Annotated in this window: 53 protein-coding genes (1 of these 53 cut by a window edge); 27 read left to right on the top strand and 26 right to left on the bottom strand. The window is 62.1% G+C overall.

What is annotated here, in order from left to right; all coding sequences use genetic code 11:
* Positions 1 to 422, bottom strand: partial view of a serine/threonine transporter gene (locus tag ACM6IM_RS04560; RefSeq protein WP_414864325.1) — the 5' end (the start) only. The gene continues 859 nt to the left of window position 1, outside the view; the window shows 422 of its 1,281 coding nt (coding positions 1-422); it begins with the start codon at positions 420 to 422; its stop codon lies off the left edge, out of view.
* Positions 423 to 688: 266 nt separating this feature from the next.
* Here ACM6IM_RS04560 and ACM6IM_RS04555 point away from each other — a divergent pair, with 266 nt between their 5' ends.
* From ACM6IM_RS04555 to ACM6IM_RS04535, 5 genes are all read left to right on the top strand, one after another.
* A complete protein-coding gene (locus ACM6IM_RS04555; protein WP_414864324.1) occupies positions 689 to 1,072 on the top strand; it encodes a tautomerase family protein in 384 nt (127 codons plus the stop codon).
* A 29-nt stretch (positions 1,073 to 1,101) separates the two neighbouring features.
* A complete protein-coding gene (locus ACM6IM_RS04550; RefSeq protein ID WP_414864323.1) occupies positions 1,102 to 1,686 on the top strand; it encodes a TetR/AcrR family transcriptional regulator in 585 nt (194 codons plus the stop codon).
* Positions 1,687 to 1,796: 110 nt separating this feature from the next.
* Positions 1,797 to 2,762 (top strand): 2-hydroxyacid dehydrogenase, encoded by a 966-nt coding sequence (locus tag ACM6IM_RS04545; RefSeq protein WP_414864322.1) that lies wholly within the window; start codon positions 1,797 to 1,799, stop codon positions 2,760 to 2,762.
* Positions 2,763 to 2,906: 144 nt separating this feature from the next.
* Positions 2,907 to 3,974 carry a phosphotransferase family protein gene (locus tag ACM6IM_RS04540; RefSeq protein WP_414864321.1) on the top strand — a complete coding sequence of 356 codons (1,068 nt, stop codon included), beginning with the start codon at positions 2,907 to 2,909 and terminating at the stop codon, positions 3,972 to 3,974.
* A gap of 38 nt (positions 3,975 to 4,012) precedes the next feature.
* Positions 4,013 to 4,780 (top strand): SDR family oxidoreductase, encoded by a 768-nt coding sequence (locus ACM6IM_RS04535; RefSeq protein WP_201189983.1) that lies wholly within the window; start codon positions 4,013 to 4,015, stop codon positions 4,778 to 4,780.
* A 587-nt stretch (positions 4,781 to 5,367) separates the two neighbouring features.
* Here ACM6IM_RS04535 and ACM6IM_RS04530 read toward each other — a convergent pair.
* Together ACM6IM_RS04530 and ACM6IM_RS04525 are read right to left on the bottom strand one after the other, a co-directional pair.
* Positions 5,368 to 5,619 (bottom strand): DUF1652 domain-containing protein, encoded by a 252-nt coding sequence (locus ACM6IM_RS04530; RefSeq protein WP_414864320.1) that lies wholly within the window; start codon positions 5,617 to 5,619, stop codon positions 5,368 to 5,370.
* 178 nt (positions 5,620 to 5,797) lie between these two features.
* Complete coding sequence (locus ACM6IM_RS04525; RefSeq protein WP_414864319.1) at positions 5,798 to 7,288, bottom strand: PAS domain S-box protein; 1,491 nt, start codon at positions 7,286 to 7,288, stop codon at positions 5,798 to 5,800.
* Between the two features lie 175 nt (positions 7,289 to 7,463).
* Here ACM6IM_RS04525 and ACM6IM_RS04520 point away from each other — a divergent pair, with 175 nt between their 5' ends.
* From ACM6IM_RS04520 to ACM6IM_RS04485, 8 genes are all read left to right on the top strand, one after another.
* Positions 7,464 to 8,594 (top strand): RHS repeat-associated core domain-containing protein, encoded by a 1,131-nt coding sequence (locus ACM6IM_RS04520; RefSeq protein WP_414864318.1) that lies wholly within the window; start codon positions 7,464 to 7,466, stop codon positions 8,592 to 8,594.
* A gap of 200 nt (positions 8,595 to 8,794) precedes the next feature.
* Positions 8,795 to 10,096, top strand: coding sequence for an OprD family porin (locus ACM6IM_RS04515; protein WP_414864317.1), 1,302 nt, complete (start codon positions 8,795 to 8,797; stop codon positions 10,094 to 10,096).
* A 248-nt stretch (positions 10,097 to 10,344) separates the two neighbouring features.
* On the top strand, positions 10,345 to 11,163 hold the full coding sequence (locus tag ACM6IM_RS04510; RefSeq protein WP_414864316.1) for an NAD-dependent epimerase/dehydratase family protein: 819 nt from the start codon (positions 10,345 to 10,347) through the stop codon (positions 11,161 to 11,163).
* 44 nt (positions 11,164 to 11,207) lie between these two features.
* Positions 11,208 to 12,095, top strand: coding sequence for an SMP-30/gluconolactonase/LRE family protein (locus tag ACM6IM_RS04505; RefSeq protein WP_201190009.1), 888 nt, complete (start codon positions 11,208 to 11,210; stop codon positions 12,093 to 12,095).
* Positions 12,096 to 12,164: 69 nt separating this feature from the next.
* On the top strand, positions 12,165 to 13,136 hold the full coding sequence (locus ACM6IM_RS04500) for a TRAP transporter substrate-binding protein (protein ID WP_192303112.1): 972 nt from the start codon (positions 12,165 to 12,167) through the stop codon (positions 13,134 to 13,136).
* A 78-nt stretch (positions 13,137 to 13,214) separates the two neighbouring features.
* Complete coding sequence (locus tag ACM6IM_RS04495; protein WP_414864315.1) at positions 13,215 to 13,742, top strand: TRAP transporter small permease; 528 nt, start codon at positions 13,215 to 13,217, stop codon at positions 13,740 to 13,742.
* Positions 13,743 to 15,023: a TRAP transporter large permease gene (locus tag ACM6IM_RS04490; protein ID WP_192303116.1), complete on the top strand. Its 1,281-nt coding sequence runs from the start codon at positions 13,743 to 13,745 to the stop codon at positions 15,021 to 15,023.
* 81 nt (positions 15,024 to 15,104) lie between these two features.
* Complete coding sequence (locus tag ACM6IM_RS04485) at positions 15,105 to 15,977, top strand: aldose 1-epimerase (protein ID WP_414864314.1); 873 nt, start codon at positions 15,105 to 15,107, stop codon at positions 15,975 to 15,977.
* On the opposite strand, the gene ACM6IM_RS04480 is transcribed toward ACM6IM_RS04485, so the two are convergent.
* From ACM6IM_RS04480 to pedF, 13 genes are all read right to left on the bottom strand, one after another.
* Entirely contained in the window at positions 15,974 to 17,701 is a 1,728-nt protein-coding gene (locus tag ACM6IM_RS04480; protein WP_414864313.1) for a NahK/ErcS family hybrid sensor histidine kinase/response regulator, read from the bottom strand. The two genes, ACM6IM_RS04485 and ACM6IM_RS04480, sit on opposite strands and share 4 nt — an antisense overlap.
* Entirely contained in the window at positions 17,685 to 18,848 is a 1,164-nt protein-coding gene (ercA, locus tag ACM6IM_RS04475) for an alcohol dehydrogenase-like regulatory protein ErcA (protein ID WP_414864312.1), read from the bottom strand. The genes ACM6IM_RS04480 and ercA overlap by 17 nt, the downstream gene beginning before the upstream one ends.
* A 222-nt stretch (positions 18,849 to 19,070) precedes the next feature.
* On the bottom strand, positions 19,071 to 20,213 hold the full coding sequence (gene pqqE, locus ACM6IM_RS04470; RefSeq protein WP_414864311.1) for a pyrroloquinoline quinone biosynthesis protein PqqE: 1,143 nt from the start codon (positions 20,211 to 20,213) through the stop codon (positions 19,071 to 19,073).
* A complete protein-coding gene (gene pqqD / locus ACM6IM_RS04465) occupies positions 20,191 to 20,463 on the bottom strand; it encodes a pyrroloquinoline quinone biosynthesis peptide chaperone PqqD (RefSeq protein WP_192303126.1) in 273 nt (90 codons plus the stop codon). The genes pqqE and pqqD overlap by 23 nt, the downstream gene beginning before the upstream one ends.
* On the bottom strand, positions 20,460 to 21,212 hold the full coding sequence (pqqC, locus tag ACM6IM_RS04460; protein ID WP_414864310.1) for a pyrroloquinoline-quinone synthase PqqC: 753 nt from the start codon (positions 21,210 to 21,212) through the stop codon (positions 20,460 to 20,462). The genes pqqD and pqqC overlap by 4 nt, the downstream gene beginning before the upstream one ends.
* Positions 21,213 to 21,365: 153 nt before the next feature.
* Positions 21,366 to 22,280 (bottom strand): pyrroloquinoline quinone biosynthesis protein PqqB, encoded by a 915-nt coding sequence (gene pqqB, locus ACM6IM_RS04455; RefSeq protein WP_414864309.1) that lies wholly within the window; start codon positions 22,278 to 22,280, stop codon positions 21,366 to 21,368.
* Between the two features lie 55 nt (positions 22,281 to 22,335).
* Positions 22,336 to 22,407 (bottom strand): pyrroloquinoline quinone precursor peptide PqqA, encoded by a 72-nt coding sequence (gene pqqA, locus ACM6IM_RS04450; RefSeq protein ID WP_003253598.1) that lies wholly within the window; start codon positions 22,405 to 22,407, stop codon positions 22,336 to 22,338.
* Between the two features lie 251 nt (positions 22,408 to 22,658).
* Positions 22,659 to 24,179 (bottom strand): aldehyde dehydrogenase family protein, encoded by a 1,521-nt coding sequence (locus ACM6IM_RS04445; RefSeq protein WP_414864308.1) that lies wholly within the window; start codon positions 24,177 to 24,179, stop codon positions 22,659 to 22,661.
* A 248-nt stretch (positions 24,180 to 24,427) separates the two neighbouring features.
* The gene (locus ACM6IM_RS04440; protein ID WP_192303135.1) at positions 24,428 to 26,203 is read right to left on the bottom strand and encodes a PQQ-dependent methanol/ethanol family dehydrogenase; all 1,776 of its coding nucleotides are present in this window, start codon (positions 26,201 to 26,203) and stop codon (positions 24,428 to 24,430) included.
* A 265-nt stretch (positions 26,204 to 26,468) separates the two neighbouring features.
* Entirely contained in the window at positions 26,469 to 27,395 is a 927-nt protein-coding gene (locus ACM6IM_RS04435) for a quinoprotein relay system zinc metallohydrolase 1 (protein ID WP_414864307.1), read from the bottom strand.
* Positions 27,396 to 27,411: 16 nt separating this feature from the next.
* A complete protein-coding gene (locus tag ACM6IM_RS04430) occupies positions 27,412 to 28,170 on the bottom strand; it encodes a quinoprotein dehydrogenase-associated SoxYZ-like carrier (protein ID WP_414864306.1) in 759 nt (252 codons plus the stop codon).
* Positions 28,167 to 29,045, bottom strand: a complete 879-nt coding sequence (locus tag ACM6IM_RS04425) for a substrate-binding periplasmic protein (RefSeq protein WP_414864305.1) — start codon at positions 29,043 to 29,045, stop codon at positions 28,167 to 28,169. The genes ACM6IM_RS04430 and ACM6IM_RS04425 overlap by 4 nt, the downstream gene beginning before the upstream one ends.
* A gap of 3 nt (positions 29,046 to 29,048) precedes the next feature.
* A complete protein-coding gene (pedF, locus tag ACM6IM_RS04420) occupies positions 29,049 to 29,510 on the bottom strand; it encodes a cytochrome c-550 PedF (RefSeq protein ID WP_192303143.1) in 462 nt (153 codons plus the stop codon).
* 254 nt (positions 29,511 to 29,764) lie between these two features.
* On the opposite strand from pedF, the gene exaA reads away from it, so the two are divergent.
* Positions 29,765 to 31,657: a quinoprotein ethanol dehydrogenase gene (gene exaA, locus ACM6IM_RS04415; RefSeq protein ID WP_192303145.1), complete on the top strand. Its 1,893-nt coding sequence runs from the start codon at positions 29,765 to 29,767 to the stop codon at positions 31,655 to 31,657.
* Between the two features lie 131 nt (positions 31,658 to 31,788).
* Positions 31,789 to 32,436, top strand: coding sequence for a pentapeptide repeat-containing protein (locus ACM6IM_RS04410; RefSeq protein ID WP_414864304.1), 648 nt, complete (start codon positions 31,789 to 31,791; stop codon positions 32,434 to 32,436).
* A gap of 128 nt (positions 32,437 to 32,564) precedes the next feature.
* Here ACM6IM_RS04410 and ACM6IM_RS04405 read toward each other — a convergent pair whose 3' ends face one another.
* Genes ACM6IM_RS04405 through ACM6IM_RS04395 form a run of 3 tightly spaced genes read right to left on the bottom strand, consistent with a single transcriptional unit; the run spans position 32,565 to position 34,581 of the window.
* Positions 32,565 to 33,197, bottom strand: coding sequence for a response regulator (locus tag ACM6IM_RS04405; protein WP_414864303.1), 633 nt, complete (start codon positions 33,195 to 33,197; stop codon positions 32,565 to 32,567).
* Positions 33,194 to 34,456, bottom strand: coding sequence for a histidine kinase (locus ACM6IM_RS04400; protein ID WP_201190030.1), 1,263 nt, complete (start codon positions 34,454 to 34,456; stop codon positions 33,194 to 33,196). Before ACM6IM_RS04400 ends, ACM6IM_RS04405 begins: the two co-directional genes overlap by 4 nt.
* Positions 34,457 to 34,458: 2 nt before the next feature.
* Positions 34,459 to 34,581, bottom strand: coding sequence for a hypothetical protein (locus ACM6IM_RS04395; protein WP_414864302.1), 123 nt, complete (start codon positions 34,579 to 34,581; stop codon positions 34,459 to 34,461).
* Positions 34,582 to 34,737: 156 nt separating this feature from the next.
* Here ACM6IM_RS04395 and ACM6IM_RS04390 point away from each other — a divergent pair, with 156 nt between their 5' ends.
* The 6 genes from ACM6IM_RS04390 (at position 34,738) to ACM6IM_RS04365 (ending at position 39,961) form a co-directional block, all read left to right on the top strand.
* Positions 34,738 to 35,922, top strand: coding sequence for an ABC transporter substrate-binding protein (locus tag ACM6IM_RS04390; protein WP_414864301.1), 1,185 nt, complete (start codon positions 34,738 to 34,740; stop codon positions 35,920 to 35,922).
* A 40-nt stretch (positions 35,923 to 35,962) separates the two neighbouring features.
* Complete coding sequence (locus tag ACM6IM_RS04385; RefSeq protein WP_192303155.1) at positions 35,963 to 36,922, top strand: YVTN family beta-propeller repeat protein; 960 nt, start codon at positions 35,963 to 35,965, stop codon at positions 36,920 to 36,922.
* Complete coding sequence (locus ACM6IM_RS04380; protein WP_414864300.1) at positions 36,919 to 37,650, top strand: ABC transporter ATP-binding protein; 732 nt, start codon at positions 36,919 to 36,921, stop codon at positions 37,648 to 37,650. The genes ACM6IM_RS04385 and ACM6IM_RS04380 overlap by 4 nt, the downstream gene beginning before the upstream one ends.
* Positions 37,647 to 38,438, top strand: a complete 792-nt coding sequence (locus tag ACM6IM_RS04375) for an ABC transporter permease (RefSeq protein ID WP_414864299.1) — start codon at positions 37,647 to 37,649, stop codon at positions 38,436 to 38,438. Before ACM6IM_RS04380 ends, ACM6IM_RS04375 begins: the two co-directional genes overlap by 4 nt.
* Before the next feature lie 237 nt (positions 38,439 to 38,675).
* Positions 38,676 to 39,239 carry a PQQ-dependent catabolism-associated CXXCW motif protein gene (locus tag ACM6IM_RS04370; protein ID WP_414864298.1) on the top strand — a complete coding sequence of 188 codons (564 nt, stop codon included), beginning with the start codon at positions 38,676 to 38,678 and terminating at the stop codon, positions 39,237 to 39,239.
* Between the two features lie 56 nt (positions 39,240 to 39,295).
* Positions 39,296 to 39,961, top strand: a complete 666-nt coding sequence (locus tag ACM6IM_RS04365; protein ID WP_192303161.1) for a response regulator transcription factor — start codon at positions 39,296 to 39,298, stop codon at positions 39,959 to 39,961.
* 120 nt (positions 39,962 to 40,081) lie between these two features.
* On the opposite strand, the gene nahK is transcribed toward ACM6IM_RS04365, so the two are convergent.
* The 4 genes from nahK to ACM6IM_RS04345 form a co-directional block, all read right to left on the bottom strand.
* Complete coding sequence (gene nahK / locus ACM6IM_RS04360) at positions 40,082 to 42,721, bottom strand: hybrid sensor histidine kinase/response regulator NahK/ErcS' (protein WP_414864297.1); 2,640 nt, start codon at positions 42,719 to 42,721, stop codon at positions 40,082 to 40,084.
* On the bottom strand, positions 42,651 to 43,814 hold the full coding sequence (gene nosP, locus ACM6IM_RS04355; RefSeq protein WP_414864296.1) for a nitric oxide-sensing protein NosP: 1,164 nt from the start codon (positions 43,812 to 43,814) through the stop codon (positions 42,651 to 42,653). The genes nahK and nosP overlap by 71 nt, the downstream gene beginning before the upstream one ends.
* Before the next feature lie 236 nt (positions 43,815 to 44,050).
* Positions 44,051 to 45,235, bottom strand: a complete 1,185-nt coding sequence (locus tag ACM6IM_RS04350; protein WP_192303165.1) for a porin — start codon at positions 45,233 to 45,235, stop codon at positions 44,051 to 44,053.
* A 175-nt stretch (positions 45,236 to 45,410) separates the two neighbouring features.
* On the bottom strand, positions 45,411 to 46,217 hold the full coding sequence (locus ACM6IM_RS04345; protein WP_414864295.1) for a sulfite exporter TauE/SafE family protein: 807 nt from the start codon (positions 46,215 to 46,217) through the stop codon (positions 45,411 to 45,413).
* A 161-nt stretch (positions 46,218 to 46,378) separates the two neighbouring features.
* On the opposite strand from ACM6IM_RS04345, the gene ACM6IM_RS04340 reads away from it, so the two are divergent.
* Entirely contained in the window at positions 46,379 to 47,242 is an 864-nt protein-coding gene (locus ACM6IM_RS04340; RefSeq protein WP_192303169.1) for an MBL fold metallo-hydrolase, read from the top strand.
* Positions 47,243 to 47,259: 17 nt separating this feature from the next.
* On the opposite strand, the gene bkdR is transcribed toward ACM6IM_RS04340, so the two are convergent.
* Positions 47,260 to 47,748 (bottom strand): Bkd operon transcriptional regulator BkdR, encoded by a 489-nt coding sequence (gene bkdR, locus ACM6IM_RS04335; protein WP_192303171.1) that lies wholly within the window; start codon positions 47,746 to 47,748, stop codon positions 47,260 to 47,262.
* A gap of 185 nt (positions 47,749 to 47,933) precedes the next feature.
* On the opposite strand from bkdR, the gene ACM6IM_RS04330 reads away from it, so the two are divergent.
* The 5 genes from ACM6IM_RS04330 to ACM6IM_RS04310 all read left to right on the top strand — a co-directional run bounded on the left by ACM6IM_RS04330 (position 47,934) and on the right by ACM6IM_RS04310 (position 54,154).
* The gene (locus ACM6IM_RS04330; RefSeq protein ID WP_192303173.1) at positions 47,934 to 49,169 is read left to right on the top strand and encodes a 3-methyl-2-oxobutanoate dehydrogenase (2-methylpropanoyl-transferring) subunit alpha; all 1,236 of its coding nucleotides are present in this window, start codon (positions 47,934 to 47,936) and stop codon (positions 49,167 to 49,169) included.
* Position 49,170: 1 nt separating this feature from the next.
* Entirely contained in the window at positions 49,171 to 50,229 is a 1,059-nt protein-coding gene (locus tag ACM6IM_RS04325) for an alpha-ketoacid dehydrogenase subunit beta (RefSeq protein WP_201190046.1), read from the top strand.
* On the top strand, positions 50,230 to 51,507 hold the full coding sequence (locus tag ACM6IM_RS04320) for a dihydrolipoamide acetyltransferase family protein (protein WP_414864294.1): 1,278 nt from the start codon (positions 50,230 to 50,232) through the stop codon (positions 51,505 to 51,507).
* Between the two features lie 3 nt (positions 51,508 to 51,510).
* Positions 51,511 to 52,893, top strand: a complete 1,383-nt coding sequence (gene lpdA / locus ACM6IM_RS04315; protein ID WP_414864293.1) for a dihydrolipoyl dehydrogenase — start codon at positions 51,511 to 51,513, stop codon at positions 52,891 to 52,893.
* 241 nt (positions 52,894 to 53,134) lie between these two features.
* Positions 53,135 to 54,154 (top strand): branched-chain amino acid aminotransferase, encoded by a 1,020-nt coding sequence (locus ACM6IM_RS04310; protein ID WP_192303181.1) that lies wholly within the window; start codon positions 53,135 to 53,137, stop codon positions 54,152 to 54,154.
* A 141-nt stretch (positions 54,155 to 54,295) separates the two neighbouring features.
* Here ACM6IM_RS04310 and ACM6IM_RS04305 read toward each other — a convergent pair whose 3' ends face one another.
* Both ACM6IM_RS04305 and ACM6IM_RS04300 read right to left on the bottom strand, forming a co-directional pair.
* The gene (locus ACM6IM_RS04305) at positions 54,296 to 55,120 is read right to left on the bottom strand and encodes a TIGR03915 family putative DNA repair protein (protein WP_414864292.1); all 825 of its coding nucleotides are present in this window, start codon (positions 55,118 to 55,120) and stop codon (positions 54,296 to 54,298) included.
* Positions 55,117 to 56,337: a putative DNA modification/repair radical SAM protein gene (locus tag ACM6IM_RS04300; RefSeq protein ID WP_414864291.1), complete on the bottom strand. Its 1,221-nt coding sequence runs from the start codon at positions 56,335 to 56,337 to the stop codon at positions 55,117 to 55,119. Before ACM6IM_RS04300 ends, ACM6IM_RS04305 begins: the two co-directional genes overlap by 4 nt.
* Positions 56,338 to 56,483 lie beyond the last annotated feature (146 nt).

Here is a 56,483-nt window from a genome sequence, read left to right as displayed (position 1 = left end):
GGCGGCGCAATGTGCAGCTGATGTTCGAGGAAACTGCCGACCGTGTTGGTCAGGGCCACGCTGTAGATCAGCAGGATCGGAAAGATCGCGAAGAAATAGAGCAAGGTGATCAGCGCCCCGGCCTTGATGCCGAAGTGCTCTTCCACCACTTGCGTGATGTCCGCGCCTTCGCGACCGGACAACACGAAGCGGGTCAGGCCACGGTGCGCATAAAACGTCATGGGGAACGCCAGCAGCGCGAGGATCAGCAACGGCCAGAAGCCGCCCAGGCCCGCGTTGATCGGCAAGAACAGGGTGCCGGCGCCGATGGCCGTGCCAAACAGGCCCAGCATCCAGGTGGTGTCATGACGATTCCAGCTTTCGAGGCTGACAGGGTTCGCCGCTACATAGCGTTCGCTGACGCTATTGGCCTGATCATTCATCCGGTGGGATCTCCGCATTCCGGTCGGTTGCTACCCGACCAGGACGAGTCGGAAAACCCGACAGGCAGCGCCCTGGCCGAAACAGGGGCGCGATTGTCCGGGATTAATCAACAGAAGCAAAGACTTAGCGGAGCAATGGTGTGGCGGATCAGACCAGATGTAGCTTTTTCTTCAATGTTTGCGGCATCGAATCACTCAATCCTGATTTTATAAAGTTCTCACATCATGTATTTTCACTGAAACCTGTATCCTTCCGGAGCTGCCTCATGCCACTGGTTCGCATCGATATCAAGAAACACCAGGACCCTTCTTTCGCCCAGCGCATCGGCAAGCTGGTCTATGCCGCCATGCACAGTGCCATTGGCGTACCGGAGAACGATAACTTCCAGATCCTCGCCGAACACGACGAACAGCATTTCATCTTTGACCCGCAGTACCTGGGGATCAACCGCACCGACCAGTTGGTGGTGATCCAGATCACCCTCAGCGAAGGCCGTACCGTGGAACAGAAGAAGCTGCTCTACAAGACCATTGCCGACAGCCTTCACGGGCAGATGGCGGTGCGCCTGGAGGACATTTTCATTAATCTGGTCGAAGTGAAAAAAGAGAACTGGTCATTCGGCAACGGTATTGCCCAGTACGCCCTCTGACCTCAACCCCTGATATCTGTGAGCCATCCATGCCCCGTGTTTCCCGCAAGCAAGCCGAACTCAACCGAGAAATCGTCGTCGAGGCCGCCACTCGGCTGTTTCGCGAACGGGGCCTGCATGGCATCAGTGTCGTTGATGTCATGGGGGCCGCAGGGCTGACCCATGGTGGCTTTTATGGCCATTTCGAGTCTAAAGAGGCCCTGGCCCGGGAAGCCTTTGGCCGCGCCTTCAAGGAGTCGGGCGAGCGCTGGAACGAACGGATGGCTGGCCACACGGATAAGACAGCCGCCCGCCAGGCGGTGATCGAGCCCTACCTTTCGGCTGCCAGTCGCGACAATCCGGGAGAAAGCTGTCCGGTCGCCGCTTTTGTCGGCGACATGTGTCACGAAGCGACCGACAGCGGCTTGCGCCAGACCTTCGTCAAAGGCATCGATTCGTTGCTCGAGACCCTTGTACCCCTGATGGACAGCGGTGACCCCGAGCGTGATCGACAGCAGGCACTGGTGCAATATGCACTGATGGTCGGTGCGCTGACACTGGCCCGGGCCACCCGTGGCGACGACCTGTCCGATGAAATCCTGGCGGCAGCGAACAGCTTTTTGAAGGCGCCCTAACCACTCTCTCCCGTTCCGCTATGATCATCTGGCAGCGTGCGACATTTTCGCGTTGCCGATGCGCTGCCAGTCTGCAATCTCAAGGGATATTCGAGCCACAGGAGCCCAGCATGCCCGCAACCGTCCTGGTTTTGGTTGAAACCATCAATGACTACCTGCCGATTCTCGAGCATCAGGGCTTTCACCTGATTCTGGCCCCGACCCCGGCCGAACGCGCCGAAGCCATCGCCACCCACGGCGCACGTATCGATGCGGTACTCACCCGTGGCCCACTGGGGCTGTATGCCGAAGAAATCGCCGCACTGGCGGCGCTGAAGATCATTTGCGTGATCGGAGCCGGTTACGAACACGTCGACCTGCAAGCCGCCGCTGATCGCGGCATCACGGTCACCAATGGCGCCGGGGTCAACGCCTCTTCGGTCGCCGACCACGCCATGGCGATGCTGCTGGCGCTGGTGCGGGACATTCCCCGTGCCGACGCCGCCGTGCGCCGGGGCGAATGGCCGAAGATCATGCGCCCTTCCCTGGCCGGCAAACGCATGGGCATCCTCGGCCTGGGCGCGGTCGGCATGGCCATCGCCAAACGCGCGGCCAATGGTTTCGACATGAGCATCAGCTACCACAACCGCCAGCACCGCAGCGACGTGCCCTACACCTTCTGCTCGACGCCGACCGAACTGGCGCGGGCCTCGGATTTCCTGGTGGTGGCCACGCCCGGCGGCCTCGGCACCCGCAGCCTGATCAACAAATCGGTGCTGGATGCCCTGGGCCCCAACGGTTTTTTGGTCAATATCGCCCGGGCCAGCGTGGTGGCCACCGTCGACCTGATCAGCGCCCTGGAGCAACGGCGCATCGCCGGCGCAGCGCTGGATGTGTTCGACCATGAACCGCAGGTGTCCGACGCCCTCAAAGCGCTGAGCAACGTGGTGCTGACGCCGCATGTCGCCGGCCTGTCGCCCGAAGCGACCCAAGGCACCGTCGAATTGGTCGGGCGTAACCTGACGGCGTACTTTTCCGGCCATCCGGTACTGACTCCGATCCAACTGCCGGCGACCGAGCACAAGGCGTTCCTGTAGGACAATTCAAACAGGTGTATCAAAAGCAATGATTGTCCGGCAACACGCCTGCCTATAAGGGCCGATCGCGGTTGTGGGGATGGGGTGTGCGCTTTAGATTAGCTTCAATCTCAGGCCTCCAGAATAAGCAGAACAGGGATACGCATGACGCTTACTGACAAGTCCACCCGCATCCGCACCGGCGAAGAGCTCGATGCCAGCCTGATCGATCCATACCTCAAGGCGCACATTCCCGGCCTCAGTGGCTTGCCGCAGATCAGCCAGTTTCCGGGCGGTGCGTCGAACCTGACCTACCTGCTGGAATACCCTGGCCAGGAGTTCGTCCTGCGCCGCCCGCCGTTCGGCCACAAGGCCAAGTCCGCCCATGACATGGGTCGTGAATTTCGCATCCTCAATCAACTGCGTGACGGCTTCCCCTACTGCCCCAAGGCCTACGTGCACTGCACCGATGAGTCGGTGATCGGCGCCGAGTTCTATGTGATGGAACGGGTCAAGGGAATCATCCTGCGCTCGGAACTGCCGCCGGAACTGGGCCTGGATTCAACGAAGACCGAAGCCCTGTGCAAGAGCTTCATCGACCGCTTCGTCGAGCTGCACCAGGTCGACTACAACGCCTATGGCCTGGGTGACCTGGGCAAACCCGAGGGCTACGTGGCGCGGCAGATCAAGGGCTGGAGCGATCGCTACGAAAAGGCCCTGACACCCGATGCGCCGCACTGGGAAACCGTCAAGGCCTGGCTCAACGACAAGATGCCCGCCGACCATCCGACGTCAAGCATCGTGCACAACGACTACCGCTTCGACAACGTGATCCTCGACCCGAACAACCCGATGCAGATCATCGGCGTGCTCGATTGGGAACTCACGACCCTCGGTGACCCGCTGATGGACCTGGGCAACACCCTCGCCTACTGGATCGAAGCCAGCGACCCGGCACCGGTGCAAATGATGCGACGCCAGCCAAGCCACGCACCGGGCATGCTGACCCGCCGCGAGTTCGTCGATTATTACGCCCAGCGCTCGGGCATCCAGATCGACAATTTCGATTTCTACTACACCTACGGCCTGTTCCGCCTGGCCGGCATCGTGCAGCAGATCTACTACCGTTTCTTCCATGGCCAGACCCAGGACAAACGCTTCGCTTCGTTCATTCACGTGAACAAGGTACTGGAGCAGATGAGCTTGCAGGTCATCCAGAAATCCAGCCTCTGATCAGCCCAGATACTCAGGCCCAACAATAAGGAACACCCATGTCCAAGACTCAGTTGTTCGACCTCGACGGCAAGATCGCTTTCGTTTCCGGCGCCAGCCGCGGCATCGGCGAGGCCATCGCCAAACTGCTGGCGCAGCAAGGGGCGCATGTGATCGTCTCCAGCCGTAAGCTCGAAGGCTGCCAGCACGTGGCCGACGCCATCATCGCTGCGGGCGGCAAGGCCACCGCCGTCGCCTGCCACATCGGCGAAATGGAACAGATCAGCCAGGTGTTCGCCGGCATCCGCGAGCAGTTCGGCCGCCTGGACATCCTGGTCAACAACGCCGCGACCAACCCACAGTTCTGCAACGTGCTGGACACCGACCTCAGTGCCTTCCAGAAAACCGTCGACGTGAACATCCGGGGCTACTTCTTCATGTCGGTGGAAGCCGGCAAGCTGATGCGCGAAAACGGTGGCGGCAGCATCATCAACGTGGCGTCGATCAACGGTGTATCACCCGGGGTTTTCCAAGGCATCTACTCGGTGACCAAGGCCGCGGTGATCAACATGACCAAGGTCTTCGCCAAGGAATGCGCGCAGTTCGGCATTCGCTGCAATGCTCTGCTGCCGGGCCTGACGGACACCAAGTTTGCGTCGGCACTGGTGAAGAATGAAGCGATCCTGAACACCGCGCTGGCGCAGATTCCGCTCAAGCGCGTGGCGGATCCGAGCGAAATGGCCGGGGCGGTGTTGTACCTGGCGAGCGATGCGTCCAGCTATACGACCGGGGTTTCGTTGAATGTGGATGGGGGGTTTCTGTCGTGATGACGGGTGGGTAGAAAAACTTACCGAGGACAATTCGCTTAGAACGAATTGGATAACTGACTCGCGCATTGATTGCTCAAGCGATTCAGGCCGTGCCTGTCATCAAATCACTGAAGCTTGACGTTCGTTGAGCACAAAAATGGAAGGCAGACTGAGGGGGTGTACTCAGCCTGCCTTCTTCAGTTCACGCCTCTACGGCAGCAACACAGGCCCGCCAGGCGTTATTGAGTAACGCAACGAGTCGTGGTGGTGACTCGGGTCACCTGTCCGTCCTCGCCCCGCACATCCCCGAGCACATCGGTTTTGTCCATTTCCTGACAGGTGCGCTCAGGAGGTGGCGGCGGCGTAACGGTCGGGGGTGGCGGCGGACTGGCGCATCCGGCAAGTATCGCCGTACAGAAGGCCAGCGACAGGGGTGTACAAACGCGTTTCCCAGGATTCTTCATAGGTTGACCCGCGATAAGTGATCGACACCCTTTTGTGACAACAGAACGGGCGTGCTAAATCCATGCGGCTGTCATAAAAAGTGTTCGTGGTGTCGGCGACTGCGCAATCACGGGTCAAATGACGTATCAGGCTGGCATTTGTTACATCGTAGGGTTGGGGTAATGGAGGGTGTTGCTCTGCAATTCGTAACGCAGCTCTTCAATCAGCGCCTCCACCGATTCCGCCGATTGCAGCCTGGCGATATTCAAGCCACTGACGACCAGATCAACCTGTCCCGAGACGGGGTGGTAAAGCTTGACGGTCAATGAATGGTCTCCTGAAATCGTGCATTCGCACGCCAGAGGCGAAAAGCTCCTCTCTATCTGCAGTCGCAAGTGGGTCAATGAGATCATTGCCGGAGCGCCAACAGGTGAGATTCGACTCGATTCATGAACAGGTTCCTTTAACGATTTCGAAGAGAACAGGCAGGCCGTCCGCAGACACCTCCCGCACTCCATCAGCCTAAGAACCGAAAGACCCGCTCAACACATGAATTTGCACCATGCCTGTTAGTGCATTTGCACCTTAGCGCTACTCCTTGTTCCGCCACTCCCCCGAAAACAACCCACGTTCACGCGCCCAGACAATCGCCTCGCTGCGGCTATGAACATCCAGCTTGGAATACACCGTCGCCACATGATTGCGCACCGTATTGGGCGCCAGCTTCAGTCGTGCCGCGATCTCCTTGTCGGCCAGGCCTTCACAGATCAGACCGAGTACATCGCGTTCCCGGGCGGTCAGGTCGGTAAATGACACGCTGAGCAGTTTTGGCGAGTTGACACTTTTCACATTCGCCAGCTTTTCAATCAGTGTGCGGCTGAACCAGGAGGCATCCTTCATCACCTCTTCGATGGCGGCGACCAACTCCAGCTCGGTGCGTTTGCGCTCGGTAATGTTCATCAACACCATCAGGTAGCAAAGTTTGTCCTGGATGTTCACGGTGTCGGCAGAAATGGCGCAATCGATCAATTGGGCATTCTTACAGCGAGCACTGACGTCGATGCGATCGAGGCTGCCGGTTTTTTCCAGCGCTGCAAACAGTCGCGAGCGGGTTCCCGCGTCATGGATGAAGTCGATGTCGGCAATGGTCTTGCCCAGCACTTCATCACTTGGGTAAGCAAAGGTATCGAGGAATGCTTCGTTGACATCCTGCACCACGTGATCATCTGCGCCGCACACCAGGATAGGCACCGGGCTCAGGCGAAAAGCCTTGGCGAAGCGTTCTTCGCTCTGGCGCAACGCGACTTCGACCTTGTGGCGCGGCTCCATGTCCACGAAAGAAAACAGCATGCAGGCTTCATCGTTGAGCTCCAGCGGCTGCCCGGCAACGATCACCTGCTTGGTTCGCCCCTCCGCGACCTTCAGCTCGGCCTGCATCTGGGGAATGGTGGCGCGCTCGCGTAGACGCTGAATGGCCAATTCTTTCTTCTCGGCACCCTCGAGAACGTCCAGCTCATAGGTCGAAGCCCCGATCACCTGATCTCGGGAGTAACCGGTCATTTCCAGGAAACCGGGGTTGACCTTGATGAAGCGCAAATCACTGAGACGACAGATCACCGCTGGCGCCGGGTTGGCGTTGAAGGTCTTTTCGAAGCGCTGCTCGGCGCTGGCCCACTCGCTGACATCGGTCATGATCAATACCAGCGATTCGGGCTCGCCATCGCGGTCGGTGAGCACCAGGCTGCGCACGCTGTGGACCCAGGAGCGTTCCGGGTCGACGCTGGAGGACACCTCCACCAGCACATCATCAAAGGTCTCGCCTCGCGCCACGCGCTGTATCGGATAGTTGTCGTCAGGCAACGAATGGTTGTTGCGATAGCGCAAGTCGAAGCGTTCGGCATATTCCTTGGCAGTGGCGCCCAGATCGCTGACCCGGCTGACACCGTGCATCGCCAGCGCGGCGTCGTTGGCCCAGAGAATGGTCTGGTCGAGTTCGACCAGGATCACGCCATCGGACAAGCCGGCAATGATCTGCTGCAACTGGCGGCGATTGGTTTCGGTGGTCAGGACGTCCTGGCTCATTGGGGCTCCATTGGGCAGCATTCTGTGAAAATGTCGACCACTGTAGTTGTCGATAGTGCCGCCTATGCTGCATGAACCTGCCGCTCACGGAGAGTGCGACTATCAGTTCTGATAGTGGACAAATCCCAGTGCATCTTTGAAGCTGAACACGTTCACTTCCGCCGAGGATGGCGTCATGGCGAGCCCAGCACGAAACCTTGAGCGGTACTATATCTACGATCCGCTGGACCGCCTGACAGGTGCAGGATCCGTACGCGCGGTCACCGCTCAACGCTTTTATCAGGAAGGCCGCCTCGTATCGGAACTGGACACGGACAGCCAGACAACGATTTTTCGCCATCAGGCTCAAGCACTGGCACAACATCGAAGTGCAGCGGGGGTGATCGATGCCCTGATACTGATGACAGATCGCTCGCATTCGGTCTGCCGCGCCTACACGGAGGGTGACGAAGAGAACTTTTCATACACGGCCTACGGCTACCACGATGCAGCGGGCAGCCTTGTCCCCCTGCTCGGCTTCAACGGTGAATGCCCGGATATCCTGACCGGGCATTACCCATTGGGCGCGGGTAACCGGTTCTATATACCGAAGCTTATGCGTTTCAATCGTCCCGATATTCGCAGCCCGTTTGATGAGGGTGGGATCAATGCGTACGCTTATTGTGAGGGGGATCCTATAAATTTTGCTGATCCCACGGGCTCCGTGAAGCTGCCATTTGCTCAAAGGGCCCTGGCCGAATTGGCTAGTTCTCGACCTACCGTTATCAGGCACACATCCACAAGCCTCACGACCGGTGCAAGTGCAAGGCGAAGTGTGATTGTTTCAAATCCACAATCCCTCACCCAATTCCCCGGTACTGCCGCTGCGCAGCAGAGTGTTTCACGACCCAGCGGTTCCTCCGTATCGCTCGCGGGTAAGGAAGGGTATGGACCGAACCGTAACACAGGCTATGAACTCGCAACGCCCGTCGCTCTCGAACTGCCACGGACGCGTTCGAACTTTCCCACCTCTCTGAACCCGAGCCCAGAGGCGCTCTGGAAAAGAGGTCTGGTCGAAAAAGGTCAACTTTACGACCAACTGTTAAATACCGATGGCTTCGAGACAGTTGCCACCGCTACTCAACGCAAGAACATCAAGACCTTGCGGAAGTTGGTCAAGCGTCGGGGAGCTACTGCGGAAGAGGTTAAAAAACTCAAAGCAAGGCTGAGATTTTTGGAATTAAGGATCAAAAACAACAGTGTCGACTATCACCTTAGCCCAGGCCGGACGGCTCGACGGATTCAGAGGGTTAGAGAGGGCAGTTAAAAGAACGTTGGGTGCTGCGAGCTGCTAAAAATCCTGTCTAATCGCAAAGCTCCAATCGGAACAAAAATGACATGCTCCAGGAAAAGTCATCGTATAACCCCCATTGACAATCCTCAAAAAACTCGCGAATAATCGATCCCAATGTTGTACGACGACGTATAACAAAAAATAAAAACAACAAAAACCTAGGGAACGTCACTGTGAGCAAACTCGCCCGCAATTCCTCCGTCTGCACCTCCCGTTTTACCTTTGTCCGCCGCCCTGCCCTGAGCCTGATCGGTTGCAGCGGCCTGGCTGTCCTCGCCATGCCCATGACCAGCAGCGCCGAAGGTTTCGTCGATGATGCCAAGGCGACCCTGAATCTGCGCAATGCCTACTTCAACCGCAATTACACCAACCCGGCGTACCCGCAGGGCAAGGCGGAGGAATGGACGCAAAACTTCATCCTCGATGCCAGGTCCGGCTTCACCCCGGGCCCGGTCGGTTTCGGCGTGGATGTGCTCGGCCAGTTTTCGCAGAAGCTCGACGGCGGCAAAGGTACCGGGGGAACCCAACTGCTGCCGATCCACGACGACGGCCGCCCGGCAGACAACTTCGGGCGCCTGGGCGTGGCGCTCAAAGGCAAGGTGTCGAAAACCGAATTGAAAGTCGGTGAATGGATGCCCGTGCTGCCGATTCTGCGCTCCGACGACGGTCGTTCGCTGCCGCAGACCTTCCGTGGCGGCCAGGTGACGTCCACCGAAATCAGCGGCCTGACGCTGTACGGGGGGCAATTCCGGCAGAACAGCCCACGTAACGATGCGAGCATGGAAGACATGTTCATGAACGGCAAATCGGCGTCGTTCAGCTCCGACCGTTTCAACTTCGGTGGCGGCGAGTATGCGTTCAATGACAAACGCACCCAGGTTGGCGTCTGGTACGCCGAATTGAAGGACATCTACCAGCAGCAATATTTCAACCTGAGCCACAGCCAGCCGATCGGCGACTGGACCCTGGGCGCCAACCTCGGTTACTTCATCGGCAAGGAAGACGGCAGTGCCCTGGCCGGCGACCTGGACAACAAGACCGCGTTCGCCCTGCTGTCGGCCAAGTACGGTGGCAACACCTTCTACGTCGGCCTGCAGAAACTCAGCGGCGACGACGTCTGGATGCGCGTCAACGGCACCAGTGGCGGCACCCTGGCCAACGACAGTTACAACTCCAGTTACGACAACGCCAAGGAAAAATCCTGGCAGGTGCGCCATGACTACAACTTCGTCGCCCTGGGCGTTCCAGGCCTGACATTGATGAACCGCTACATCAGTGGCGATAACGTGCACATCGGGACGATTACCGATGGCAAGGAATGGGGCCGCGAATCGGAACTGGCCTACACCGTGCAGAGCGGTCCGCTGAAAAACCTCAACGTCAAATGGCGCAACGCGAGTATTCGCAAGAGCTTCAACACCAACGAATTCGATGAGAACCGGATTTTCATCAGCTATCCGATTTCGTTGTTGTAAACACCGTCCTGACCCAACTCGTATCACTGTGGGAGCGAGCCTGCTCGCGATGGGTTCAGGAGCGCGTACATCAGCCTGCCTGCGTCCTGGTTGACGATCATCGCGAACAGGCTCGCTCCCACAGATTCCAGTCGTCCAATTTTCACCAAAGTCGCGTTGACAAGAGCCAAAAACCCTTACGATACTTCCGCAGCGTCGTACGACAACCTACAACAAATTCAATAATGCTTTTGCGTACAGGAACCACCATGACCACCACGCCCAATGCCCCTTTCAATCGTCTCCTGCTGACCGGTGCTGCCGGTGGCCTGGGCAAAGTGCTGCGCGAAAGCCTGCGGCCCTACGCCAAGGTGATTCGCCTGTCGGACATCGCCAACATCGCCCCGGCCATCGATGAACGCGAAGAAGTCGTGATCTGCGACCTCGCGGACAAGCAAGCCGTGCATCATCTGGTCGAAGGGGTAGACGCGATCCTGCACTTCGGCGGCGTCTCGACCGAGCACTCGTTCGAAGACATCCTCGGCGCCAACATCTGTGGCGTCTTCCACATTTATGAAGCGGCGCGCCGTCACGGCGTGAAGCGAGTGATTTTCGCCAGCTCCAACCACGTCATCGGTTTCTATAAACAGGATGAAGTGATCGACGCCCACTCCCCTCGCCGCCCGGACAGCTACTACGGCCTGTCGAAATCCTATGGCGAAGACGTGGCCACCTTCTACTTCGATCGCTATGGCATCGAAACCGTGAGCATCCGCATCGGCTCTTCGTTCCCGGAACCGCAGAACCGCCGGATGATGAGCACCTGGCTGAGCTTCGGTGACCTGACCCACCTGATCGAGCGCGCGCTGTACGCGCCGAACGTCGGCCACACCGTGGTCTACGGCGCTTCCGACAACAAGAACGTCTGGTGGGATAACCGCTACGCCACCGCCCTGGGTTATGTACCGAAAGACACTTCCGAAGTGTTCCGCGACAAGATCGAAGCGCAACCGATGCCGGCCGCCGATGACCCGGCGATGGTGTATCAGGGGGGCGCCTTCGTTGCAGCCGGCCCGTTCGGCGACTGAGGTTTGAGCAGATCCCATAACAAAAACAAGGGGAACAAGGCGCCATGCAAGCCGAATTGATTGTCGATGCCCGCAACGCGGTCGGTGAAAGCCCGGTCTGGGTGCCCGAGGAAAACGCCCTCTACTGGGTGGATATTCCGGTCGGGGCGCTGCAGCGCTGGAGCGCCGACAGCGGTCGGGTCGAGCGCTGGACCACCCCGGAAATGCTCGCCTGCATCGCCCGCCACCGTGACGGCCATTGGGTGGCCGGCATGGAAAGCGGCTTTTTCAGCCTGCACCCCCACGCCGACGGCAGCATCGACAGCCAGTTGCTGGCCCACATCGATCATGCCCGCACGGACATGCGCCTCAACGATGGTCGCTGTGATCGCCAGGGGCGTTTCTGGGCCGGCAGCATGGTGCTCGACATGAGCGCCAATGCGGTCGAAGGCGAACTGTATCGCTACAGCGCCGGACAACGCGGGCCACTCACCGCGCAACTGGAGGGTTTTATCGTGCCCAACGGCCTGGGCTTCAGCCCGGATGGCCGGACCCTGTACCTGTCCGATTCTCATCCGCAGGTCCAGCAGATCTGGGCGTTCGATTACGACACCGACAGCGGCACGCCGTCGAACCGCCGGCTGTTCGTCGACATGAAAGCGTTACCCGGCCGCCCCGATGGCGCGGCTGTCGATGCCGAAGGCTGCTACTGGATCTGCGCCAACGATGCCGGGCTGATTCACCGTTTTACCCCGGACGGTCGCCTCGACCGCTCCCTCACCGTTCCGGTGAAAAAACCGAGCATGTGCGCCTTCGGTGGCAGTCGACTGGACACGCTGTTCGTGACCTCGATCCGCCCCGGCGACGACCAGGACCCGCAATCGCTGGCCGGTGGCGTATTCGCCCTCGACCCGGGCGTCAAAGGGCTGGCCGAACCCCTCTTCACCCCCTAGCTACAGGCAACTCTGCTGCACCGCTGCGCCTTGAATACAAAAAAAATAACAACACTGGAGACTCACCCCATGGACTTCAAACGCACTCTGCTCGCCGCTGCACTCCCCCTCGTGTTCACCCTCAGCAGTGCCGTCCAGGCGCTGGAAATCAAATTCGCCGACATCCACCCGGCCGGCTACCCGACCGTCACCGCCGAAGAACAACTGGGTAAAACCCTGGTGGCCGAAAGCGACGGCAAACTGACCTTCAAGATGTTCGCCGGCGGCGTGCTGGGGTCGGAAAAGGAAGTGATCGAACAGGCCCAGGTCGGTGCCATCCAGATGGCGCGCGTCAGTCTGGGCATCGTCGGGCCGGTTGTGCCTGACGTGAATGTGTTCAACATGCCGTTCGTGTTCCGCGACCAGGCGCACATGCGCAAGGTCATCGACGGCGAAGTGGGCGACGCCATCCTCGACAAGATCACCGATTCCGAGTTCGGCCTGGTCGCCCTGGCCTGGATGGACGGCGGCACGCGCAACATCTACACGAAAAAGCCGGTACGCAAACTGGAAGACCTCAAGGGCATGAAAATCCGTGTCCAGGGCAACCCGATGTTCATTGAAACCATCAACGCCATGGGCGGAAATGGTATCGCCATGGACACCGGCGAAATCTTCAGCGCCCTGCAGACGGGCGTGATCGATGGCGCGGAAAACAACCCGCCGACCCTGCTCGAGCACAACCATTACCAGAACGCCAAGTTTTACAGCCTGACCGGTCACCTGATCCTGCCCGAGCCGATCGTGATGTCGAAAATCACCTGGGACAAACTCAGCCCCGACCAACAGGCCCTGGTGAAGAAAGCGGCCAAGGCTGCCCAGGCCCAGGAGCGCACCCTGTGGGACGCCAAATCCGCCAGCAGCGAAGAGAAGCTCAAGGCGGCGGGTGTCGAGTTCATCACCGTCGACAAAAAGCCTTTCTACGAGGCCACCGCCTCGATCCGCGAGAAGTACGGCGCGCCCTACGCTGACCTGATCAAGCGCATCGAAGCCGTCCAGTAATCCTCTCTGTACTCATGAAAGGCCCGGCGCCGCGCACGTGGCTGTACGTCCGCGCGCGCCCGGTTACGGTGGAACCCGATGAAGAATTTATTGTTGAGTATCAACGACAGGATTTACATGACCTGCATCTGGGTCGCCGGTCTGTCGGTGCTGGCCATTGCACTGATCATTCCCTGGGGCGTATTCGCCCGTTACGTACTGGGCTCGGGCTCCAGTTGGCCGGAGCCTGCCGCGATCCTGCTGATGATGGTGTTCACCTTTATCGGTGCCGCCGCCAGTTACCGCGCCGGTGCGCACATGGCGGTGGCCATGCTCACCGACCGCATGGACCCGCCCGTGCGCAAGGCCGTGGGTATTTTCTCGCAACTGCTGATGGCCACGGTGTGCCTGTTCATGACCATTTGGGGCACCAAGTTGTGCCTGTCCACCTGGAACCAGTTCATGGCCGCCCTGCCGTCCCTGCGTGTAGGCATCACCTATATGCCCATTCCCGTGGGCGGTTTGCTGACGCTGATTTTTGTCTTGGAAAAACTGCTGCTCGGTGACCAGAGCAACCGTCGGGTCGTGCGTTTCGACCTGGTTGAAGAAAGCGAAGGTGGCGCATAAATGGACGCTCTGATTCTGATTGGCAGTTTTCTCGTGTTGATCCTGATCGGCATGCCGGTGGCGTATGCCCTGGGCCTGTCTGCGCTGATTGGCGCCTGGTGGATCGATATTCCGTTCCAGGCGCTGATGATTCAGGTCGCCGGCGGCGTCAACAAGTTCTCCCTGTTGGCGATTCCGTTTTTCGTACTGGCCGGCGCAATCATGGCCGAGGGCGGCATGTCCCGCCGATTGGTGGCGTTCGCTGGCGTGCTGGTGGGTTTCGTGCGCGGTGGCTTGTCGCTGGTCAACATCATGGCCTCGACCTTCTTCGGGGCGATTTCCGGCTCCTCGGTCGCGGACACCGCCTCGGTGGGTTCGGTGCTGATCCCGGAAATGGAACGCAAAGGTTATCCGCGCGAGTTCGCCACCGCCGTGACCGTCAGCGGTTCGGTACAGGCGTTGCTCACCCCGCCCAGCCACAACTCGGTAATCTACTCGCTGGCGGCCGGCGGTACGGTGTCGATTGCCTCGCTGTTCATGGCGGGCATCGTCCCGGGCCTGTTGATGAGCGCGTGCCTGATGGTGCTGTGCCTGATCTTCGCCAAGAAGCGTGACTACCCCAAGGGCGAAGTCATTCCCCTCAGGCAGGCACTGAAAATCTGCGGCGAAGCGATGTGGGGCCTGATGGCGATGGTCATCATTCTCGGCGGGATTCTCTCGGGGGTCTTCACCGCCACCGAGTCGGCCGCCATCGCAGTGCTCTGGGCGTTCTTCGTCACCATGTTCATCTACCGCGACTACAAGTGGAGCGAGTTGCCGAAACTGATGCACCGCACGGTGCGGACCATCTCGATCGTGATGATCCTGATCGGCTTCGCCGCGAGTTTCGGCTATATCATGACGCTGATGCAGATCCCGGCGAAAATCACCACGCTGTTCCTGACGCTGTCGGACAACCGCTACGTGATCCTGATGTGCATCAACGTCATGTTGCTGCTGCTCGGCGCCGTGATGGACATGGCCCCGCTGATCCTGATTCTCACGCCGATCCTGCTGCCGGTGATTCTGGGCATCGGTGTCGACCCGGTACACTTCGGCATGATCATGCTGGTGAACCTGGGGATTGGCTTGATCACACCGCCCGTGGGCGCGGTGCTCTTCGTGGGGTCCGCCGTGGGCAAGGTCAGTATCGAAACGACTGTGAAGGCGCTGCTGCCGTTCTACGCCGTGCTGTTCCTGGTACTGATGGCCGTGACCTACATTCCGGCACTGTCGCTGTGGTTGCCGCACCTGGTGTTGTAACCGGGCTTCGTTGACTTGCAGGGGTCCGGTTCGCCGGCTCCTGCAAGCCATCCCACGTCCTCCTTCATATCGCTGGTCAATATGACGTCCACACTGCTTGAACTCGAAGACGAACTCACCCGCCTCATCCTCTGCCCCGACACCGGTGGCGCCATCGTCAACTGGACGGTGCTGCGCAGTGGACAGCCGCTGTTGCGTCACAGCGACGCCGAGGCACTGAGCACCGGGCTTGCCAACAAACTCGGCGGATTTCCCCTGGTGCCCTGGTCGAACCGCATTTCCGACGACGGTTTCGACCGCCCGGATGGCTGGCTGGCCCTGGAACCCAACACGCTGACCGATCCTTATCCCATCCATGGCAGCGCCTGGCAGCAGCCGTGGCAGGTGGTTTCGCGGACAACCGATGAAGTGCTCCTGCAACTCGACAGCAGCACCCCGTTCGCCTACCGCGCCCGGCAACGGTTTCACTTGAGCGGCGGCAAACTGAGCATCGACCTGCACGTCACCCATCTGGCCGAACGCGCTGCCTGGCATGGCCTGGGGTTGCACCCCTATCTGCCGCGCACCCGCAGCACCCGGTTGCAGGCCAAGGCCGGGCAAGTCTGGTTGTGCGATGCGTCCAAAATGCCGACCCGACTCAGTCCGCTGCCCGCCGATTGGGATTTCCACTCATTCAAAGGCCTGCCCGACACCCTGGTCGATAACGGTTTCTGCGGCTGGGATGGGCATTGCCTGATCCAGCAGGCGGACCTGGGCTATGAACTGGAATGCCAGGCCCACGGCAGCGAATACTTCCTGCTCTACTGCCCGGTGGGCCTGGATTTTTTCTGCATCGAGCCGGTCAGCCATCCGGTCAATGCCCACCATCTGCCAGGCCGCCCGGGTCTGGTGTTGCTGGAGCAGGACCAAAGCACGCAATTGGGTTTCAGCCTGCACTATCGCGAGCTGGCCTAACCCAGCATCTGGCTCAGCACCGCCCGCAGCTTGCCGGGTTTCACCGGTTTGTTCAGCAGCGGTGCATCGAGCCTTTGCAGCGAGCGCCGGCATTGATCGGTGCGGTCCGCGGTGATGATCACCGCCGGAATCGTGCGGCGGAAATGTTCACGCAGACGCCGCACCACTTCGCAACCGACCACGCCGTGGTCGAGGTGGTAGTCCGCCAGGATCAGTTCCGGCGCTTGCCCTTTCAACGCCGCCAGTGCGGCAGCTTCATCGGTGGCGGTGACCACCTCGCAGCCCCACTGCCCGAGCAGCGCGCTCATGCTTTGCAGAATGCTCACTTCATTGTCCAGCACCAGCAAACGCCGGCCCGGTAACGGATTGCCCGTGCCCGGTTGCGGCGGCGCGAGGCTGATGGGCAATGGCACCTCCATGGAAATCGGCACCTCGATGCTGAACAGCGAGCCGCGCCCCGGCCGCGACCGCACCTGGATCCGGTAGTCGAGGATCTTGGCGATCCGCTCGACAATCGCCAGCCCCAGGCCGACGCCCTTGCGGTCGGCGGCGCGGCCGACATCCAACTGATTGAATTCGAGGAAGATCGAATCAAGGCGATCCGCCGGGATGCCCCGCCCGGTGTCCCAGACTTCCAGCCGCAAAAAGTCACCGCGACGCCTGGCCCCGAGCAGGATGCTGCCCTGATCGGTGTAGCGGCAGGCGTTGCTGAGGAAGTTGCGCAGGATCCGGGTCACCAGGCGCAGGTCGGTACGAATGGCGTAGTCGCCCATGTGCACACGCAAGCCCAACCCGGCGGCTGCGGCGACCGACTGGAACTCCGACACCAACGGCCCGAGCAACTCGTCGAGGCGGTACAAGGCCACATCCGGCTTGACCGCTGCCTGATCGAGGCGGGAAATGTCCAGCAGGTCGGTGAGCAGGTCCTCCGCACCTTCCAGGGCTTGATGGGTGCGTTCGACCAGCACCTGCTCGACTTCCGGCAACTGGCGCTCACGCAAGGTGGAAATCAGCAAGCGCGCGGCGTTGAGCGGTTGCAGCAAGTCGTGACTGGCCGCCGCGAGGTATTTGTCCTTGCTGCGGTTGGCGGCTTCGGCGGCATCACGGGCATCGCGCAGGGCTTCGGCGATCTGCTTGCGCTGGGTGATCTGCTGCTGCAGGTTGCGATTGGCCTCCAGCAACTCGTCGGTACGCGAGGTGACCCGCTGCTCCAGTTCGTCATTGAGTTGTTGCAGGCGCTGCTGCGCCAGCTTGCGCTCAGTGATGTCGGCAACGAACCCTTCCACCAGCCCTTCCTGGCCGGGTTTGAGCAACAGGTTCATCAACACGTCGAGGTGACTGCCGTCCTGGCGCCGCAATTGGGTTTCGTAGCCGTGCAGGCTGCCCTGGTGGCGGAGGATTTCGCCGATGTTTTCCAGCTCCTCGGCGCCGCCGACGAACAGGTTGCTCGCCAGGTCCGCCAGGGAAAACAAGACTTGCTGAGGATTCTGATAGCCGAGCATGCGTGCCATCGCCGGGTTGGCGGCGCGCATGCCTTGCAACAGGCTGGCCTGGAAAATGCCATGCACGGCATTTTCGAACAGCCACTTGTAGCGATTGCGCTCGGCTTCGAGCTCATCCAGGCGCGCGGCCAGTTCCGGGTAATGACTCTTGCGCGCCGAGTGACTGCCTAACCCCAACAGCCCCGCCAGCGCCCGTTGCTGATCGTCAGAGGGCTTCGCCATAGACGACCTCGACATCACGCTGGCTGGACTCGCGCGGGTTGGTCAGGATGCACGGATCGTCCATGGCGTGTTGCGACAGGAACGGAATGTCCGCCGTGCTGACCCCGTGCAGACCCAGGGTTTCATGGAAGCCGATCGCATGCTTGAGGGCAATCAGGTGTTCCACCAGGCGTCCGCAGATCTGCCGATGATTGAGCCCGCGGCAATCGATGCCGAAGGTCTCGGCAATCACCTTGAAACGCTCCGGCGCCGAGCTGTAGTTGAACGCCACCACATGCTCGACCAGCACCGCGTTGCACAGGCCATGGGGCAGGTCCAGGAAGCCGCCCAGGCTGTGGGACATGGCGTGCACCGCGCCGAGGATCGCGTTGGAGAACGCCAGCCCGGCCTGCATGCTGCCGAGCATGATTTTCTCGCGCAGGGCGATGTCCGTCGGGTTGGCGATCATCTGCACCAGGTTGCCGTTGATCAGGCGCATCGCCTCCAGCGCATGGGGGTCTGTCAAGGGTCCGTGGCCCGTGGAAACGAAGGCCTCGATGGCGTGCACCAGCGCATCGATGCCGGTACAGGCGGACAGGAACGGGTCCATGCTCAGGGTGGTTTCCGGGTCGATCAGCGACACGTCCGGCACCACCGCCTTGCTGACGATGGAAAACTTCATGCGTTCCTGCTGGTTGGAAATGATCACGAACTGCGACACGTCCGCCGACGTGCCGGCGGTGGTCGGAATCAGGATCAGTGGCGGGCTGGGCACGCGGATGGTGTCCACGCCCTCGAATTCGAGGATGCTGCGCCCGTGGGCGACGACGATGCCGATGCCCTTGCCGCAATCCATCGGGCTGCCGCCACCGACGGCGACGATCACGTCGCAATGGTTTTCCCGGTACAACTCGGCGCCGAGCATGACTTCCTCGACCCGGGGGTTGGGCGACACATCCTTGTACAGGCAGTAATCGATGCCCAGCGCCTGCAGGCTGGCCTCGACATCGGCCACCCACCCGGCGGCGATCACCCCGGGGTCGCTGACGATCAGCACCTTGCGGGCCCCGAAGGTCTTGGCGTAATTGCCGACGTTGTGCCGGCACCCGGCACCGAAAATGATTTCAGGCGAAACGAATTTACGCAGCTGGCTGAGACTCTGGCTCATTGGAAAGCCTGTTTTTATTGTTTTGAAAGGTAAAGCCACACTAACCCATCCGGCTGCGAATGCAATCAGACCAATTGATGGGTGTGCTCAATACCTGGTTCACCGCAGGCCCCTGTGGGAGCGGGCTTGCTCGCGATTCGGTGGGTCAGCCAGCCTATTCGTCAAGTTTGACACCGCCATCGCGAGCAAGCCCGCTGCCACAGGGGATTTGTGGTGTCTGGGCTAGCCGCGATAGATCAGCCGCGAGGCCTTTTCGTTGCGCAGGGTCAGGTTTTCCATGCCCTGCCCCGGCGCGTCGGCTTCTTCGCGGGCCTTGAGGATGACGCCGTGGTGCGGCGACTTGCTGCACACCGGATCGGCATTTTCGGCGTCGCCGGTGAGCATGAACGCCTGGCAGCGACAGCCGCCGAGGTCCTTGTGTTTTTCATCGCAGGAGCGGCACGGTTCCTTCATCCAGTCATCGCCGCGAAAGCGATTGAAGCCGAAGGAATCGTTCCAGATGTGCTCTATGCTGTGCTCACGCACGTTGGGAAACTGCACCGGCAATTGCCGGGCGCTGTGACACGGCAGCGCGGTGCCATCCGGAGTGATGTCGAGAAACAGGTTGGCCCAGCCATTCATGCAGGTTTTCGGGCGTTCTTCGTAGTAATCCGGGGTGACGAAAATCAGCTTGCACGGGTGCCCCTGGGCTTCCAGGCGCTGACGGTATTGCTGGGTGATGCGTTCGGCACGTTGCAGTTGCTCATGGGTGGGCAGCAAGCCGGCGCGATTGAGTTCGGCCCAGCCATAGAACTGGCACGTGGCCAATTCGACAAAATCCGCCTCCAGTTCCAGGCACAGGTCGATGATCCGGTCGATGCGATCGATGTTGTGCCGGTGAGTGACGAAGTTCAGCACCATTGGATAACCCTGGGCTTTCACCGCCCTGGCCATCGCCAGTTTTTGTGCGAAGGCCTTGCGTGAGCCGGCAAGCAGGTTGTTGACCGTTTCGTCGGCGGCCTGAAAGCTGATCTGGATGTGATCGAGCCCGGCCACCTTGAATTCGGCGATCTTGCCTTCGGTCAGGCCGATCCCCGAGGTGATCAGGTTGGTGTAGTAACCCATGTCCCGGGCAGCCTTGATCAGCTCGGCCAGGTCCTGGCGCACCAGCGGCTCGCCCCCGGAAAAGCCCAATTGCGCGGCGCCCATGGCCCGCGCCTCGGCGAACACGCGAATCCATTCATCGGTGCTCAACTCCGCGCCCTGTTGGGCGAAGTCCAGCGGGTTGGAGCAATAAGGACATTGCAACGGGCAGCGATAAGTCAGCTCGGCCAACAGCCACAACGGCGGGCCGGGCGGTGCATCACTCGATCCAGAACTGCGCATGGGCCACCTCCAGAAACGCCAGCACATCCTCGTCGATCCCCGGCACACCGGGGAAACTCGCCGACAGTGAATCGATGATGTCTGCCACGCTGCGTTGCCCATCCACCAGGCCGAGAATCTGCCCGGCGCTGGCATTGAGTTTGATCATGCCCTCGGGGTACAGCAGCACGTGGCAGTCCTGGCGCGGCTCCCATTGCAGGCGAAAACCCCGGCGCAATGCCGGCGATTGCCCTCGGTCGATCAGGCTCACAGCGCAATCCCCCGGTGCCAGACGTTGTCGCGGGTGACGGTGTGATAAGGCGGGCGTTCCAGTTCATAGGCCATGCTCATGGCGTCGAGCATGCTCCACAGCACATCGAGCTTGAATTGCAGGATTTCCAGCATGCGTTGCTGGCCCTCGACGGTGACGTAGTGTGCCAGGGTGATGCGCAGGCCATGCTCGACGTCACGCCGTGCCTGGCCCAGTCGCGTACGGAAATAGTCGTAGCCGCCGGCGTCGATCCACGGGTAATGCGTCGGCCAGGCGTCGAGTCGCGACTGGTGGATCTGCGGCGCGAACAATTCGGTCAGCGAGCTGCTGGCCGCCTCCTGCCAGCAAGCGCGCCGGGCGAAGTTGACGTAGGCGTCCACGGCAAAGCGCACCCCCGGCAGTACCAGTTCCTGGGACAGGATCCGCTCACGGTCCAGCCCCACGGCTTCGCCCAGGCGCAACCAGGCCTCGATGCCGCCCGCGCTGCCGGGCGCGCCGTCGTGGTCGAGAATCCGTTGCAGCCACTCGCGGCGCACCTCCCGGTCAGGGCAGTTGGCAAGGATGGCGGCGTCTTTCAGGGGGATGTTCACCTGGTAATAGAAACGATTGGCGACCCAGCCCTGGATCTGTTCGCGCGTGGCGCGACCGGCGTACATCGCCTGATGGAAGGGATGATGGATGTGGTAATAGGCCCCCTTGGCGCGCAGGGCCTGTTCGAACTCGGCGGGGGTCAAGGGGGTTTCGTTCATTGCGGGTCTCCGGAAGATTCTGCGTGTCTGGTCTGGCGCTATCGCGAGCAGGCTCGCTCCCACAAGGGCCTCTGGTTGATCAGGATGTGCGGGATCAGTTGCTGACACCCCCACCACGTGTGGGAGCGAGCCTGCTCGCGATGGGGCCAGGGGCTACAACACAATGTCCATGCCGTCATAGGCCACCTCGATCCCCCGTCGCTCCAGCAACGCCCGTTCCGCCGAGTCCTCGTCGAGTATCGGGTTGGTGTTGTTGATATGGATCAGCACCTTGCGCTGCCGGGGAAAATCCTCCAGCCGCTCGAGCATCCCGCCCGGTCCGCTTTGCGGCAGGTGCCCCATTTCGCTGCCCAGGCTCTGGCCGACACCGCACACACGCATTTCGTCGTCGCGCCACAAGGTGCCGTCCAGCAGCAGGCAATCGGCACGCGTCATCCAATGGGCGACGTCGTCATCGATCTGGCCCAGCCCCGGGGCGTAGAACAGTGCAGCCCCCGAACGCTGGTCTTCGATAAACAGGCCGATGGTGTCGCCCGGCTGCGGATTGCCGCGGTTGGGCGAGTAAGGTGGCGCGTTGCTGACCAGGGGAATCGCGCGCAAGCGCAGGTGCTCGCAGGCGGCAATGTGGAACGGTTCGCGGTCCAGATCGACGGGTTGCCACTGCAAACCGCCGTTCCAGTGTTCGAGCATGGGGAACAAGGGGAATCCGCTGCTGAGGTCTTCATGCACCCGGGCGGTGCACCAGACCGTATGCGGGCAACCTTCGCGCAGGCTCAAAAGGCCGGTGCAATGGTCGATCTGGCTGTCCATCAACAGCACGCCGGCAATCGCCGTGTCGCGCAGGCGGCGCGCCGGTTGCAGTGGCGCGAAACCGTCGATTTGCGCACGGATGTCCGGGGAAGCATTGCACAGCAGCCAATTCACACCGTCGTCGCTCAGGGCGATGGATGACTGCGTGCGACGCTGCGCCCGCAGGCTGCCGCCGCGCAGTCCGGCGCACTGCCGGCAGTTGCAGTTCCACTGCGGAAAACCACCGCCGGCGGCGGAGCCGAGAACGCGGATGTGCATGGGCAATGCTCCAGGAGGCAGGCCCGGCCAACACCACGGCTGGCCGGGTGAACGATCAGCGGTTGGCGAAATACATCGTCACTTCGAAGCCAATGCGCAGGTCGGTAAACGCGGGTTTAGTCCACATGGGTCAATCCTCTTCTTATGCCGGGCAATTCCGGTAAAGCCATTAATGCACGGGGCGCAAAAGGTCCGAATGCTACTTTCGAACGAGGTTGTGGGGTGCGTTGGTAGGGGGTGCGCCTCGGCGTTCAAGCAATGTGAAAAACCCCTATGGGAGCGAGCCTGCTGGCGATGAGGTCAGCACATTCAGCATTGAATGTCGGACCGCAATCGCGAGCAGGCTCGCTCCCACAGGGGGGCCATGGGTTCAGTGAGTTAGAAGAACCCCAACGGATTGATGTCGTAGCTCACCAGCAGGTTCTTGGTCTGCTGATAGTGATCGAGCATCATTTTGTGGTTCTCGCGACCGACACCGGATTTCTTGTAGCCACCGAACGCGGCATGGGCCGGGTACAGGTGGTAGCAGTTGGTCCACACGCGCCCGGCCTTGATCGCCCGGCCCATGCGATAGGCGCGGTTGATGTCGCGGGTCCACAGGCCCGCGCCGAGGCCAAATTCAGTGTCGTTGGCGATGGCCAGGGCTTCGGCTTCGTCCTTGAAGGTGGTGACACCCACCACCGGCCCGAAGATTTCCTCCTGGAACACACGCATCTTGTTGGTGCCCTTGAGCAGCGTCGGCTGGATGTAGTAGCCGCTGGACAGGTCGCCCTCCAGGCGCTCGGCGGCGCCGCCGGTGAGCAGCTCGGCGCCCTCCTTCTGGGCAATGTTCAGGTACGAGAGGATCTTGTCGTATTGCTGCTCCGACGCCTGGGCGCCGACCATGGTTTCGGTGTCCAGTGGGTTGCCGCGCTTGATCTTGACGATTTTCTTCATCACTTCAGCCATGAACGGCTCGTAGATCGACTCCTGCACCAGTGCGCGGGACGGACAGGTGCACACCTCACCCTGGTTGAAGAAGGCCAGCACCAGGCCTTCGGCGGCTTTCTCGATGAACGCCGGTTCGGCCTGCATGATGTCTTCGAAGAAGATGTTCGGCGACTTGCCGCCCAGTTCGACGGTGCTCGGAATGATGTTCTCGGCGGCGCAATGCATGATGTGCGCACCGACCGGGGTGGAACCGGTGAAGGCAATCTTGGCGATGCGCTTGCTGGTGGCCAGTGCTTCACCGGCTTCGCGACCGAACCCTTGAACGATGTTGAGCACACCGGCCGGCAGCAGGTCGGCGATCAGTTCGGCGAAGACCATGATCGACAGTGGCGTCTGTTCGGCGGGCTTGAGCACGATGCAGTTGCCGGCGGCCAGGGCCGGGGCGAGTTTCCAGGCCGCCATCAACAGTGGGAAGTTCCACGGGATGATCTGCCCGACCACACCCAGTGGCTCATGGAAATGGTAGGCAGTGGTCAGCTCGTTGATCTCGGCGGCGCCGCCTTCCTGGGCGCGGATGCAACCGGCAAAGTAACGGAAATGGTCGGCAGCCAGCGGCACGTCGGCGTTCAGGGTTTCGCGCACGGCCTTGCCGTTGTCCCAGGTTTCGGTGACGGCGAGGATTTCCAGGTTCTGTTCGATGCGGTCGGCAATCTTCAACAGCACCAGCGAGCGGTCCTGGGCCGAGGTCTTGCCCCAGGCATCGGCGGCGGTATGGGCCGCGTCGAGGGCCTTGTCGATGTCGGCGGCGCTGGAGCGCGGGAATTCGGCGATCACTTCGCCGTTGACCGGTGAAGTGTTGGTGAAATACTGGCCATTGACCGGCGCAACGAACTCGCCGCCAATGAAGTTGCCGTAGCGCGCCTTGAAGGAAACGACGGCACCGGGTGTTCCGGGTTGTGCGTAAATCATGGTGAGCCTCTGTCTGGGTCGAGGCCTGTCGGACCGACAGGCGATGCACCGATACTAGAGAGCCCCGCCGGCCAGACGAATGCGCCGTTGGCAGGAGGGGCTCTCGTTATTTGGTAGTAGTTTTGGTGCAAATCCGATGTGGGAGCGGGCTTGCTCGCGAAGGGGCCGTGTCTGTCGAGAGGGACGTTGAATGACACACCGCTTCGCGAGCAAGCCCGCTCCCACAGGGTGATGGGCAAGATTTCAGGTCAGTGCTTCGCCACCAGGTCCTTCGGCAACTTGAAGGTCCAGAGCATGCCGCCCTGGTTGAAGTCCTTCACGCGTTTGGCCACCTCACCGCCCCACAGCGGGACGGCGCCGCCCCAGCCCGACAGCACCGAGACGTATTGCTCGCCATCCATTTCCCAGGTCACCGGCGAGCCGAGCACGCCCGAGCCGGTCTGGAACTCCCAGACTTTTTCGCCGGTCTTGGCATTGAAGGCCTGCAGGAACCCTTCCGGCGTACCGGTGAACACCAGGTTGCCCTTGGTGGTCAGCACCCCGCCCCACAGCGGCGCGAAGTTCTTGTGGCGCCACACTTCCTTGCCGGTTTTCGGGTCGATGGCGCGCAACACGCCGATGTAGTCTTCGTTCAACGGTTTGATGGTGAAACCGGCACCGAGGAACGCCGCGCCTTTCTTGTAGGCGATGCCCTCGTTCCAGATGTCCATGCCCCATTCGTTGGACGGCACGTAGAACAGCCCGGTGTCCTTGTTGTAGGCCATCGGCATCCAGTTTTTCGCGCCGAGGAACGCCGGGGCGACGAACACCGAACTGCCCTTGGCTTCGCTGCCCGGTGCACCCGGACGGCTGGCTTCGTTGTAGATCGGCCGACCGTCTTTATCCAGGCCGGTGGCCCAGGTGATCTTGTCCACGAACGGGAAGCCACGGATGAACTTGCCGTTGGTACGGTCCAGCACGTAGAAGAAGCCGTTGCGGTCGGCGGTCGCCGCCGCCTTTATTTCCTTGCCGCCCTCGGTGTAGTTGAACGACACCAGCTCGTTGACGCCGTCATAGTCCCAGCCATCGTGGGGCGTGCTCTGGAAGTGCCATTTGATGGTGCCGTCGTCCGGATTGAGTGCCAGGCGCGACGACGAGTACAGGTTGTCGCCAGGACGCAGGTGCGAGTTCCATGGCGCCGGGTTGCCGGTGCCAAACAGCAGCAAGTTGGTTTCCGGATCGTAGTAACCGCCCAGCCAGGGCGCTGCACCGCCGGTTTTCCACAGATCGCCCGGCCAGGTCTTGCCGGCCTCGCCACCGGAGATACCGTTCTCTATCGCTTTGCCGTCCTTGTAGACATAGCCCATGTGGCCTTCGACCGTCGGGCGGGACCACAGCAAATCACCGTTTTTCGGGTCGTAGGCTTCGATTTTCCCCACCACCCCGAACTCGCCACCGGCCACGCCGGTGATCAGCTTGCCGTTGATCACCAGCGGCGCGGCACTGATCGAGTAGCCTTCCTTGTGGTCGGCGACTTTCTTGCTCCACACCACCTTGCCGGTGTCCTTGTTCAGCGCCACGAGCTTGGCGTCGAGGGTGCCGAAGAACACCAGGTCGCCATACAGCGCCACGCCACGGTTGATCACGTCGCAGCACGGGCGGATGTCGTCGGGCAAGCGTGCATCGTATTGCCAGAGTTTCTTGCCGGTGCGCGCATCCACCGCGAATACCCGCGAGTAGGATCCGGTCATGTACATCACGCCGTCCTTGATCATCGGCTGAGCCTGTTGACCGCGCTGTTTTTCACCGCCGAAGGAAAACGCCCAGACCGGTCGCAGGTCTTTCACGTTGTTGACGTTGAGGGTATCGAGGGGGCTGTAGCGCTGACCCTGGACGCCCAGACCGTTGGTGACGATCTGCTCCGGGTTCTTGGGGTCCTGGAGAATGTCCTGGTCACTGACGGCGGCCAATGCCGTGCCGGACAGCAGCATGGCACTGAGCAACACGCTCAGGACGAAGGGTTGGCGACGTGCGGGTTGGGTCATGGCGGCTACCTCTGCGGTTTTTTGTTATACCCGGGAAATTTTCCCGGTCTGGTGCAGATTCTTGGTCGCCACAGGCCCTGCGACAATTGCCCGCAGTGTTGAGATTTCTAGTTCCTTGGTAGCGGGTCTCGGTCTCGACCAATGCTGGCGCCCCTGTGGGAGCGCGCGTGTTCGCGATGGCACTGGATCAGGCACACCTGTGTTGAATGGACTGACCTCATCGCGAGCAGGCTCGCTCCCACAGAGGATGGGGATGTTGGGGGGGTTATTGATCAACGCGCTTCATCTGCTCACGCTCATAACGCGGGTACAGATGGCTGACACTGCGAATCAGCTCGTAGCGGCTCAGGCTGATCGCGGCGAAGCGTTCCGGAATGGGGCTGCGGATCATTTCCGCCATGTCGCTGCCGTTGGCGGCGCCGTCGCGCATCAGTTGATCGAGCCAGCCGAGGTAGTCGCGCATTTGCGCGAATGGTCTGGCATCGTTGGCCAGCGGGCCGTGGCCGGGCACGATCAGTGTCCAGGGCAGCGCCTGGAGGCTGTCGATGTCTGCCAGCCACACCGACAGCCCAGGGCTGTTCGGCGTGGTCAGCGCCCGCTGATAAAACACCAGATCGCCGGCGAACAGCACGCCGGTCTTCTGGTCGAGAATAGCCAGATCCGCGCCCGTATGCCCACCCAGGCTCAGCAGGCGCAGATCGTGATTCCCAAAAGTTCGTACCCCGGGCGCCAGCGTTTCGGTCGGCAACACCACTTCGGTGCCGCGCATCCAGTCCCCCACCAGCCGGTACATGTTTTCGGCCATGGCGTCGCCCTGCTGTTTGAGCAGCTCGGTCGTGCCGGCCAATGCGCCGATCGGCACGTCGCTGAAGGCCTGATTGCCCAGCACGTGGTCCGGGTGGTGATGGGTCAACAACACCTGGATGACCGGCTTGTCGGTGGTCGCGGCAATCGCCTTGCGCAGGGCTTCGCCGTAGCGTCGCGAGGGCCCGCTGTCGATCACTACCACGCCGCGCTCGGTGACGATGAACGCCGTGTTGACGATGTTGCCGCCGTTGCTGCGGGCGAAATTATCGGTACTGCCTTCGAGCAACCAGGTGTCTTCGGCGATCTGCCGGGGCGTGAGCCTGTAGTCGAGGTCGGCGAGCGCCGGCAGGCTCAGGCTCATGAACAACAGCAGCATCCAGCGCATCGCGCGCTCCTTGGGGTCAGGGTATGGCCGCATCGAATTCATTGCCGCTGTTGTCACGCAATGTCAGGCGCGTCTGCCCTGCGCCCTCGACGTCGAAGGCCAGGCTGGGGTTCTCGCTGACAGCGGGAAACAGCTCGAGGCGCGCCAACAGGCGATCATCCTGATCGCGCAGCTCGGCGTGGTTGATGAAAAATTCCGGAATGCCGCTGACCATGCCGTTGTCCATCGGGTGCGCCACCTGCAAACGCAGGCGGCTGAACTCCCCGCGCGGGTAACGCCCGCCCAGCACCTGGCCCAGGCGCTCCTCCCAACCCGGCTCGGTGCGCACCACACTGGGCGCCGTGCAACCGCCACCCGCCGCATCGATCAGGGTCGACCCCACATGCCACAGCCCATCGCGGGTCTGTACGGCGGCGCGCAATGGGGTTGCCTGCTCGATACGGATGCGGATCGACAGCCAGGGCAGCACGCCATCCAGTGGCTGGAAATCGACGATTTTCGGCAAAGGATTGAGTTCGGCCCAGGCGAGGATCTTCACCACCTCGCCCTTGAACGCCCGGGCATCGATCTCCAGCGGGACCTGACGTGCGTCCTCGGCAAACGGCGGCGCCAGCAGCTTGACCCGGTCATCGAACACGAACGGCGCATCGCCAAGCATCTGCCTGTGGTAGAAGGCCCACATCACCGAGGGCACCGGGTCCGGCCCCGGCTCCACCGCCCCGTGTGCGACCAGGGGCAACCAGCAGGCCAGCAGCCAACTTGCGCACCGGGTCATGGTTGATACATGTCCGGCGCGTCGTAACGCAGACCGTAACGGGCATAGAGGGCGTTGACCGAACCGTCGCGGATCAGCCCCTCCAGCGCCTCTTCCACGGCGTAGGCGAGTTGGCGGTTGCTTTCGTGCACCGCCATGCCGATTTCCCAGCGCTGCTTGCCCATGTTCGGGTAGGCGTTCTCCGCCAGCGCCACCTGCGGGTCGGCGGCTTCGTGCACCTGCCAGTCGATCTCGCCACGCATGGCCATCACCGCGTCGACCTCCCCGGCCTTCATCGCGGCAAACGCCTGGGGCACGCCGGGATAGTGACGGGTGGTGCCGGCGAGCATGCCGTTGAACACCGACGTCAGGTAGAACGACGGCACGCTGTCGACCTCGACGCCGATGGGGTGTTGCTGGAACACCGCGACGCTGGCCACCGATTCCAGGCGCCGGCGGTCATAGGCGACTTGCCATTGTTCATTCTGGTACGGACCGAACATCACCACATGGCCGTTTTCCAGCTCACCCACGTCATTGCGCTTGCGCGCGTAGTCCTGGTCGTAGGGCACGCGCATCATCAGGTCGGCCAGTTGCTGGTTGTGCAACTGGCTGGCCCGCCAGATGTAATCGCGCAGATCGTCGTCGAGTTTTTCGCCGGGCGGCGCCCAGATCAGTGTGAGCCGCACCCCCAGCGCCTTGGCCAGGGCACCCGCCAGCTCGACGTCCACGCCCTTGGGTTGGCCGGCGTCTTCGAAGCTGTAAGGCGCAAAGTCCTTGTAGACCGCCACTTTCAACTCGCCGGCGGCGATCATTTCGTCATAGGTGCGGACCTGCGCCTGCACCGCCGGGCAGCACAGCAACACAGCGCTGATCACCATCGCGAGCAGGCGCATGCATCAATTCTCGACGCGGACGCTGTCGAGGTAGGTGCGAACGGCCCACAAGGCTTCCTGGCTCAGGTAGTCGGCCATCTTCGGCATGTACACCCGACCGTCGCGCACCGCACCGTGGCGCACGCGTTCGACAAACCATTCGTCACCGGCCTCATCGGCATCCAGCATGCGCAGGTCGGGGGCGATGCCGCCGGACTTGGCTTCCAGGCCATGGCAGGCTGCGCAGTTCTGGTTGTAGGCCGAAGAGCCGATTTCCACGGCTTTGTCGTGCTCGGGTGATTTGCGGTAAGGATTGACCGCCGCCCAACCGTCACCATCAAGCTGTACGCCAGCGTCCTTGATCGGGGTCAGCCCTTTGGTCTCGACGGCTTGCGGCACAACGTTGCCATGGGCCCAGACCGAACCTGCACTGATAAAGCCGGCCAGCAGTCCGGCGACGAGCAAGGCGTTGCGTTTAGTTGTCATTGTTATGCCCTCAGGATTGCACGCAAAACCTCTTTGCAGAGGCTATGGCAGCCATCTTAGAAAGCACCCGGGCGCATCCCCATGCTGCTTTGGTGGCCGCGGCTTAGTACCTTGGTAGTAGGGCTTGTGGTGCACACCCAAATCAGGTGTCGCCTGGGAATTCTTCCCGGCAACGGCGGGACTTTTTCCGTAGTCGCCACCCCGCCGGACACACCACCCTGTGCAGGCCAAAACCTCCACTGGGAACTGCAACCATGACAATAAGATCGCTACCCGCCCTTTCCCCTTTGACGCGTGCCGTGCAGGCGTTTGTGCTGGCGGGCTGCTTGACCCTGAGCACGGCCGGCCACGCCGCCAATGCCCCTGCCGCACCGACCCGCAACGTGACGTGGGAAGACATTGCCAACGACCACCTGACCACCAAAGACGTGCTGCAATACGGCATGGGCACCAACGCCCAGCGCTGGAGCCCGCTGGCCCAGGTCAACGACAAGAACGTGTTCAAGCTGACCCCGGCGTGGTCCTATTCCTTCGGTGACGAGAAGCAGCGCGGCCAGGAATCCCAGGCCATTGTCAGCGACGGCGTGGTGTACGTCACCGGTTCCTACTCGCGGGTGTTCGCCCTTGACGCCAAGACCGGCCAACGTTTGTGGACCTACAACCACCGCCTGCCGGACAACATTCGCCCGTGCTGCGACGTGGTCAATCGCGGTGCGGCGATCTATGGCGACAAGATCTATTTCGGCACCCTCGATGCGCGGGTGATCGCGCTGGACAAGAACACCGGCAAAGTGGTGTGGAACAAGAAGTTCGGCGACCACGCCGCCGGCTACACCATGACCGGCGCACCGGTGCTGATCAAGGACAAGACCAGCGGCAAGGTGCTGTTGATCCACGGCAGCTCCGGCGATGAGTTCGGCGTGGTCGGCCAGCTGTTTGCCCGCGACCCCGACACCGGCGACGAAGTGTGGATGCGGCCTTTCGTCGAAGGCCACATGGGCCGTCTGAACGGCAAGGACAGTACGCCCACCGGAGACGTCAAGGCGCCGTCCTGGCCTAACGACCCCACCACCGAAACCGGCAAGGTCGAAGCCTGGAGCCACGGCGGCGGCGCCCCCTGGCAGAGCGCCAGTTTCGACGCAGAAACCAACACCATCATCGTCGGCGCCGGCAACCCCGGCCCGTGGAACACCTGGGCGCGCACCGCCAAGGATGGCAACCCGCACGATTACGACAGCCTGTACACCTCCGGCCAGGTGGGCGTCGATCCCAGCACGGGTGAGGTGAAATGGTTCTACCAGCACACCCCGAACGATGCCTGGGATTTCTCCGGCAACAACGAGCTGGTGCTGTTCGATTACAAGGACAAGGACGGCAAGACCGTCAAGGCCACCGGTCACGCCGACCGTAACGGTTTCTTCTATGTGGTCGATCGCAACAACGGCAAGTTGCAGAACGCCTTCCCTTTCGTCGATAACATCACGTGGGCCAGCCACATCGACCTCAAGACCGGTCGCCCGGTGGAGAACGAAGGCCAGCGTCCGGCCAAACCCTTGCCTGGCGAAACCAAGGGCAAGCCGGTGGAAGTCTCGCCGCCGTTCCTCGGCGGCAAGAACTGGAACCCCATGGCGTACAGCCAGGACACCGGCCTGTTCTACATTCCGGGCAACCAGTGGAAAGAGGAATACTGGACCGAAGAAGTCAACTACAAGAAAGGCTCGGCCTACCTGGGCATGGGGTTCCGGATCAAGCGCATGTACGACGATCACGTCGGCACCCTGCGGGCGATGAACCCGACCACCGGCAAGGTGGTGTGGGAACACAAGGAGCACTTGCCGCTGTGGGCCGGCGTGCTGGCGACCAAGGGCAACCTGGTTTTCACCGGCACCGGCGATGGCTTCTTCAAGGCCTTCGATGCGAAAACCGGCAAGGAGCTGTGGAAGTTCCAGACCGGCAGCGGCATCGTCTCGCCGCCGATCACCTGGGAACAGGATGGCGAGCAGTACATCGGCGTGACCGTCGGCTACGGCGGCGCCGTACCGCTGTGGGGCGGCGACATGGCCGAGCTGACCAAGCCGGTGGCACAGGGCGGGTCATTCTGGGTGTTCAAGATCCCGAGCTGGGATAACAAAGTGGCGCAAAAATAAACCACCGCCCCATCCACCCTCGGCCTCTGTGGGAACGAGCCTGCTCGCGATGACTGCCAGACATCCAGCGTTGAAGGGACTGACCTCATCGCGAGCAGGCTCGCTCCCACAAGGCCACCCGGAGACCTGCCATGAAATGCCTGCCGCTACTCCTTCTATTGAGCATCGCCACGGCTTACGCCGATGACGGCGACGACACCCCACTGATCATCAACGGCTGCACCCTCGCCGAACATAGCCAGTGCCCCGGCGCCAACCTCAGGGGCGCCAACCTGAGCAATCAGGATCTGCGGGGCATCAACCTCAGCGGCGCCGACCTGCGCGAGGCCGACCTGCGTCATGCCCGCCTGGACCTGGCCAACCTGGAAAAAGCCCAGCTGCAAGGCGCCAATCTCAGCCGCGCCAGCCTGCAACAAAGCAATGCGCGCCTGGCGGATTTCAGCGGTGCCAACCTGATGGCCATCCAGGGCTGGGGCCTGTTCGCCCAGGGTGCGCAGTTCCAGGACGCCAACCTCAGCGCCGCCTACCTGCAGTTCGCCAGGCTATCCGGCGCCAGACTGCACAATGCCAACCTGCGGGCAGCCGACCTGGAGATGACCTGGCTGAGCAAGGCCGACCTCAAGGGCGCCCGTCTCGACGACGCCAACCTGCAGGAAGCCAAGTTCGGTGAAAGCAACCTCGAACAGGCCAACCTCAGCGGCTCGCGCCAGCATTACGCGAACTTTCAGGACGCGAACATGGAGGGGTGTTCGGGGTGCCCGACGACCTGGGATAAATAAGCTGCAATGTACCCCCTGTGGGAGCGGGCTTGCTCGCGAATACGGTGTGTCAGAGACATGTGAAGTGACTGGTACACCGCATTCGCGAGCAAGCCCGCTCCCACAGGGCAGGAACCCTGTATCGCGGACTACCCCGCCTTGCGCACCACCCCCAGGTCAATCCCCAAATGCACCAGCTCGGCGTGGGAACTGACCTGCAGTTTGCTCTTGAGCAAGGTCAGGTGATTGGAAACGGTCTTGCTGCTGATGCTCAGCTGTTCGGCAATCAGGCGGGCCGGGGTGCCTTTGGCGAGCATGACGAAGATCTCCAGCTCCCGTTGGGTCATGCTCTGCAAGCGCGGGTCCTCCTGTTGCGGGTTGCAGGCCAGTTGAGTGGCCAGCGGCTGCTCGATGTAGGCATGCCCGGCGAGGATGCGCCGCACCGCTTCGATCAGCACCTGCGGCGCCGAACTCTTGGTCAGGTAGCCTGACGCCCCGGCGTCCAGTGCCTGGCGCACCAATGGCAGTTCGTCGTGCATGCTGAAGAACAGCACGCGCAGTTGCGGCAGGCGCTGGCGCAAGCGGCGGGTGGTTTCCAGCCCGCTGATGCCCGGCAGGCCGAAATCCATGATCACCAGGTTCGGCACCGCTTCCTGGACCCTGGCCAGCGCTTCCTCGCCAGTCGCCGCTTCACGCACTTGCATCGCCGGCAGCAGCGCCCGCAACAGGCTCGCGTAGCCCTGGCGGACCACCGCATGGTCATCGACCAGCAGAATATTCATGACACCTCCAAAGGTACGTTCAAGGCCAGCGCCCAACCGGCACCGGGTCGGCTGATGATGCGCAGTTCGCCGCCCAGGCTGCGGGCGCGCTCGAACATCGAGTACAGGCCGACACCCGGCCGCTGGGGTTGCTGCGCACCGCAGCCGTTGTCGCGGATCAGTAATCGCCAATGCCCGCCACGCTGGCCCAGGTGCACCCGTACCCGGCTGGCGTCGGCGTGGCGGGCGATATTGGTCAAGGCTTCCTGCAAAAGGCGGTAAAGATGGGTCTTGTCCGGCGCGGACAACGTCGGCAATTGCGCGCTGACCCGTAACCGGCAATCGATGCCCTGGCGCGCCTGCCATTGTTCCACCAGCAGGCCCAGGGCTTCGGCCAGCGGCAAGTGCTGCAGGACCACCGGGTACAGATCGCGGACCAGCGCCCGGAACCCCTGCTGCAAGTGTTCGCAATTGTGTTCCAGTTCGCGCACCGTGCGCGCTACCACCTCGGGCTGATCCGCTACCAGCGGTAACAGGCAGGCCTGGGCGCGAATGCCCGCCAGGTATTGGCCGAGGTCGTCGTGCAGGGTCTGCGCCAGCTGCGTGCGTTCCTGCTCCTGCAAGGCCAGCAGGGTCTGGGTCAATCGGGTGTTGTCGGCCCGCGCCTGTTCCAGGGCATCGGTCATCTGGTTGAAATGCACCGCCAGTTGCCGCGCTTCCGGCACACCTTGCGCACGCAGGCGCACCTTGAGCTGACCGCCGGACACCTGCTGCAACGCGTGCAGCAAATCATCGAGCAGGCCCAGGCCCCGGCGCACGGCCCAGCGAATGGTCAACAGGCTCAACAGCAACGCCAGCGCGCACAGGCCCAGCAGCTGTTGCAGGGAGTCCCAGACTTCGTCGATTTCATCCCGGGGATCGACGGCGATCTGCACGCGACGACCATCGTGCATATCCAGGACCTGCGCACGCTGCCGGGCCTCGGCAAACAACAGCTGCCCGAGCCAGGCGTCGAGACCGTCCTGCACCGGCGCGGTGGCCGTCTCGCCTGGCTGCAACCAGCGCACCCGCACATGGCGCAGGCTTTGTGTCAGCCGGGGTTGCAGGCTGGCAGGGTCGCGCTCGGCGGTTTCACTCAGGTAATGCACCACGGCCTCGGCCGATTGCAGTTCACGCTCCACGTCCGCCAGCGCCTGGTGCACCAGCAACGCCATGCACGCCAGGGTCACCAGGGTGAAAAACCCGCAGACCCAGAGGTTGATTCGCCACAGCGCCGACATGCCTAACGCCCCGGAATCGCAGGCACGACGTGCAGCGGCGCGGGACGCGGGCCGTGCAGCTTGTCGACGCCGATCAGGCTCAGGATCAGTAGCAACGGCAGCAGCAACGCCTTGAGAATGCGCATGTTCAATCTCCTCCAGGGTGATGGCCGTTAAGTCCATGCTAAAACCGCGCCGCCTGAGATGAGTTACTACCTTGGTACTGCCCCGTTGGTACTTTCTGCATATTTCCTCCACTTCCCGGGCTTCCTATGCTGGCGCTACCTGTAACGGAGTGCCTTATGCGCCAGCTTGCCCCTTACGCCCTGATCTACCTGCTGGCGATTGCCTGCGCCGCCGGGCTGGCGACCCGCAGCCAGGCCGCCGACGCGCCGCTACAGGTGCAGATCGGCTACCTGGGTTATCGCCCTGATCCAGGCCCGCTGCTGTCGAACATCATTCCCGAACCGACGGACGCCGGACTGCGCGGTGCCGAATTGGCGATCACCGACAGCAACAGCACCGGGCGATTCCTCAATCACAGCTACAGCCTGGTCGCCGCCAGCGTCGACAGCCCACAGGCCTTGCTCGACGCCGCGAAGGCGCAGCATGCCGAGGGCCTGCGCCTGTTCGTGGTGAATGCGCCGGTGGACAGCCTGCGCCAACTCAGCGCTGCGCTGCCCGACAGCCTGCTGTTCAATGCCGGCAGCCCGGACGACGCCGTGCGCACCCGCGACTGCCTGCCGAACGTGCTGCACACGCTGCCAAGCCGGGCGATGCTGGCCGATGCGCTGGCGCAGTTCCTGGTGGTGCGCAAATGGCAGAAGGCGCTGTTGATCGTCGGCCCGACCGCAGACGATCAAGCCTACGCCGCCGCCCTGCGCCGGGCGGCGAAACGCTTCGGCCTGCAACTGGTGGCAGAGAAGGCCTGGCGTTTCGACAACGACCAGCGCCGCAGCGCCCAGGCCGACATGCCGCTGTTCACCCAGACCGCCGAATACGACGTGGTACTGGTGGCCGATGAACGCGGCGACTTTGGCGAATACGTGCCCTACCAGACCTGGTACCCGCGGCCGGTCGCCGGCACCCAGGGCCTGACCCCGGTCGGCTGGCACAAGAGCGTCGAGACCTTCGGTGCCGCGCAATTGCAGAAGCGCTTCGAAGCCCTGAGCGGGCGTTGGATGAATGATCGCGATTTCGCCGCATGGATGGCCGTGCGCAGCATCGCCAGCGCCGTGAGCAAGCTGCGCCAGACCGATCCGCTGGCGATCCGCGACCTGCAAATCAGCGATCAATTGCCCCTCGACGGTTTCAAGGGTCGCAAGCTCAGCTATCGCCCGTGGAACGGCGAGTTGCGCCAGCCGATCCCGATCGTGCAGCCGCGGGCGCTGGTCAGCACTTCGCCCCAGGACGGCTTCCTGCACCCCTTCAACGAAATGGACAGCCTGGGCTACGACAAGCCCGAGGTCAGTTGCCGGTTTCCCTGATCTGGCCCTACACGACAACCACAACAAAAAGGAACACGTCATGCGCCGCACCCTGCTTTCCTGCGCCCTGCTCCTCGCCGCCGGGCACGCCGCGGCCAGCACCGCCTGGGTCTCCAACGAGAAGGACAACAACCTCAGCCTGATCGACATGCAGACCCTGCAGGTCATCGACACCCTGCCCGTCGGCCAGCGCCCTCGGGGCCTGCTGCTGTCCCACGACAACACGCTGCTGTACATCTGCGCCAGCGACTCGGATCGGGTGCAGGTGATGGACGTGGCCACCCGCAAGATCATCAAGGAACTGCCCTCGGGCAAGGACCCCGAGCAATTTGCCCTGCACCCGAACAATCGCTGGCTCTACGTTTCCAACGAGGACGATGCGCTGGTGACGGTGATCGACACCGAAACCTCGAAAGTGCTGGGCCAGATCAACGTCGGCGTCGAGCCCGAAGGCATGGCCGTCAGCCCCGACGGCAAATGGGCGGTGAACACCAGCGAAACCACCAACATGCTGCACTGGATCGACACCAGCACCCAGACCCTGGCCGACAGCACGCTGGTGGATCAACGTCCGCGCTTCGTCGAATTTTCGCCCGATGGCACCCGACTCTGGGCCTCGGCGGAAATCGGTGGCACGGTGACCGTCCTCGACGTGGCCAGCCGGCAAATCCTCAAGACGCTGACCTTCCAGATCAAGGGTGTGCACCCGGACAAGGTGCAACCGGTGGGCGTCAAGCTCAGCGCCGACGGTAAGTATGCGTTCGTCGCGCTCGGCCCGGCCAACCATGTCGCGGTGATCGATGCGAAAACCTACGAGATTCTCGATTACCTGCTGGTCGGACGCCGTGTGTGGCAGATGGCGTTCACCCCGGATCAGAAGCAGTTGCTGGCGACCAACGGGGTCAGCGGTGACGTTTCCGTGATCGACGTCGACAGCCTCAAGGTGATCAAGTCGGTCAAGGTCGGGCGCTACCCTTGGGGCGTGGTGGTGACGCCATGAGCACCCTGGAGGTCAGCGAGCTGAGCTTTGCCTACGGTGCGCGTCAGGCCTTGGGCCAGGTGAGTTTCAACCTGGCGCCGGGGCGTTTTGCCGCACTGCTGGGGCCCAACGGCGCCGGCAAGTCGACACTGATCGCGCTGTTGACCCGCCTGTACGATCTGCAGCGCGGTGATATCCGGGTCGGCGGCCACTCCCTGCGCAGCGCCCCGCGCCCGGCGTTGCGGCAACTGGGTGTGGTGTTCCAGCAAAGCACGCTGGACCTGGACCTGAGCGTCGAGCAGAACCTGCGCTACCATGCGGCGCTGCATGGCCTGTCCCGGGGCCAGAGCACGATTCGCATCGAGGCCGAACTGGCTCGCCAGGCGCTGACCGAGCGCCGTCGCGAACGCGTGCGTGAACTCAATGGCGGGCATCGCCGTCGCGTGGAGATCGCCCGCGCACTGCTGCATGAGCCGCGCCTGTTGCTGCTGGACGAGGCCAGCGTCGGCCTCGACCCGGCCAGCCGCCTGGCCCTCAACCAGCACCTGCGCAGCCTGTGCCAGGAGCAACGCATCAGTGTGCTCTGGACCACCCACCTGCTGGATGAAGTGCAGCCCAGCGACGATTTGCTGATTCTGCATCAGGGCCGATTGGTGGCCAGCGGACAAGCCGATGCCCTGAGCCAGGAACACGGCGGCGACCTGGGCTCGGCGTTCAGTCGCCTGACCACTGCGGGGGCCCGCCCATGAACGCTTACTGGCAATGCTTCAGCGGCATCGTGCTGCGCGAATGGTTGCGCTTCGTGTTGCAACGCACGCGGTTCCTCAGTGCACTGGTGCGGCCCCTGCTGTGGTTGCTGGTGTTCGCCGCCGGTTTTCGTGCAGCGCTTGGCATCGCGATCATCGAGCCGTACGACACCTACATTCCCTATGAGGTCTACATCATCCCGGGCCTGGCCTGCATGATCCTGCTGTTCAACGGCATGCAGGGCTCGCTGTCGATGGTGTACGACCGGGAAATGGGCAGCATGCGCGTGTTGCTCACCAGCCCCCTGCCACGCACCTTTCTGCTGTGCAGCAAGCTGCTGGCCACTTCGCTGATTTCGCTGTTGCAGGTGTACGCATTCCTGGCGATTGCCTGGGTCTACGGTGTGCAACCACCGGCACTGGGGCTGTTGATCGCCTTGCCGGCGCTGTTGCTGGTGGCATTGATGCTCAGTGCCCTGGGGCTGTTGCTGTCGAACGCGATCCGCCAGCTGGAAAACTTTGCCGGCGTGATGAATTTCGTGATCTTCCCGCTGTTTTTCCTGTCCTCGGCCTTGTATCCGCTGTGGAAGATGCGCGAGGCGAGCGAGTGGTTGTATGGGTTGTGCGCGTTGAACCCGTTCACTCACGCCGTGGAACTGGTGCGCTTTGCCCTGTATGAACAATTCAACCCGCTGGCGCTGGCGGTGTGCACTGGCCTGACGCTGCTGTTTACCCTGCTCGCGGTGCTGACCTTCAATCCGCAGCACGCGGCGTTGCGTAAGGCCGGCTGACATCCCCGTGCCCCTTGTGGGAGCGAGCCTGCTCGCGATGGCGTCTCAACAGTCAGTACAAGCCGACTGACAGTCCGCTATCGCGAGCAGGCTCGCTCCCACAGAAAACCGCGTCATTCAGGCGCATCTCAATCCGGCCAAATTACGACTTTAGTACTGGTTTCACCTGTCTATCGTCGCATTCCCAACGCACCGAGACTGGCATGTAATGGGCTCATAACTATAAGGACCGAACCCATGCCGCGCGCCCGACGTCGCCTGCTGTGCCCTGCCCTGGCCCTGGCCCTGCTCTCGCTGAGCCTGTTGCCGGGTGCCGCGCAAGCCGAAACAGCACTGTTCTCCTCCGAGGGTTATCGCATCGGCCTGTACCGCAGCCCGACACCCGCGCAAGCCGAGGGCGCCACCCTGATCGACACCCCGGCCCTGCAGGCGCTGTTGAGCCAGACGCCACGGCCGGTGCTGATCGACGTCTACCGTCGCCAATGGTTGCAGGGCCGATTCATCGAGGACCAGCCCCATGAGAACCTGCCCGGCAGCCACTGGCTGGCCAACACCGGCGACGGTGACCTGGCGCCCGACTGGCAGGCCTATTTCAGCCACCACCTGGACAAACTCACCGCCGGCAATCGGCGGCAGCCGCTGGTTTTCTACTGCCGCTCCGATTGCTGGTTGAGCTGGAACGCGGTCAAGCGCGCGGCCTCGATGGGCTACCAGACACTGTATTGGTATCGCGATGGTCTGGATGCGTGGCAAGCGGCGAACCTGCCCGTGACACCTGCTCAGCCGGAGCCCTTTCCCTGAGCTTTACGCCAGCGTGTTGTTGCCACACCATAACGAAAATAATGAGGTGAAAGGCTATGTACAAAATTCTGATTGCCGACGATCACCCGCTGTTTCGCGAAGCCATTCACAACGTCATCAGCGATGGTTTCCCCGGCAGTGAGGTCATGGAAACCGCCGACCTCGACAGCGCCCTGGCGCTGACCGAAGCGCACGACGACCTGGACCTGATCCTGCTCGACCTGAACATGCCTGGCATGCACGGTCTCAACGGCCTGATCAACCTGCGCAACGAGGCGCCGACGATTCCCGTGGTGATCGTGTCCGCCGAACAGGACAAGCAGATCGTGCTGCAAGCCATCACCTACGGCGCCGTGGGTTTCATCACCAAGTCCTCGCCGCGCCTGCAAATGACCGATGCCATCCAGCAGATCCTCAATGGCAACGTGTACTTGCCGCCGGACATCATCCGCACGCAAAAAAGCAGCACCCACCGGCGCATGAACGACACCCCGAGCTTCCCGCCCGAACTGCTCCAGGCCCTCACCCGCAAGCAGCTCCTGGTGCTGGAGCGCATGACCAAGGGCGAGTCGAACAAGCAGATCGCCTACACCCTGGAAATCGCCGAAACCACGGTCAAGGCCCACGTGTCGGCGATCCTGCGCAAACTCAATGTGCACAACCGGGTGCAGGCGATCTTGAGTGCCGGGGACATTGATTTCGGGTCCTATCTGCGGCGCTAGGAACGAGGCGCGACTATCGCGAGCAGGCTCGCTCCCACAGGGTTTGTGATCACCTTTGCAGGAGCGAGCCGGCTCTGGGCGACATTCCGACGAAAGTGCCCTGGCCAGCACCGCAGGCTTTCAAGGCCGGCCGAGCAAATGACTCATCGCCGTCTTCAGCTTCATCGGCCTGACCGGCTTGTGCATCAGGGTGTGTCCCAGCTCGCGGATCTGCAGTTTGAGTTCGTTGCTGTAATTGGCGGTGATCATCATCGCCGGAATCGCTGAAGCGCGCCGCGCGTTGATCCGCGCCACCGCGTCCACGCCATTCTGATCATCGTCCAGGTGATAATCGGCTATCAGCAGATCCGCTTCGGCATGGTAGTTGTCCACCTGCCGCGCCAGGTCCTGTTCCGACAACGCCGTGATCACCTGACATCCCCAGCCCTCGAGCAATGTGCGCATGCCGGCGCAAATGGCGGCGTCGTTGTCCAGCACCCAGACCCGCGCCCCGCGCAAACGCTCGAGCATCGGCTCGCTCATCAGCAACGAGGGCAGCGCCCTGGGCGCCGTGGCGCTCAGCGGCACCTCGACGCTGAACACCGAACCCCTGCCCGGCCACGAGCGCACGTGAATGCGGTGCCCGAGAATCCCGGCGATCTTCTCGACGATGGCCAGCCCCAGGCCCAGGCCACGGTCCTGGTCAGGGCGCTGCACGTCACCGCGCTTGAACTCCTGGAAAATTTCTTCCAGGCGGTTTTCCGCAATGCCCATGCCGCTGTCCCACACCTCGATCGACAGCTTCTGGTGCCGACGCCGGCAGCCGAGCACCACGCGCCCGATGTAGGTGTAGCGAATCGCATTGCTCAGCAGGTTTCTCAAAATCCGCGCGAGCAATTGAATGTCACTGCGCACCAGGGCCGAACAGGGGATGAAATGCAGCGCCAGACCCTCGCTGCGCGCCACCTGGGTGTATTCGGCGGCGAGGTTTTCCAGCAACTCACTCAGAGCGAACGGGGCGATATCGGCCTTGATCACGCCGGCATCGAGCTTGGAAATGTCGACCAGGGTGCCCAGCAGGTTTTCCACGTCGTCCAGGGAATTGCTGACGTTGCGCACCAGAATCTCGTTGGCCAGCGGTTCCCCGCGTTCCAGCAAGGCGCTGGTGAACAGCCGCGCCGCGTTCAACGGTTGCAGCAAATCGTGACTGACAGCGGCGAGGAACTTGGTCTTCGACAGGTTCGCCTGCTCGGCTTCAAGCTTGGCCTCGCGCAGACGGGATTCGACACGCCGGCGCTCGTCGATTTCCCTCAACAGCTGATCGTTGAGGGTGGTCAGTTCCGCCGTGCGTTCGCGTACCCGCAGCTCCAGGTTCTGGTAGGCCTGGTGCAACGCCTCGGCAGTGCGCCGGCGCTCGGTGATGTCGCGGATCAGCACGAAAATGCCCACCACTTCCCCGCTGGCCAGCCGGTTCGGCACGTAGGAGCGCAGCATGTAGCGCTCCTGATGGTTGATGTTGGTTTCGGCAAACTCGAACGTCACGCTTTCGCCCGCCAGGGCCCGGGCGACATAGGCTTCCAGGCGCTGGTAATGCTGCTCGCTGTGCACTTCGCGCAGGCTCTGCCCGAGCATCACGCCGCGTGGCCAGCAGTACCACTCTTCGTAGACCTTGTTGGTGAATTCATAGACCAGGTCGGCGTTGAGGTAGGCAATCAGCGCGGGGACGTGGTCAGTGATCAGACGGATCCAGCGTTCGCTTTCGCTCAGCGCCTCGGCGTGCTGATAGCGTTCGGTGATGTCGGTGAACGTGTTGACGAAACCGCCGGTGGGCAGCGGGTGCGTGCGGATCTCCAGGACCCGGCCATCGTACAGCCGCTGCTCCAGCTCCTGCACCGGACGTCCGTTGCCATCGTGAGTGGCCGGGGTCAGCAGGCTCAATTCGCTGTCGGCGATCACTTCGGCGAACGGGCGATGGGCCGCCACCGGGGCGAGGCCGCTGAGTTCGAGGAAACGCCGGTTCCACAACTCCAGCACACCCTCGGCGTTGACCATGGCCACGCCCTGGGACAGGTTGTCCACGGCCCGTTGCAACAGGTGCGATTTTTGCGCCACGGCCTGCTCGCGGCGCATGGTCTCGCTGTGTTTGACGTCGGTGATGTCGGTAAACAGGATCACTCGCCCGCCTTCCTGGGTCGGCCGCTCGCTGACTTGCAGCCAGCGCCCGTTGTGCAGGCGATACAGCAGGTTTTCGTCAGCCTGCCCGCGCGGCTCCTCGGTGAACAGGCCGGTGGAGAACATCAGGCGCTTCACTTCAGCCAGGCGCATGCCGGCATTGATGCGCACCCGACTGTTACTCCAGAAGGCCTTGAAACGACTGTTGAACAGCACGATGCGCTGCTCGGCGTCGAACAGCACAAAGGCATCGGAAATGCTTTCGATGGCATCGATCAAATGCTGGTGGGCGGTTTCGGCCCGCAGTCGTGCTTCGCTGAGCAAGTGATTGCCCGATTTCAGTTCGGCCATGGCCTGGTTCAGGGCATCGGTGCGTTCGCGCACCTGCTCGGCCAGCACCACCGAGTGCTGGAACGCCCGATAGGGATCATTGCCACGGGTGACACCGGACTCGATGCGCTCGATCAATGCCGCATTGATGCGCTGCAATTTCCGGTTTTCGTGCTGCAGACTGGCCACCTGGGCTTGCAGGTCCGGCTCAGCGGCGTCCGGGGGAACGGCCTTTGGCAATGGCGACCCCGGTGAAGGTCTGGTTGATGTGCATGCCATTGAACTGTTCTCCGTAGGTGTTGAACCCCATCACCCGCCGCTCACGCAAAAAGCGGCCGATCTGTTCGAGGCTGCCGTCGTCTTCCAGCTCCATGCGTCGCAGGAAGCAGTCGCAACCGATGGTCAGCAACAAATCGCCGAGCCGCGCCTGCAAACCGTCGAACAGGGTTTGCAGGTTGGGCAGCATCGGGCCTGGGGTCATGACGGTGAGGACGATGCCGTTTTCCACGGCGCAGTAGAAACTCAGGCTCAGGTCGGCATGCACCTGCTGGATTGCCCGCACGTAGTATTGATCGTTGATGCGCACCGCCAGCGGATGGGCGGCGAAGATCCGGTGATCGAGGTCAGCCACCGGGATGCCGATGTGCCGCGCATATTCCTCCGCAGCCGGTTCGGCATTGAGCTCGAAGACCCGGCGCGAGGTGCTGTCCGCCCCGGTGACCACCAGTTTTTCCGCGCGCGGCAGGATGTGGTGGGTGGTGAACACTTCGAAGTCCAGCCAGGTGTTGACCAGCATCACCACCGCAGCGCCGCTGTGGAACTCGCCGCCGAAGTAGACGTGAGTGTGGGTCAGGTAATTGTCGTCACCGGCCGAACCGCCGAAATGCGGAATGTCACCCAGGGCCGCGCTCAATGCTGCCAGGACCATTTCTTCACGGCTGGACAGGCCATCGAGCAGGGTCAGGGCAAAGCTGTTGCCCTTGATCGGTGCCAGGGTATTGCTGCGACAGCCACTCACCAGGCGCTCCACCACCTGCTGGGCGTCGATCAGGCTAAAGCGCTCCATTTCGTCGATCAGTTCGGCGTCGATGGAGAAATGCCGATGATCGAAACCCACCGCCGTCACGCAGTTGCGCCCGTAGCCCAACGGCGTGATTTCCCCGGCGCTGGTGCAGCCGACCAGGCGGATCCCGCCAAAGCTCTGCTGCAGGGCCTGCCCCAGTGCCTGCAAGTCGTATTCGGCGGAACAGAAGAACAGCACGAAGCCCAGGTGCGGGTGCAGCAGCTGGCGCGCCAGCTCCTGTGCCGCTTGCTGGGCATCGGTCGCCTGGGACATGGCGCTGACGATACCTTCGTTATTGAGCCCTTGCATCGTCGCCTCCCGCAGGCGCCTGTATGAGGCACGAGTGTACGAAGGCCGGGGTTGGCGCCGTATGCTACTTGGGTAGCGGTCTGGCGGTTCGATGGGAGGAGGCAGCCGGTGAATGGAACTGTGGGAGCGAGCCTGCTCGCGATGGCGGTGGGTCAGTCAACCTGTCTATCGACTGACCCGACATCATCGCGAGCAGGCTCGCTCCCACAGGTGCTCAGCGTGGTGCAGGCCCGGGGTTACCAGGTCAGCACCGCACCCACGGCAAAGGTGTCGGTGTCTTCATTCTGCGCGCTGGTGTCATGGCCATTGATTTCGAACTGGTTGTACTCGGCCACCAGCTTCAGGTTGTCGTTGACGTCATGGAACAGCGCGATGCCGCGGGTCTCGTAGTCCGCCCCGCTGCCGACCACGCCATTGCCATCATCCTTGGTCTTGCCGTAGGACAGGGCCAGGCGGTTCTTGCCCAGTTTGTAGGAGCCCTGCAACAGATACCCGTCGCTGTCGACATTGCGCAAGGTCGGTTCGCCCGCGTTGTTGGTGAAGAACGGGTTGATGCCCTTGGCCTGAAACCCCGAGCCGGTCAGCGACAAGCCGCCCATCTTCGCCTGTACGCCATAACCGACGCCCTTGGACGTGACGGACTCGACCGTGGAGTCGGTGTTGTCCGAAGTCTGGTAGCTGCCGTTGAGCCAGCTGTAGATCTTCGCCCCGCCAACGTCGAACTGGTAGGTGATTTCGCTCTCGGTGCGCGGATTTTCCTGGTAGGCCTTGCCGGTCGGGCTGCTGTCGTTGGTGTCCACCGGATCCATGATGCCCACCGCCACTCGCAGACCGTCCATGACCGGGGTGCGATAGGTGATCTGCGACGTCGGAAACGGATAGGGGTAACCGCTGCCGATGTTGCCGAACGATACGCCGCCGCCATCGACCAGACCCAGGGTGTCGCTGACCTGGCCATAACCGGCGAGCAGTTCATCCAGCAGGATGTTGGACCGGGCGAACAGGCCGAAATCCTTGCCGATCAGCACTTCGCCCCACTCGGGGTTGGCCACCGTACCGTAGAACTGACGGACGTCGATGGCGGTGTCGGTGCCGTTGGTTTCGCTGTCGTTGATGGTCACCCAGAACGACGCCCGGGCGCCGAGCTTGAGATCGTCGACCTGCTTGCCCATGTTGAAGCCCAGGTAGTTGGGCAGGAACCCCATCTTGACCCGCGCCTGCCGACGGTCGTACTGCTCGCCCGCGCGGTCGACGTCGCTGTTCACATAGAAGGCGTTGATATAGCCATCGGTGGAAAAGGTGGTCTGGTCCTTGTCGTACAGCATGATTTCGGCTTCGGCCAGGGTGCTCAGCCCGAGGCCCGACAGGCTGGCGATAAAGGCTGGCAAGTAACGACGCTTGAATTTCTTATTGTTGTGCATGACGCGCTCCGCAGCATGGGGACTGGATGTCGGAGGCGATTATCGAAAGCCGACCGGCGGCGTCATACGCTGCCTTGGAGGCGGTTATGAAGTGCTTTGGAGCGACGCTGCCAGCTCGGCAACTTGGGCGTAGGACCGGGCCGCGACGGGGCCCGGAACTTAGGATGTAAGACCGCTAGCCCTGCGAACGGAGCAGCATATAGGCCGCGACCACCACGCACACCGTGGCGAAGCCGACCTGCAACGCCCGGGCGGGCACCCGCGCGCAGAGCTTGCGGCCGATGACCATGCCGACCACGCTCGCGGCGATGAACGCAAAGCCCAGGCCATCGATACGCACGCCGGCCTGCAACGCACCGATGACGCCAATGGCGGAAATCAGGCTGATGACCATCAGCGACGTGGCGACGATGCCGCGCATTTGCACATCGGTCAGTTGCTTGAACGCCGGGACGATCAGAAACCCGCCACCGACCCCGAGCAAACCGGACACCACTCCGGTCACCGCGCCAAGCGCCGCCAGGGTCGCGGTGCATTTGGCGGTCCAGGAAAAGCGCCCGGTCTGCTGATCGAGCATGCAGTTTTTCTGGCCCCAGTTGGCGTGGCCGTGATCGCTCGGACCGTCGTCGCGGCGTTCGCGACGCAACATGCGCCAAGCCACCATGACCATCAGGCCGCTGAACAGGATCATCAGCGTCCGTTCCGCCAATTGGTGGGCGAGGTAGATGCCAACCGGCGAAAACAGTGCCCCCAGCAACGCGATCAACAACGCCGCACGGTAGCGCACCAGGCCATGGCGCAAACCGTCGATGGCGCCGACCGCCGCCGCGCTGCCGACGGCAAAAAGGGCCACCGGCGCCGCTTGCGTCATGCTCAGGCCCAACCCCAGCACCAGCGCCGGAACCGCCAGGATGCCGCCCCCGGCGCCGGTCAACCCGAGCACCAGCCCCATGACCAGGCCAAACACACTTGCCAGCAACATAAAACACTCGAAATCCGCGAAAAGAGCCGGGAACGCCCGGTATCGATGCCTGACAGGATAGAGCCCCGGGCGTTTTTTTCACCCTTTGAATGATTCCGGGGCTGGTCAGCCCGGGGAAAATCACACTACCCTCAATGCCTGTCCCTGAAGAAACGGCCACCATGCCTGCCTTGATCGAAGCCTTCCTCGACCCCGCGTCATCGACCTACAGCTACGTCATCTACGAAGCCGAAGGCGGCCAATGTGCAATCGTCGACCCCGTGCTCGACTACGACCCCGCCGCCGGCCGCACCGCCACCACCCAGGCGGACAGGATCGTGACGTTCGTCAGGGAACACCGCTTGCAGGTGCAATGGCTGCTGGAAACCCACGCCCACGCCGATCACCTGTCCGCTGCGCCGTACCTGCGCCAATTGCTGGGCGGCCAAATCGCCATTGGCCAGTCGATCAGCGCGGTGCAGGGGGTGTTCAAGGGCCTGTTCAACCTGGAAGCGGAATTTGCCGTGGACGGCTCGCAGTTCGATCACCTGTTCGCGCCGGACGAATCGTTCATGATCGGCAACCTCAAGGCCACCGCGCTGCATGTGCCCGGCCATACGCCGGCGGACATGGCCTACCTGATCGACAGCGACGTGATCCTGGTGGGCGATACGTTGTTCATGCCGGATGTCGGCACGGCGCGTTGCGACTTCCCCGGCGGCAATGCCAACCAGTTGTTTGCCTCGATCCGCAAACTCCTGGCCTTCCCCGCCGGCGTGCGCCTGTACGTGTGCCACGACTACCCGCCCGAGGGACGCGAGCACCAATGCCAGACCACCGTGGGCGAGCAGCGCAAGCGCAACATTCACGTGCGCGACGGCATCGATGAAGCGACCTTCGTCGCCATGCGCACCGGGCGCGACGCCGGTTTGGGCATGCCGACCCTGCTGCTGCCGGCCATTCAGGTCAATGTGCGCGCCGGGCATTTGCCGCCCGCCGAAGACAACGGCGTCACCTACCTGAAAATCCCGCTGAACAAGCTCTGATCGGCACACTGGCCGGGTCAAGCCCCCAGCGTCAGGCCATTGGCCGGTAACGGCAGCGCGGTCTTGTAGCGCACCTGCTTGAGCGCAAAACTCGAGCGGATGTTCGCCACCCCCGGGACTTTGGTGAGAAAATCCATCATGAAGCGCTCCAGCGACTGAATGCTCGGCACCAGCACCCGGATCAGGTAGTCCGGGTCACCCGCCATCAGATAGCACTCCATCACTTCCGGGCGATCCGAGATCGCTTCCTCGAAATGCTGCAACGCCCGCTCGACCTGCTTTTCCAGGCTGACATGGATGAACACATTCACGTGCAGCCCCAGCAGGTCGGCGTCCAGCAGCGTCACCTGCTCGCGGATCACCCCCAGCTCTTCCATGGCCTTGACCCGGTTGAAGCACGGGGTGGGCGACAGGTTGACCGAACGGGCGAGGTCGGCGTTGGTGATGCGCGCATTCTCCTGGAGGCTGTTGAGAATGCCGATGTCGGTACGGTCCAGTTTGCGCATGAGACAAAATCACCTGATTTTTATGTTTGTGCAGATTTTTTATCCCCAAATGATCGCCAACGCAACGAAACACAGATAAATATTCTCCTGCGCCGGGCCTATGATGTTTGTAGGACAAGATTTCCATCACCGTGGAATGACAGTCAGCTCACTACAAGAAATTCACAAGATCGAGCGTAGAAACCATGAACCAAGCGTACGAACCGCTGCGCCTGCACGTTCCCGAACCTTCGGGCCGCCCAGGCTGCAAGACCGACTTCTCCTACCTGCGCCTGACTGACGCCGGTACGGTGCGCAAACCCGCCATCGACGTCGAACCTGCCGACACCGCCGACCTGGCCCGCGGACTGATTCGCGTGCTTGATGACGAGGGCAATGCCCTGGGCCCCTGGGCCGAAGACATTCCGGTCGAGATCCTGCGCAAAGGCATGCGCGCCATGCTCAAGACGCGGATCTACGACAACCGCATGGTGGTTGCCCAGCGCCAGAAGAAAATGTCGTTCTACATGCAGAGCCTTGGCGAAGAAGCCATCGGCAGCGCCCAGGCCCTGGCGTTGAACATCGACGACATGTGCTTCCCGACCTACCGTCAGCAAAGCATCCTGATGGCACGTGAAGTGCCGCTGGTGGACCTGATCTGCCAACTGCTTTCCAACGAGAACGACCCGCTCAAGGGCCGCCAGTTGCCCATCATGTACTCGGTGAAAGAGGCCGGTTTCTTCACCATCTCCGGTAACCTCGCCACCCAGTTCGTCCAGGCGGTGGGCTGGGGCATGGCCTCGGCGATCAAGGGCGACACCAAGATCGCTTCGGCCTGGATCGGCGACGGCGCCACCGCCGAATCCGACTTCCATACCGCCCTCACCTTCGCCCACGTCTATCGGGCGCCGGTCATTCTCAACGTGGTCAACAACCAGTGGGCGATCTCCACGTTCCAGGCCATCGCCGGGGGTGAAGCCACCACCTTCGCCGGTCGCGGCGTCGGCTGCGGCATCGCCTCCCTGCGGGTCGACGGCAACGACTTTGCCGCGGTGTACGCCGCGTCCCGCTGGGCCGCCGAACGCGCCCGCCGCAATCTCGGCCCGACCATGATCGAATGGGTCACCTACCGCGCCGGTCCGCATTCCACCTCCGACGATCCGTCCAAATACCGTCCTGCCGACGACTGGAGCTGTTTCCCGCTGGGTGACCCGATTGCGCGCCTCAAGCAGCACCTGGTGAAAATCGGCCACTGGTCCGAGGAAGAACACACTGCGGTCAGTGCCGAACTCGAAGCCGAAGTCATCGCCGCGCAGAAAGCCGCCGAACAGTACGGCACCCTCGCCGGTGGCCGGATTCCGAGCGCCGCGACCATGTTCGAAGACGTCTACAAAGAGATGCCGGAGCACTTGAAGCGCCAGCGTCAGCAGCTGGGGATCTGACATGAACGATCACAACAACAATATTCAGCTGGATACCGCCATGACCACGACCACCATGACCATGATCCAGGCCCTGCGCTCGGCCATGGATGTGATGCTTGAGCGTGACGATAACGTCGTGGTGTTCGGTCAGGACGTCGGCTACTTCGGCGGCGTGTTCCGTTGCACCGAAGGCCTGCAGAACAAATACGGCACTTCCCGCGTGTTCGATGCGCCGATCTCCGAAAGCGGCATCGTCGGCGTCGCCGTCGGCATGGGCGCCTACGGCTTGCGTCCGGTGGCCGAGATTCAGTTTGCCGACTATGTGTACCCGGCATCGGACCAGATCATTTCCGAAGCGGCGCGCCTGCGCTACCGCTCGGCCGGCGAGTTCACCGCGCCCATGACCCTGCGCATGCCGTGCGGCGGGGGCATCTATGGCGGGCAGACCCACAGCCAGAGTATCGAGGCGATGTTCACCCAGGTCTGCGGCCTGCGCACGGTGATGCCGTCCAACCCCTACGACGCCAAGGGCCTGCTGATCGCGTCCATTGAAAACGACGACCCGGTGATCTTTCTCGAGCCCAAACGCCTGTACAACGGCCCGTTCGATGGCCACCACGAACGTCCGGTCACGCCTTGGTCGAAACACCCCGCCGCACAAGTCCCGGACGGTTACTACACCGTGCCGCTGGACGTCGCCGCCATCACCCGCCCGGGCAAGGACGTCACGATCCTGACCTACGGCACCACGGTGTACGTGTCGCAAGTGGCGGCCGAGGAAACCGGGATCGATGCCGAAGTCATCGACCTGCGCAGCCTGTGGCCTCTGGACCTGGAAACCATCACCAAGTCAGTGAAGAAAACCGGCCGTTGCGTGATCGTTCACGAAGCGACCCGTACCTGCGGCTTCGGTGCCGAACTGGCGGCCCTGGTGCAAGAGCACTGCTTCCACTCCCTGGAAGCGCCCATCGAACGCGTCACCGGTTGGGACACCCCCTACCCGCACGCGCAGGAATGGGCGTATTTCCCTGGTCCGTCCCGAGTGGGCGCGGCTTTGCAACGGGTCATGGAGGTCTGAATGGGCACGCACGTCATTAAAATGCCGGACATTGGCGAAGGCATTGCTGAAGTTGAATTGTCGGTCTGGCACGTCAAGGTCGGCGACATGGTCGTCGAAGATCAGGTGCTGGCCGATGTAATGACCGACAAGGCGATGGTCGACATCCCTTCGCCGGTGCACGGCAAGGTCATCTCGCTGGGCGGTGTGCCGGGCGAAGTCATGGCGGTCGGCAGCGTGCTGATCAGCATCGAAGTCGAAGGCGCGGGGAACGTCAAGCCAGGCGCTGTAGCTGTAGCTGAAGCGGCAGAGCCAACGCCGGTCGTGGCAGCGGTCGTCGAAACCCGAGAGGAAAGCAAACCCGCCGCCGCGCCGGTGCCAAAAGCCGCTGTGTGCCAAGGGCCAATGCTGGCTCGCGAAGCGGATGAACGGCCATTGGCCTCCCCGGCCGTGCGCAAACATGCACTCGACCTGGGTATTGCGTTGCGCCTGGTGCGTGGCACCGGCCCTGCCGGACGTGTGCTGCACGAGGACCTCGAAGCCTACCTGGCACAAGGGCAGTCGAATGCCCAGGCCGTTCCTGCCGCCTATGCCCAGCGCCACGACGAAGAACAGATCCCGGTGATCGGCCTGCGCCGCAAGATTGCCCAGCGCATGCAGGAAGCGACCCAGCGTGCCGCGCACTTCAGTTATGTCGAGGAAATCGACGTCACGGCGGTGGAAGAGCTGCGCGCGCACCTGAACGAAAAGCATGGGGCGACCCGTGGCAAGCTGACGTTGCTGCCGTTCCTGGTCCGCGCCCTGGTCGTCGCCCTGCGCGATTTCCCGCAGATCAACGCCCGTTACGACGACGAAGCCCAGGTCATTACGCGCCTTGGCGCCGTGCATGTGGGCATCGCCACCCAGGCCGACAGCGGCTTGATGGTGCCTGTGGTGCGTCACGCCGAAGCGCGCAGCCTGTGGGACAACGCCAGTGAAATTGCCCGGTTGGCCAGCGCTGCTCGCAACGGCAAGGCCAGTCGCGACGAGTTGTCCGGCTCCAGCATTACCCTGACCAGTCTGGGCGCGCTGGGAGGCATCGTCAGCACGCCGGTATTGAACCTGCCGGAAGTGGCGATCGTCGGCGTGAACAAGATCGTCGAGCGCCCGATGGTGGTCAAAGGCCAGATCGTGATTCGCAAGATGATGAACCTTTCCAGTTCCTTCGATCACCGCGTGGTCGATGGCATGGACGCGGCGCAATTCATCCAGGCCGTTCGCGGCCTGCTCGAACAACCCGCTACGCTGTTCGTGGAGTAAGGCATGCAGACTTTGAACACTACCCTGCTGATCATCGGCGGCGGTCCTGGCGGTTATGTCACGGCGATTCGCGCAGGCCAGTTGGGCATTCCGACCATTGTGGTGGAAGGCCAGTCACTGGGCGGCACCTGCCTGAACATCGGCTGCATCCCCTCGAAAGCGTTGATTCACGTGGCCGAACAGTTCCACCAGACGCAACGGCACAGCCAGCATTCGGCTCTGGGCATCAGCGTCGCCGCCCCGACCCTGGACATTGGCAAGAGCATCGAATGGAAGGATGGCATCGTTGATCGCCTGACCACCGGTGTTGCCGCGCTGCTGAAGAAAAACAAGGTCCAGGTGGTCCAGGGCTGGGCCAGGATCATCGACGGCAAGACCGTTGAGGTCGGCGACACCCGTATCCACTGCGAACATCTGGTGCTGGCGACCGGTTCGAAAAGCGTGAACCTGCCGATGCTGCCAATTGGCGGGCCGGTCATCTCCTCCACCGAGGCCCTGGCACCGAAGTCGCTGCCCAAGCGGCTGATCGTGGTGGGCGGTGGTTACATCGGCCTGGAGCTGGGGATTGCCTATCGCAAGCTCGGCGTCGAGGTCAGCGTGGTCGAGGCGCAGGATCGAATCCTGCCGGCCTACGACGCTGAACTGACCCAGCCAGTACACGACGAGCTGAAAAAACTCGGCGTGAAACTTTACTTGAAACATAGTGTTCAAGCCTTTGATTCCAATAACAATACCCTGCAAGTCAGCGATCCGAATGGCGACATCCTGAATCTGGAGACCGACCAGGTCCTGGTCGCGGTCGGTCGCAAGCCGAACACCCAGGGCTGGAATCTGGAAGCGCTGAATCTCGACATGAACGGCGCGTCGATCAAGGTCGACCACCGCTGCCAGACCAGCATGCACAATGTCTACGCCATCGGCGATGTCAGCGGCGAACCGATGCTCGCGCACCGGGCCATGGCCCAGGGTGAAATGGTCGCCGAGCTGATCAGCGGCAAAACCCGCGAATTCAACCCGACCGCCATCGCCGCCGTGTGCTTTACCGACCCGGAACTGGTCGTGGTGGGCAAGACCCCGGACGACGTCAAGGCCGCCGGCCTGGACTGCATCGTGTCGAGCTTCCCGTTCGCGGCCAACGGCCGGGCGATGACGCTGGAATCGAAAAGCGGTTTCGTGCGGGTGGTCGCTCGTCGGGACAATCACGTGATCGTGGGCTGGCAAGCGGTGGGCGTGGGCGTTTCGGAATTGTCGACGGCCTTTGCCCAGAGCCTGGAAATGGGCGCTCGCCTGGAAGACATCGCGGGCACCATTCATGCCCATCCAACCTTGGGTGAAGCCGTTCAGGAAGCGGCGTTGCGTGCTTTGGGGCATGCCTTGCATATGTGAATCATGGAAATCGGTGGCGTAGCGGCTGCCCCTTCGCGAGCAAGCCCGCTCCCACATTGACTGTGCCCTGATCCTGTGGGAGCGGGCTTGCTCGCGAATTCTTGAGGGCAACGGTATTTATCTGCCTGTGATCCGATGGTCCGGGCTGCGAAACCGCCCAAGAATGAAGTATTGTTGTGCCCATCCAAAAAACGTCAGAAGCCTTGACCGTTTCGGCGGCTGTTAAGTGATAGAGGGTGTCATGGGTAACGAAAGCATCAATTGGGACAAGTTGGGTTTTGACTACATCAAGACCGACAAACGCTATCTGTCGTACTTTCGCAACGGCGAATGGGACAAGGGCACCCTGACCGAAGATAACGTGCTGCACATCAGCGAAGGCTCCACGGCCCTTCACTATGGCCAGCAATGCTTCGAAGGCCTGAAGGCCTATCGTTGCAAGGACGGCTCGATCAACCTGTTCCGCCCGGACCAGAACGCCCAGCGCATGCAGCGCAGCTGCGCCCGCCTGCTGATGCCACAGGTCGACACCGAACAGTTCGTCGAAGCCTGCAAGGCCGTGGTCCGCGCCAACGAACGCTTCATTCCGCCTTACGGCACCGGCGGCGCGCTGTACCTGCGTCCGTTCGTGATCGGCGTGGGTGACAACATCGGCGTGCGTACCGCGCCAGAGTTCATCTTCTCGATCTTCTGCATCCCGGTTGGCGCCTATTTCAAGGGTGGCCTGACCCCGCACAACTTCGTGATTTCCTCGTACGACCGCGCCGCGCCACAAGGCACCGGTGCCGCCAAGGTCGGTGGCAACTACGCCGCCAGCCTGATGCCGGGCTCCCAGGCCAAGAAAGCCAACTTCGCCGACGCCATCTATCTTGACCCGATGACCCACTCGAAAATCGAGGAAGTCGGTTCGGCCAACTTCTTCGGGATCACCCACGACGACAAGTTCGTGACCCCGAAATCTCCATCGGTACTGCCGGGTATCACCCGTCTGTCGCTGATCGAACTGGCCAAATCGCGGTTGGGCCTGGAAGTGGTTGAAGGTGACGTGCTGATCGACAAGCTGTCGGACTTCAAGGAAGCCGGCGCCTGCGGTACCGCGGCAGTGATCACGCCAATCGGCGGTATCAGCTACAACGACCACCTGCACGTGTTCCACAGCGAAACCGAAGTCGGCCCGATCACCCAGAAGCTCTACAAGGAGCTGACTGGCGTGCAAACCGGCGACGTCGAGGCGCCAGCCGGCTGGATCGTCAAGGTTTGAACTGATTCAGTCGCTGTCACGAAAAGCCCCCCATTGCCAAGGCGATGGGGGGCTTTTTTGTGTTCAGTGCCAAGTTGTGGGAGCGAGCCTGCTCGCGATGAACACCCAGGCACTGCGGGCATTCTCGCTCCCACAGAGGAATCACTGGCCACTCTGCCCAATCCGCTTGCCGCCCCTGCCCTTGATCCCTTCAGCCTGGCCATCCTGTTGCTTGCCGGTCCGCGCCTGGGTGATCAACCCTGGAATCAATGCGCCCTCAGGCAGGTTTTTCCAGAACCTCGCAGGCAAGTGCCCCTGCATGACCTTCGGGTTGAGCCGCGCCGGATTGAAAATATGGCTGTAGTAGGTCAACCACATGTCCCCGTGGGGATCGTCGACGTTTTGCGCCAGTTGCTGCCATTGCGTCGGGCACCGGCGTTGGTAAATCATCTGCTCGCCATCGTAGTACACCCCGTCCCCGGGGGTGGCGATCAGCCAGCGATGGCGGCCCATGCGGCCGATGAAATGTTCGCTGGCGCTGAGCAGGATGTCATGGGCTGGCTCGTGCCATGCCACGTACTGCGGCCCCGGGTTTTGTGGCAGCGCGACAAACCGCACAAATGCATGTAAATGATGAGATTCACGTCGTATCTGCTTGATTCTTCTCTGTAATTCACTTCCCAATCGGTCGCCTGCCATCATCGCCGTGCGGTCGCCGTGACTGACCCGCCACAACACTTCGTACAGCAGGCTCCAACGCTGATCGCCCCGATAACGCGCCGCCTGTTCGAGCGTATCGAGCAAGGTTCGCGGGATGCGCGCCTGGAACGGCCCCAGGGCTTCAGGCAACGGCTCGTCACTGGCGAACAGATCCGTCACACCTTCACAGGCCCAGCTCACCCTGCTGGGGTCGACTCCATGGCTCAGCAGCCATCTCGCCTGCTGACGCCAGGTGTCGAACAGGTCGTCGCAATCGAGGTTGATCATCCCCACAACCCCATTTGCTGCGGCTGCGGTCGGTCACGCATCTGCTGATACAGCAAATCGCTGGTGACCTCGGCCTGTTGCGGGTGGTAGTCGCTGGTGATGAAAAACGGCTTGGCCTTGGTCAGTACGCAGCGCATGCGCGCCAGGTCCTCGTAACGAATCCGTCGCTGGCGGCGCAGTTCCACCAGACGCTCGGTGGTGCGCAGGCCGATACCGGGAATCCGCGCGATCAGCGTCGCCTCGGCGCGGTTGAGGTCCAGGGGAAACACATCGCGGTTGGCCAGCGCCCAGGCCAGCTTGGGGTCAATATCGAGCGCCAGGTGCCCCGGCCCCTTGAGCAACTCCCCCGCGCTGAAGCCGTAACTGCGCAGCAGAAAATCCGCCTGGTACAAACGATGCTCGCGCATCAGCGGCGGCGCCGCCAGGGGCACGCTTTTCGGGCTGTTGGGGATCGGGCTGAAGGCCGAGTAATACACGCGGCGCAGACGGTAGTTGCCGTACAACGCCTGGGCACTGTGAAGAATGGTGCTGTCGTCGGTCTCGTCGGCACCGACGATCATTTGCGTGCTCTGCCCGGCCGGCGCGAATTTCGCTGCTCGGGGTTCGTTGAGCACGGTTTGCTCACCGGTGTAGATGGTCTGCATCGCCTGGCGGATCGAGCCCAGCTGCTTCTCCGGGGCCAGGGTCTGCAGGCTGGCATCGGTGGGCAATTCGATGTTGACGCTCAGCCGATCGGCATAGCGCCCCGCTTCCTCGATCAGTGCCGGGTCGGCTTCGGGAATGGTCTTGAGGTGGATGTAGCCGCGAAATTCATGCTCTTCACGCAGCAGTTTCGCCACGCGAACCAACTGTTCCATGGTGTAGTCCGCCGAACGAATGATCCCGGAACTGAGAAACAGCCCGCTGATGCAATTGCGCCGGTAGAAATCCAGGGTCAGCTTCACCACTTCCTCGGGTGTGAACCGCGCCCTGGGCACATCGCTGGAGCGGCGATTGACGCAATACTGGCAGTCGTAGAGACAGAAGTTGGTCAACAGAACCTTCAGCAGCGACACACAGCGCCCGTCCGGGGTGTAGCTGTGGCAAATGCCCATGCCATCGGTGGCGCCCAGGCCGCTTTTGCCTTCTGAGCTGCGCTTCGGTGCGCCGCTGCTGGCGCAGGAAGCGTCGTACTTGGCGGCGTCGGCAAGGATGCCGAGCTTGTCGATGAGTTCCATGGGATCGGCCCTATACTGTTTGCATATACAGTATAGCTTCGACCTCCCGCGCACAAGTCGGCCAAGGACCCTTGATCGGGTCAGCGGTCGCGCAAGCGTGGCTCATTCATTACATCAGGTTAAAGCTGTAATGACTGGCACAGCGT

The organism is Pseudomonas sp. IT-P12, from assembly GCF_949767465.1.
In the GTDB taxonomy this organism is placed as follows: domain Bacteria; phylum Pseudomonadota; class Gammaproteobacteria; order Pseudomonadales; family Pseudomonadaceae; genus Aquipseudomonas.
The sequence above is the reverse complement of the archived record's forward strand: the minus strand, read 5'-3'. Positions and strand labels throughout refer to the sequence as shown.

Bases quoted from the DNA above. Each gene is read 5' to 3' on its own strand.
- ACM6IM_RS04310 (WP_192303181.1), top strand. From the start codon at position 53,135: ATGGGTAACGAAAGCATCAATTGGGACAAGTTGGGTTTTGACTACATC.
- ACM6IM_RS04530 (WP_414864320.1), bottom strand. From the start codon at position 5,619: ATGATCTCATTGACCCACTTGCGACTGCAGATAGAGAGGAGCTTTTCG.
- nahK (WP_414864297.1), bottom strand. From the start codon at position 42,721: ATGGCATGCACATCAACCAGACCTTCACCGGGGTCGCCATTGCCAAAG.
- ACM6IM_RS04495 (WP_414864315.1), top strand. From the start codon at position 13,215: ATGAAGAATTTATTGTTGAGTATCAACGACAGGATTTACATGACCTGC.
- ACM6IM_RS04395 (WP_414864302.1), bottom strand. From the start codon at position 34,581: ATGCGCATTCTCAAGGCGTTGCTGCTGCCGTTGCTACTGATCCTGAGC.
- ACM6IM_RS04380 (WP_414864300.1), top strand. From the start codon at position 36,919: ATGAGCACCCTGGAGGTCAGCGAGCTGAGCTTTGCCTACGGTGCGCGT.
- ACM6IM_RS04330 (WP_192303173.1), top strand. From the start codon at position 47,934: ATGAACCAAGCGTACGAACCGCTGCGCCTGCACGTTCCCGAACCTTCG.
- ACM6IM_RS04520 (WP_414864318.1), top strand. From the start codon at position 7,464: ATGGCGAGCCCAGCACGAAACCTTGAGCGGTACTATATCTACGATCCG.
- ACM6IM_RS04405 (WP_414864303.1), bottom strand. From the start codon at position 33,197: ATGAATATTCTGCTGGTCGATGACCATGCGGTGGTCCGCCAGGGCTAC.
- ACM6IM_RS04505 (WP_201190009.1), top strand. From the start codon at position 11,208: ATGCAAGCCGAATTGATTGTCGATGCCCGCAACGCGGTCGGTGAAAGC.
- ercA (WP_414864312.1), bottom strand. From the start codon at position 18,848: ATGAGCCAGAGTCTCAGCCAGCTGCGTAAATTCGTTTCGCCTGAAATC.
- ACM6IM_RS04300 (WP_414864291.1), bottom strand. From the start codon at position 56,337: ATGGAACTCATCGACAAGCTCGGCATCCTTGCCGACGCCGCCAAGTAC.
- ACM6IM_RS04390 (WP_414864301.1), top strand. From the start codon at position 34,738: ATGCGCCAGCTTGCCCCTTACGCCCTGATCTACCTGCTGGCGATTGCC.
- ACM6IM_RS04400 (WP_201190030.1), bottom strand. From the start codon at position 34,456: ATGTCGGCGCTGTGGCGAATCAACCTCTGGGTCTGCGGGTTTTTCACC.
- ACM6IM_RS04410 (WP_414864304.1), top strand. From the start codon at position 31,789: ATGAAATGCCTGCCGCTACTCCTTCTATTGAGCATCGCCACGGCTTAC.
- ACM6IM_RS04320 (WP_414864294.1), top strand. From the start codon at position 50,230: ATGGGCACGCACGTCATTAAAATGCCGGACATTGGCGAAGGCATTGCT.
- ACM6IM_RS04445 (WP_414864308.1), bottom strand. From the start codon at position 24,179: ATGATTTACGCACAACCCGGAACACCCGGTGCCGTCGTTTCCTTCAAG.
- ACM6IM_RS04440 (WP_192303135.1), bottom strand. From the start codon at position 26,203: ATGACCCAACCCGCACGTCGCCAACCCTTCGTCCTGAGCGTGTTGCTC.
- ACM6IM_RS04480 (WP_414864313.1), bottom strand. From the start codon at position 17,701: ATGGCGAAGCCCTCTGACGATCAGCAACGGGCGCTGGCGGGGCTGTTG.
- ACM6IM_RS04345 (WP_414864295.1), bottom strand. From the start codon at position 46,217: ATGTTGCTGGCAAGTGTGTTTGGCCTGGTCATGGGGCTGGTGCTCGGG.
- ACM6IM_RS04385 (WP_192303155.1), top strand. From the start codon at position 35,963: ATGCGCCGCACCCTGCTTTCCTGCGCCCTGCTCCTCGCCGCCGGGCAC.
- ACM6IM_RS04430 (WP_414864306.1), bottom strand. From the start codon at position 28,170: ATGACCCGGTGCGCAAGTTGGCTGCTGGCCTGCTGGTTGCCCCTGGTC.
- pqqC (WP_414864310.1), bottom strand. From the start codon at position 21,212: ATGAACGAAACCCCCTTGACCCCCGCCGAGTTCGAACAGGCCCTGCGC.
- pedF (WP_192303143.1), bottom strand. From the start codon at position 29,510: ATGACAACTAAACGCAACGCCTTGCTCGTCGCCGGACTGCTGGCCGGC.
- ACM6IM_RS04375 (WP_414864299.1), top strand. From the start codon at position 37,647: ATGAACGCTTACTGGCAATGCTTCAGCGGCATCGTGCTGCGCGAATGG.
- ACM6IM_RS04500 (WP_192303112.1), top strand. From the start codon at position 12,165: ATGGACTTCAAACGCACTCTGCTCGCCGCTGCACTCCCCCTCGTGTTC.
- pqqB (WP_414864309.1), bottom strand. From the start codon at position 22,280: ATGCACATCCGCGTTCTCGGCTCCGCCGCCGGCGGTGGTTTTCCGCAG.
- ACM6IM_RS04365 (WP_192303161.1), top strand. From the start codon at position 39,296: ATGTACAAAATTCTGATTGCCGACGATCACCCGCTGTTTCGCGAAGCC.
- ACM6IM_RS04305 (WP_414864292.1), bottom strand. From the start codon at position 55,120: ATGATCAACCTCGATTGCGACGACCTGTTCGACACCTGGCGTCAGCAG.
- ACM6IM_RS04425 (WP_414864305.1), bottom strand. From the start codon at position 29,045: ATGCGCCTGCTCGCGATGGTGATCAGCGCTGTGTTGCTGTGCTGCCCG.
- ACM6IM_RS04535 (WP_201189983.1), top strand. From the start codon at position 4,013: ATGTCCAAGACTCAGTTGTTCGACCTCGACGGCAAGATCGCTTTCGTT.
- ACM6IM_RS04550 (WP_414864323.1), top strand. From the start codon at position 1,102: ATGCCCCGTGTTTCCCGCAAGCAAGCCGAACTCAACCGAGAAATCGTC.
- ACM6IM_RS04350 (WP_192303165.1), bottom strand. From the start codon at position 45,235: ATGCACAACAATAAGAAATTCAAGCGTCGTTACTTGCCAGCCTTTATC.
- ACM6IM_RS04540 (WP_414864321.1), top strand. From the start codon at position 2,907: ATGACGCTTACTGACAAGTCCACCCGCATCCGCACCGGCGAAGAGCTC.
- ACM6IM_RS04370 (WP_414864298.1), top strand. From the start codon at position 38,676: ATGCCGCGCGCCCGACGTCGCCTGCTGTGCCCTGCCCTGGCCCTGGCC.
- ACM6IM_RS04555 (WP_414864324.1), top strand. From the start codon at position 689: ATGCCACTGGTTCGCATCGATATCAAGAAACACCAGGACCCTTCTTTC.
- ACM6IM_RS04545 (WP_414864322.1), top strand. From the start codon at position 1,797: ATGCCCGCAACCGTCCTGGTTTTGGTTGAAACCATCAATGACTACCTG.
- nosP (WP_414864296.1), bottom strand. From the start codon at position 43,814: ATGCAAGGGCTCAATAACGAAGGTATCGTCAGCGCCATGTCCCAGGCG.
- ACM6IM_RS04490 (WP_192303116.1), top strand. From the start codon at position 13,743: ATGGACGCTCTGATTCTGATTGGCAGTTTTCTCGTGTTGATCCTGATC.
- exaA (WP_192303145.1), top strand. From the start codon at position 29,765: ATGACAATAAGATCGCTACCCGCCCTTTCCCCTTTGACGCGTGCCGTG.
- lpdA (WP_414864293.1), top strand. From the start codon at position 51,511: ATGCAGACTTTGAACACTACCCTGCTGATCATCGGCGGCGGTCCTGGC.
- ACM6IM_RS04485 (WP_414864314.1), top strand. From the start codon at position 15,105: ATGACGTCCACACTGCTTGAACTCGAAGACGAACTCACCCGCCTCATC.
- ACM6IM_RS04525 (WP_414864319.1), bottom strand. From the start codon at position 7,288: ATGAGCCAGGACGTCCTGACCACCGAAACCAATCGCCGCCAGTTGCAG.
- ACM6IM_RS04435 (WP_414864307.1), bottom strand. From the start codon at position 27,395: ATGCGCTGGATGCTGCTGTTGTTCATGAGCCTGAGCCTGCCGGCGCTC.
- ACM6IM_RS04325 (WP_201190046.1), top strand. From the start codon at position 49,171: ATGAACGATCACAACAACAATATTCAGCTGGATACCGCCATGACCACG.
- bkdR (WP_192303171.1), bottom strand. From the start codon at position 47,748: ATGCGCAAACTGGACCGTACCGACATCGGCATTCTCAACAGCCTCCAG.
- pqqE (WP_414864311.1), bottom strand. From the start codon at position 20,213: ATGCGCAGTTCTGGATCGAGTGATGCACCGCCCGGCCCGCCGTTGTGG.
- ACM6IM_RS04340 (WP_192303169.1), top strand. From the start codon at position 46,379: ATGCCTGCCTTGATCGAAGCCTTCCTCGACCCCGCGTCATCGACCTAC.
- ACM6IM_RS04510 (WP_414864316.1), top strand. From the start codon at position 10,345: ATGACCACCACGCCCAATGCCCCTTTCAATCGTCTCCTGCTGACCGGT.